This is a genomic window from uncultured Fibrobacter sp. (assembly GCF_937877005.1).
In the GTDB taxonomy this organism is placed as follows: Bacteria; Fibrobacterota; Fibrobacteria; order Fibrobacterales; family Fibrobacteraceae; genus Fibrobacter.
In genome coordinates, this window is record NZ_CALEFV010000247.1 from 1 (window position 1) to 57,671 (window position 57,671).

Genomic DNA, 57,671 nt, shown 5'->3' on the forward strand with positions numbered 1-57,671 from the left:
AGCGTCGCGCCGGCGTTCAGGCGGATGTTCCCGAGCTCGGAGCCCATCAGGTCGAATACCCTGTAGCTGCCCGCGGCCCTCGCGAAAGCATTTGCCATGCCCGCTGCTCCGGCGGCGATTTTCGGCACAATGCCCGTGGTTCCGTTCCTGATGTCCTCGGCGCTGCCTTCGCTTTCTCCAAAGGCAATCCAGTCGAGGTTCACGTAGTCGCTTGTCACCATCACCTTGAGCACGTGCTCGCCCGTGATGAGTTCCTTGGTGGTCGTGCCCTTGAAGGTGCCGTAGGTGTCGAAATCCCCGGTGCCCGCGAGCGCGAGCGTGTCGGTAATCGGCTCGTCGTCCATGAACAGGCGCACGCCCGTGTTGTCCATGCCGCTTGCGTAGCTGAGTTCGAAGGGGAGCTTGCCACCCGCCTGCACATTCACGGTGTATTCAAGCCATTCGCCCTTCTGCGTGTAGCCCACGGCAAATCCGTCGCCGTTCTTCACGATGTCCACGCGGTCTTCGCGGTATTCGCCGCCCTGGTTCTTGGTATCCATGTCGTAGTAGGCCTTGCCGGCACCGCCCACGTCGTAGTTCTCGAAGTCGATGAAGTTGGCCGTGCCCTCGACCTTTGCGCCCACGACCGGCGCGTCGCATTTTGCCTCGGGGTCGCCGAGTTTCGCCTTGCAGAACGGTCCCTGCGGAATGGTAGTCTTGCTGTCCTCGAATTCCCAGTAGTCTGCCTCGAAATCGCCCGCGAACACGAAGAACACGTCGTGCTTGCCGAACGCACCAGTCAGCGGCACTGTCACCAGGCCATCTGCGCTAAATTCCGCCTTGCCGACGATTTCGCCATCCACCTTGTCCAGGCGCACGGTGATGCTCGACGCCTTCTTGACGCTCAGCACCGACGCCGAGAAGCTTTCCGCGCCCGCGTCGCCGAATTCCACGCCGCTAATCTTGGTGTATTTCCCTTCGGAAAGATTGGTGATAACCGTATTGCCGGCAGCACCGCTCTTGCGGACTCTCACATCTTCGCCCCAGGACATGGTTTCCGCTTCCACGCGCTTGTACGGGTCGAAATCTTCCAGTTGGGCCACGCCATTGTCCGGCCAATAGTCAATTTTTTGAATAGTGCCGTCGGCGTTATACTTCATTTCGGAAAGGCCGACAGAACGACGCTCCTTGTGCTGGTATTTCTGGCCCATCTTCTCGGACTTGTAACGCCAAAGTTCGTAATTCAGGCCGAAAACGTAGGATTTCCCCTTGAAATCGATGATACCCGGGTGGTTTCCGTTACTGCGCGAAGAATGCGGCATGATGTCGCCCTTGTAGGTCCAGGGGCCCGTAATCTTGTCGCTCATGGCATACCCGATACCTTCCGCACAGCAGGTCGATGCGAAAGTCATGTAGTAATGGTCGCCGTGCTTATAGACCCAGGGCCCTTCCTGGTAATCCTTGATCTTGGGGTAGGTGACGATGGAGCCCTGAGTACTAATCATGTCCTTGTTCAACTTGATCATGTACAAGTCGGGGTTGCCCCAGTACATGTAGGCCTGCCCGTCGTCGTCAATCCAGACGGTAGGGTCGATATCGTTCCAGTGCTCGCGCTGCCAGACCAGGGCCTTGTTCAAAGGTTCCTTGAAGGGGCCGTAAGGGTTGTCCGCCACCAAGACGGAAATGCCGTTGCCGTGAATGGGGACGTACATGAACCACTTGCCGTCGCGCTCGATGACCTGTTCCGCCCAGGCCCCGTTGGTTTTAGAGGACCACTTGATGTCGCCCAGGCTCGCTACGGCTCCGTGGCTGGTCCAGTTGACCATGTCCGTGGAAGTGTGCAACAGCCAGTCGTACATCATGAACCCGTCGGCATTGTCCTCGTCGTGGGTCGTGTACAGGTAAACCGTATCCCCATGGACATAGGGCGCCGGGTCCGCCGTATAGTTCGTCGTGATTACAATTTTCTGAGCGAAACCCGTACAAGCCAAGGCCAATACGGAAGAAACGAATAAGATATATTTCATCTTAATCTCCAAACATCGTTAAAACACCGAGAATAAAGATATATCGCGAAAAGCCCCGCGGAATACCACGGGGTTAACTTATCATTGACATTTTTACAAAGGTGGGGGAGGAATCTAGTCGATAAGGAAATCCCCGACATCGGGGATATCCAGGAAGATATTGTCTAGGCAGATGTTGAATTTGGTGGATTCATTCTTTTCGTATTGGACGACGCCCGTGTACTGCTCGCCATTGGCATCATATTTATAGCGTGTCGTAAAGTTCCCTGCGTTTTCATCTTTGCAGAACTCGCTGTTCAGCACGGAGGCGCTTTCGTATGTGCCTACGCAGGTATCGCCCTTGGCAATAATCTCGATAGTAGCCAGACGGCGGCTTTCGGAGAAATTCTCGTATTTCTTGACATTCACGACGACCGTTATGGAGTCATCGAGGGTGAAGGTTTCGCCTGTTGCGCTCTGTTCCTTCAGCTTGATCCTTTTCAGATCCTTCCTCTTTTCGCTTTGCGAGTAGAAAATGCTGCCAATCTGGGGACTGTAAATGGAACCTTCTTCCAGGTATTCAAGGAGCTTGTTCCTGAACAATGTCTCGGTGTAGTTCAGCTCCAGAACGCGGCTTTTGCGCGTGTAGGCTAGAGAGTTTCCCGAAAACTTCAATTCGTACTTGTAGCCATTTACATAAAAGCCATCTTCGGTTTCCTGGTCACAATAGATGCTTTGAACGATGCTGCTGTACTGGCAAGCCATACTTTTCCATGTGCCGTCGAGCTTGCCGGATTTTCCGCCGACGTACATGCGTCCGGTCGTCGCAAATTCCGGCTCGAGGGAAGAGTCTTCATCGGAATCTCTCTCCATTCTAAAGATGACCAGCGTGTCGCCCAGGAATTCGTATTTGACGGAGTCGATGGAGGGAGCCTTTTCGACCGATTTCCATTCGTATTTTCCGTTTTCCTGAACGCAGTCCTTGTCGTTCTCGTCGATTACTTCGAGCTTGATAACTTGTGATTTTTTATTGACCGTGATGTCGTAGGTAATTTCGATGTTGTCCAGATCAATTTCGGTGTCTTCGCCATTGCGACCGTTATTGGCGCTAGAACTGGAACCGTCATCACCGCAGGCTACAAAAAACATGCCTGCGAACAGCAGGCTGGCGCAAATGTATTTTTTTAAAGCGCACATGGGGGAGGGGCTCATTTCCCGGAAGAGACGATGACCTTTGCGGTCTTCAAGATTTTGTTCTTGAGCTTGTAGCCCTTCTGGAACACGGTGACCACGTGGCCTTCGGGCACGGTCTCGCTGGGCTGCTGCATCAGGGCTTCGTGCATGTTCGGGTCGAATTCCGCACCGGTCGGGTCGATTTGCTCGAGGCCCGCGTCGGTAAGAATCTTCGCGAACTGGTTGTAGATCATCTGCATTCCCTTCTCGAAGGCTTCCAAATCCTGGGCCTTGTTTTCGCTGGCGAAGGCGCGCTCGAAGTTGTCCTGGACTTCGGAGAGTTTTTCCAGGAGCTTGCCGTTCGCCGTCTCGATGAGTTCGAGCTGTTCCTTGGCGGTACGACGGCGGTAGTTGTCGAATTCGGCCATCAGGCGCAAGTTGCGGTCGTTTGCATCGGCCAGGGCGGCCTTGAGGGCTGCGGTCGGGTCTTCGGCAGCGGGTTCCGCGGGCTTTTCAGCAGATTCGGTTGATGCTTCTTTTTGGATTGCTTCGTCGCCTTGCTTCTCGCAATGACGTTCTGCGGCATCAGCCTTGTTGGCCTCGGCCTCCATCTTCATTGCGTCTTCGGCGGCCTTGAGCACATCTGCTTCGAATTTTGCCTTTTCTTCTGCGGTCGGTTCCTGCTGATTCAAATCTTCTGCCATTTCAATACATTCCTGTTTAATCGTCCACCGGGATTATTGCCCACGGGACATCTGTTTTACATTTTTCGTGCCAAAGATAGCAAAAATTATGCCAATTTAAAGCGGGGAAAAACCGTTTCATAATAAAACAAAAAACATAGCACGCGAATAATGATTTTTCGCGCAATTGGATTATTTGTCAATGCGAATTGCTCACAAACACGGCTCAGGTCGCGTTTTTCTTTTTATTTTCGGATTGTTGTTTATTATGGGGTGATCTATGAATTCACGCAAGCTTTGGTTTGCGGCATTTGCCGCATCCTTTTCCGTAGTTTCGGCTTCGGCAGCCACGCTCCCGACCGCGACAGAAATCTTCAACAAGATGGGCTTCGGCATCAACATCGGCAACACTATGGAGGTTCCGGGCAACCCGACAGCCTGGGGCAACAAATTCCCGTCGGAGGCCTACATCGATTCGGTGAAGGCGGCGGGCTTCAGCACCATCCGCATCCCGTGCGCATGGGATAGCCACGCGAAGGACGGCGTCATCAGTCAGAGCTGGATGGATTCCGTGCAGGTCGTGGTGGACCGCTGCATGCGCGCTGGCCTCATCACCATCCTCAACATCCACTGGGACGGCGGCTGGCTCGAAGAAAATCTCAAGGACGACAAGAAGTCCGAGGTGAACGCGAAGCAGAAGGCCTACTGGACGCAGATTGCCACGCATTTCAAGAACTACAACGAGCGGTTGCTCTTCGCGAGTGCGAACGAACCTGCGACAACCGACGATAATTACCGACACGAAACCGAGATCCTCGCGACGTACCACCAGACATTCGTGGACGCGGTGCGCGCGACGGGCGGCAACAACGCGAGCCGTACTCTAATTATCCAGGGGCCATCCACGAGCATCGACCGCTCGGTGGAAGTTTACCAGGTGAGCAAGCTCCCGAAGGACAACATCGAGGGCCGCCTGATGTTCGAAGTGCATTACTACGATCCGTACACGTACACGCTCCTGAACGACGTCGTGGACTGGGGCGCACAAGTTTACCCGCAGTACTATTGGGGTACGGGCGACAACCTTGCGAGCGGCAGCGGGGTAGTGCACAACTGCGGTTACAACGCCTGGGCGGGCGCGATGGGGGACCCCTGCACCAAGAGCCAGATGGACGCCTCGCTCGGCAAGATGAAGGCGAACTACGTGGAGAAGGGCGTGCCCGTGATTATCGGCGAGTTCGGCGCGAACGACCGCGTGGGCGTACTCTCCGGCAGCGACTATGACAGGCACCGCAAGGGCCGCCTTGCCTACTACGAATCGTTCATGAATTCTTGCAAGGCGAACAAGGTCGTGCCCATCGCCTGGGACACCGGCCACGAGGGCGAAAACAACATGACGATTATCCGCCGCCAGAGCGAGCCCGACGGTTCCGTGTTCGACAAGGACGTGCTCAACATCATGCGCAAGGCCTACGGGCTTGGCGATTACGTGAACAACGGCATCTCGCACGTGGACGACTTCGTGGAAGGCGGCACTCCATCATCGAGCTCCAGCGTCGCTTCGCCAGGTTCATCCAGCTCGGTACCTCTGTGCGACACGATGATTCCCGAATGTGGCTGGACGGGCATGCGCTCGGTGCCTTCTGCCACGGTAAAATTCTCCACAGGACTTGCCCGCGATGGAAGCATGCTCCGGGCATCTGCCAACATCCGCCTGTTCGACATGAACGGCAACCTGGTACGCAGCGCTGGCAAGAACATGAACCTGCAGGGACTGAACCGCGGGCTCTACGTGGCGAAAAGCGGCAAGGAATTCCTGAAAGTCGACATCAGGTAGGCGACACGAAAAAAAGCCCAAAAGGAGAACGGAGGTATAGAACCTCCGTTTTTTGACTAAATTTCGAATGTATAGTTTACATAATCCGCATTATCGGCAACACTAAGTAAAAGATACATATTTCAGATTTAAATTTTTTATATTGTTCTATAAAATTCAAAAGGCTTTTATGTTACCCAAGAACCCGTTAAACAGGCTTTTACTCACCATCAGTCTCGGAATTTTCCTTATAATTTCCGGTTGCGCCATGAGCAAAAAGCTGACAGCAGCCGATATTCTATCCAAGACAAAACTCGATTTTGAAAGCCTTGCTCTTGATTCCGCAACCATCAATAAGGACCTGTTCCCGCAATCGAGCGACCTTGTCAAGGGACTCCTACCAAACCCACACGTAGTGGCCCTGGTTCAGGACTTCGCCCGAGGCATTCTCGAAAAAGAAATCGGAAAGGCTCACCTGACCGTAGGACTTGTCGCCACGAATCAGGGCGAAGACACTCTATGGATCCGGAATGTGGTCGCCAACCTGGTCCTGGATTCGCTCATGGAACTCCCTGTGGGACTCCGTGACACTGTAACACTCGCCCCCGGTAAAAACAATCTCTACCTTGTCACCGATATGCCCATTGACCGTCGCATTTTCGGACTCAAGGATATACAGATTGTCCATATCGTCGGACACATTGATGTAGCGCTCAAGGCTCAGGACGAGGCGTTCACGCTCAATTTCAACATGGATCGTAAAATCAGTCCTGAAGAAAAACAGGCTCTCGCAGACAAGGCGCGGACCTCAGTACTGGACAATATCGTAAGCGACTGGGTCGATGCAATTAAATTTTAAAGGAAATCGATAATGAATCGTGAATTTGTACCCAATGATTTTGATGTAGACAATGTTAAAGAAGTCACTCGACTATTCTCGACGCTCCTCAACGAGGAAATCCTAAACAGTCCTGCAGCCCTTCGCCAGTGGATTCTAAAATGGAGCGAACTCGGATCCGTGCTAGCCGAAGTCTCCAGTCGCCGTTACGTGGCAATGACCGTGAACACCAAAGACGAGGCTGCAGCACAGGCTTACGAAAACTTCGTAAGCAATATCGACCCCATCATTAGCGAATTCGACGACAAGCTAAACAGGAAACTGATGGCACACCCAGCCAAGGATCAGCTTAAGGATGAATTCGGCGTATGGTTCCGAAGCGTTCAGGTTTCGCTAGACCTCTTCTCCCCCGACAACATTCCGCTCGAGACAGAAGAGACGATTGCCATACAGGCGTATCAGAAGATAACAGGCGGCATGAGCGTCGATTTTGACGGCGGCATCAAAACCATGCAGCAGATGAGCGCCTATCTCGAAAAGACAGACCGCGAACTTCGCGAAAAAGCTTTCCGTACCATGTGGGATCGCCGACTCCAGGACAAGGACGCTCTCGACATCTCTTTCGACAAGCTCTTCGGCATCCGCAACAAAATTGCAAAAAATGCGGGCTGCAAGAACTTCATTGACTACATATTCCTTGCAAAGCGACGCTTCGACTACTCCCCCGCCGACTGCAGGAACTTCCACGAAAGTGTGGAAAAAATTGTATTGCCACTACTCAAGGACATATACAAGAAGCGGGCCAAGAAGATGGGACTTGCGAAACTGCAACCATGGGATCTCGCAGTAGACCCATTGAACCGCGCCCCGCTAAAGCCCTACAAAAGCGGCGACGAGCTCATTGAGAAGGTGGACCAGATATTCGAGTCCATCCATCCGCAAGCGGGCAAATGGGCTCGCGAAATGCAAGCGAAAAAACTCATCGATCCGGACAGCCGCCTCGGCAAAGCTCCTGGTGGTTACCAAATCGGTTTCGACGAGAGCCGCCTTCCCTTCATCTTCATGAATTCCGCCGAGACAGACCGCGACATCTACACACTACTGCACGAATCGGGACATTCCTTCCACCAGTATGCCCTCGCTAAACAGCCTATTCTCGCCTATCGAGACGTTCCTTCGGAATTTGCCGAAGTCGCGAGCATGAGCATGGAACTCATCGGCATGTCGAACCTGAAACCTTTCTATGGCAACGACGGGGATTCTATCCGCCGCAGTGTCGAAGGGGAACTCGAGGACGTCATCTGGCTATTCCCTTGGGTCGCAAGCATCGACAGTTTCCAGCACGAACTCTACAGCCACCCGAACCATACCGCCAAGGACCGCGAAGAAATCTGGTCAAAAATCATGGACCGCTACGATGCGGGAGTTGATTACTCCGGTTTCGAAGCTGTACGCCGAAACCTATGGCAGAAACAGCTGCATCTGTTCGAATGCCCTTTCTATTACATCGAGTACGGGATTGCACAACTCGGAGCACTCCAGGTATGGGCAAATTTCAAGAAGGCCCCGAAAAAGGCCATCGACGACCTATTTTACGCCGAAAGCCTGGGCGACAGTCGACCGCTACCCGAACTTTTTGCGGCTGCGAATATCAAGTTCGACTTCACAGCGAAGACAATCGAACCACTCATGCAGGTCGTCTGGGATGAACTGAACTAGACGAAAGACGAAAGAAATATCTTTTTTTCGCAAATTTTTGCAAAAAATGGACAAAATCAGTTGACAGCGCCCAAATAATAACCTATATTTGGCGCACATCCTGGAGGGATGGCCGAGTGGTTGAAGGCGCACGCTTGGAAAGCGTGTTTACCTCACGGTAACGAGGGTTCGAATCCCTCTCCCTCTTCTAAAACATTTTCAGAGGTACCTAGATGGCTGAAGATCAGAGAGTCTATCTTGACGACATTTATGCTAGCGAACAATGTCAAGGCTCCGTTTTCCGCGCAGTGGTCATGATGGCCCACGAAGCTCGCTTCATCAACAAGCAGGCCACTCAAGGCTACATCCAGCTGACCAAGAAGCCCACTACTATCGCCATGTACAAGTTCAAGGAAGGCAAGCTCACCCTTATCGAAAAGAAGGATGAAAGCGAAACCTCAGAAGAAGTTGTCGACACACCGGAAATGACGAATGCCAATGCAGCTGCAGTTTCTGCCGCCGCAGATGACGCATTTGGTGCATAATTTTTTTGAAAATGAATAAAAAAGCGACCTTTCGGCCGCTTTTTTCGTTTTATATCAATTTACGTGGAAAGGTCCTTGACGACCATGATTCCGCTACGTTCCGTCTTCGGATACTGACGCATTCCTTCGCCACCCTTACCCTTGTCAAGCACTTCCAGAAGTTCTCCCTTGACGGAATAAAGATGAAGTTCCCAAGGATCGTTGGGGGCATTGAAATAACCGGAATTTTTCTGCACGTTACGCTGGAACGTACGATTGAGTCGATCCGCCACACTGCGGGCCTGCACCAGCGAAACATCGGCAAGCGACCAAGATATAGGAAGGCCACCCATGTCGTAAATCAGTAGGGCGTCCATGTCGGTATCCTCCTTCATGGTAAACTTCCAGCTGAAATTCTGCCAACTCGTGCTAAGATCCAGGATACGACCGTTCGCATAGGGAGTATACTTTTCGGCATCCTTCTTGATGTTCACATTCAAGGTACGCGGCTTATCGGCCTTGGCGCGCATACTGAAGATATAGGTGACCCCGTTCCTCAGTCCAAGACGCTGCTTGAACTGCAAATTCCAGGATTCCCTGCCCGCATTCTTGATATCAAAACGGACTATTCCGTCCTTGACATTCACTTCGGCCTTACCGCCCCAGAAATCCACGGACCAGTTTTCCAGCGGGTCCACGGCAGAGAAATCTCCGTTCTGGATAAGGTTGGTTCCCATGACCTGGGAGCCCGTATCAAAATTCTTTTCCTGGATGAATGTCGGAATGACGCTCGTGTTCTGGATACCATTCGGATTATCAATGCAGACTTCCTTACCCCAGCCGACAAGCGTATTATACGAGCTGTGGAGGGTCATGTCCATTTCGGGACTGTCAAAGTTGCCTGGGCCGAAACTCCAGGCAAGCCAACCGATATTCAAGCGCTCCGCTTCAGACATAATCAGCTTGTACGGAATCGCCTTCACCCCACCGACAGCTACGGGAGCGAACTCACCGACGACTAACGGAAGTTTTCTCTTCACAGATTCCTCGAGAACTCCCTTGACGCGAGCTTCCACCGTCGGGTAGCCCGTCTTTTTCGCATCATGCAAATCGGAAGGCCACCACATGTGGATAGAGAAGAGAAGGTTATGCTCGGGATCAGACTGCAAAAGACGTGGACCGACATCAAGTAGGTTCCTTTCGCTCTGTCCCCAGTTATCGGCATCAATCATCAGAGGCACGCGAATTCCTGCGGCACGCATCCTGGTGACAATGGCATTGTATGCGGAAAAGAAATCGTCAGGCGGCATTTCCGTATCGCCAGGCTCGTTGCCCACATTCAAAATCAGGTACTGCTGATGATTTGAAATCATCTGCAAAGTTTCTTCGCGAAGCCAAAATTCAAGGGCATCGGGAAGCCTTTCCCATTTGCCGGTCGTATCGTGAATTTCCGGAATAGGAATCATTCCGTTCATGATGCACTGGCTAATTATGTTGTCAAGATCGCTGACCCGACCACGCGTATTCCAGACTATGCGCACGCAGTTCGCGCCAGTCTTTGCTATTTCGGGAATGGTCTTGCCTTCACGGTCCGTCCAGATAAACATGTGGTTGATACCGCGTAAGACAACTTTCTCATTATCCTTGCTATACAGAAAACGGTCTTGTACAAAGAATCCAGGTTTGACCGTACTCATATTCATATCACCAAATCTCCATATTTTACATAGAAAAAATACAATTATTTGTCCCGTTAGGAACAATATTTTTTGAAAACATGGAAAAATTGGTTGGATATTTTACAACACCTTGAGTAACTTTAACATTCCGTTCGGGCAAGTGTTTCCAATAGCGCACCGGTAAATTCTGCCGAAGCAGTTTCGGATTCTCGCGTTCCTTGATAGAAATTGATTCGTAATATTCTTGCCAAAGACGAACAAACGCATCAGGCTTAGTATTCGCCCGAACTCGCTCCATATCCGGAATGTGAATTTCCATAGAGGCATGGCCGTCGTAATAGACTCCGTAATGACGCCTCGAATCGTAGATGGCCCATCGCTCATTTGCAAAACGCCCCCTAAAATGGCCAATCTGGAGCGGCAAAATGTCATATTTCGGCTCTATTTCAGCAAAATAAACACCATCGGAAGTCTTGTCGAAACGGATAAGGCCGAGCATGCCTCCGGCCTCGCGACGCACCGAACGCGCAATCGTGTACAACGGAAGCATCTCGTTCGATGCGGGATTGCGGCCATAATTAGGGTCCTGCGCATCAAACAACTTGCGAAGGTAAGCGAGCATGAGCATCTCGACACCCTCCTCCTCGCTGCGGAACACGATATCGAGCAAGTCGAGAATTTCGCTGCTTGCATATTTAACAATGGCCCGCTTGAGCCGCAGAGCCGATTCCTCAGTCGTCTCGATGCGGAACGGCTGCAAAAAAAAGTCACAAGGAGCATCAATACGGTCAGGACGAATTTCACCGACATCGAGATGCTGACGGTATATTTCAAAAACGACACTCAGGAAACCATCAAAAGTCGAATCATATGATATACAAAGAGACATGATACATAACCTTGTTCATAATTTAAAGAGACATTATGCAGATACGGGAAGCGCAATTGATTGTGGAGACGAGAATAGATCCAGCTGAAGCGATTTAGGCTTCGGCAAAAGCAAAGGTCGCACCATTTCGGGATAGAGCTTGCGCAAACATGCAGGAGTATCGGGATGGTATATAAAGTACTGAGCTCGCTTCAGGACTACCCCCATCTTTTTCAGGTGTTCAAGCCGAATCTTGCTGAAGCGCCTCCCCGAAGCAATCAGCTGGGCCGAGCGAACGCCAATTCCCGGAACACGAAGCAACATCTCGTAGTCGGCCGTCTGGATGTCAATCGGGAAAAAATCCGGATGCCGCAAGGCCCAGGATACCTTCGGATCCAGGTCGAGATCGAGATTCGGATGATTCTTGTCAACTATCTCGTCATAGCCGAACTTGTAAAAGCGCATAAGCCAATCCGCCTGGTAAAGCCTATGTTCACGCACAAGCGGCGGTTCTGTCGTCAGGGCCGGCAAGCGTTTGTCGGCATTCAGGGGAATGTACCCTGAGAAATAGACGCGCTTCATTTGTTGCTGCTTGTAGAACCCATTCGAAAGTGTGAGAATCTGCAAATCGGACTCCCCCGACGCCCCCACGATCATCTGGGTACTTTGACCGGCAGGCAAGAAACGAGGTGAGTAGCGGGAGCGATCCGTACGATATTCAATCTTGCGTTCGGCCAAGAAATTCATGGGCCTGAAAATGGATGCGTGATTCTTTTCGGGAGCAAGATACTGCAGAGCCCGGTCACTAGGAATTTCGATATTCACGCTACTACGGTCTGCATAAAGCCCCGCCTGGTACAGCAAATCGCTAGACGCCCCGGGAATGGCCTTCAAGTGAATGTAGCCACCAAATCGATGAACCGTGCGAAGAGTCCTTGCAACCTGAACAAGCATTTCCATAGTCTTATCCGGAGAACCGACGACTGCGGAACTCAGGAATAGGCCCTCGATGTAGTTTCGACGGTAGAATTCTAGCGTAAGGTCTATAAGTTCCTTGGGTGTGAATGTCGCACGCGGAATATCGTTGCTGCGCCGATTGACGCAATAGGCGCAATCATACTTGCATGCATTGCTGAACAGGACCTTGAGCAGTGAAATGCAACGACCATCGGCAGACCAAGTGTGACAAATGCCTGCACTACAGGCGCTACCAAGCCCCCCCTTGGGGGATTTTCGATTCGATCCGCTCGATGAACAGGAAACGTCGTATTTGGCTGCATCAGCCAAGATATTCAGTTTTTCACGCATGTCCATAATTGCCCTTTTGGTTAGTTGCACTTTTGTACACTATAAATATAATACTAACTGCACAAAAAGGCAATACTCATGCACAAAAAAACTCCGGGTTTTACCCGGAGTTCCCTAGTCAATCTATATAAGGACTAAAGTTCGAACTTGACAGACTTAGCGTCAGAAATGTCAGCTTCGATGCCATTTTCATTGACAGGAAGAACAATGAAGGTTATCGTCTTGACCGTAGACTCAAAGTCAGTCACGTCGATCATGTACTGCGTATAGGATCCGCCGACATAAGTCAAGCGAGTGTAATCGGCATCCACGTTCGTCATGTAATAGATATTGTAACGGTAAACATCACCCTTCGGAGCTTTCCAGCTAAGGACTGCGTAGTCAGGATCATCTTCGTCCAATTCAATGGCAAGATTGGTTACATTCTTGGGAGCAGCAGAAGAACCGGAGCCACCAATCACGAATGTTCCGTTAACAACACGAGTTGCACCATCCTTGGCATAGACGGTACCCGACACAGTGTAGGCAGAACCGCTATTCCACTTCTTAGAATACGGAGCAATCGAAACCGTCTTTTTGTCCTTGCTGAGGGACGGAGTCGTGAGCACGAGTTCACCCGAGCTATTGGTGACGCGCCAGACTGTATTAGACACGGAATCAGCGAGGAGTTCGGCAGAGAACTTAAATTCGAGACTTGTCGTTGAATCAATATTCTTCAGGTTATCGGAAATCTTGACCAATTCAGAAGCATTCTTGGTCAGATTGATATGCGTCACATTGACGACATCACCAGCCCTGTAGCCAACGCCACCAATTTCCTTGACATCGTCAGCACCGGTATAAATCTTGGAATCAATTTCCATTTGACCGACATAAAGGGTTATGGAAACGCCTTCCGGAAGGTCTTCAAAAACGTATTCACCGTTCTTGTCGGTCTTCGTAGAAATTTCAGATGGATAGAAACGAGCCGGAAGCACGGCATAAACGACAGCTTCCTTGACTGCATTCAAGTTACCCTTGTCGTCGGTATAGAGCACGACGCCCTTTGCCGAGACACCAGTCTTATACATGGCCACAGAGACAATTTCGTCACCTACGCGAGCGACATTGCCCTGGCCCTGTTCTTCAAGGGCAACATTCGTAAGGATAGTGGCATAACCATCCTTGGAAATTTTGAAGGCGTGATCGCCAAGAACGCAATCATCCCACACGGAAAGCCCCAGGTCATCCGATGTTTCGGTGTCATCATCTACGACAGAGTAGACCTTGGCACCCGAAAGGGCTTCGCCAGAATGGTTGTCGACAATACGCAGGGTAATCGTCGCATCAGCCTTGGCTTCATCATTGATGTTGGTTACTGTGTTATCGCAGGCGACCAGAAAAGTACCTGCAGCAACTAGAGATAGAAAACGCGAAGAACGCATGAATCCTCCTAAAAGGTTTTTCCCAAATATAGTTTATATTCACATTTCCGTAAAGTAATTATATCTTTTTTTTCAAAAATAAAATCCTCAGTTATTATCCGAAGACAACAGCGCAGGTACGAACTCAACCAAGGTTAGCTTCTTCGGTCTCCCGTGAGCAACAAAGCCCTCGGGTGTTAACCGAGGGCGGTTGACGCCTACGGCGTCCGCGGCTTCACTCGGTCATGAAATTATGCAGGCATAATTTCGCGACTCTCGTTTTGCACGCTTTTGCGAGAGTGAGCACTCTGGGTACGTACTTAGCCGAGCTTAGCCGGTTCGGTCTTATTAGGTGTGAGCAAAAAACGACCGGTATTAACCGGTCGTGTTTGCGAGAGAATTGGCTCCAGAGTAAGGATTCTGGAGAATTTAGCCAATTCGGTCTACGTATGTGCGTCGACCCATTCGGCGTTCTTCTTGCAAGCCTCGACGGACTTTTCGAAGGCGGCCTTTTCTTCGTCGCTCATCTTGACTTCGAGAATCTTCTCGACACCGTTTGCACCGACCACGACCGGCACGCCGCAGTAGAGGCCCTTCACGCCGTATTCGCCGTTCAGCTTGGCAGCGCAAGAGAACACGCTCTTCTTGTCGAGGAGGTAGGCTTCGGCCATGTGGATGGCAGAAGTAGCCGGGCTGTAGAAGGCAGAGCCGCGGCCGAGGAGGTTCACGATTTCGCCACCGGCACCGGCGGTACGCTTGGCGAGTTCGGCAAACTTTTCCTTGCTCATGAGCTGAGAAACCGGGATACCGCCAACAGACACGCATTCCATGATGGAAACCATCGTGTCGCCGTGGCCGCCCATCACGAGGGCCTTCACGTCTTCGACAGACACGCCCAGTTCGTCGGCCACAAAGCAAGCGAGACGGGCAGAGTCAAGCACGCCAGCCATACCGATGACCTTGTTGGCCGGGAGACCGGACTGCTTCTGCATGTTGTAGACCATGGCGTCCAGCGGGTTGGTGATCACGATGACGAATGCATCCGGAGCGTTTTCCTTGATGGCTTCGGCAACGGTCTTGATCACGCCGCAGTTCTTGTCCAGGAGGTCGTCACGGCTCATGCCCGGCATACGCGGGAAACCAGCAGTCACGATCACAACGTCTGCGCCCTTGATGGCGGAGTAGTCGGTAGAACCCTGAAGATCCACGGAGGAGTTGATGACGGAACGGCCTTCCATAATGTCGAGAGCCTTGCCCTTGGGCATGCCCTGAGTCTGCGGAATATCGATAAGAACCACGTCGCCAAGATTCTTCTGGGCGAGCACGAGAGCCATTGTACCACCGATCTGACCAGCACCAACAAGTGCAATCTTCTTTCTAGCCATGATTTAACCTTCCTTTTAAGGTAATTAGATTTTTACGCATCAAATATAGCACTTTTTCGTGTTTCAGACAATGAAAAAACGCCCCAAAAAGCCGAAAAACGGAAAAAATAAGCTACACTACTTCCCTTTTAACAACCAACCGCGGTAGTAAGTCAACGAAGAAAACCTGTATTTGGGTGGCAAAGGCTCCTTTTTCAAACCCTCTATAAAATCATCAATATACTTTTGAAATTTTTCCACAATAAATATATAGCGCTTCAAGAGTCCTATTGACATATCATAATTATGATATTATATTATCATAATAAAGGAGGCTATCATGCCGAATATCCGTCCAATTTCAGACTTGCGCAACAACTTCACGAGCGTCGCGGAAACCGTACACAAGTACGACGAGCCCATGTATTTGACCAAGAATGGCGTGGGCGACATGGTCGTGATGTCCATCGAATGCTACGAAAAGCAGATGGCCCAGCTGGAACTTTATTCAAAACTTGCCGAAGCCATTTCCGAAGTGGAACGCGGTGCGGAATGCGCCGATGCCGAAAAATTCTTGAAGGATTTAATGAATGGCTAAAAAGTACGAAGTCGTTATCACGCCTTCGGCACAAAGGGACTTGACCGAAATCAAATCTTATTTTACGAACGTTCTCAAGACTTCATCAAATTCAATCTTCGAGAAGTATCTTGAACAGGTCAGGCTGTTGAAAGCGCATCCGTTCACTTATCCCGTCCACCAGGATCCGCTGCTGAAACTCGTCGGCTACAGGGTCATTCCCATTGACAACTACCTGATGTTTTACATGGTCAGGGGCAATGTCGTTCAAATCCATCGATTCCTTTACGCCAAACGGAACTACCTACAGTTACTAGGCATGGACACGTGATATCTTTGTCCGCCTGCTCAAAACAAGTCGAGCGAGCTGTCGAGGTAGATTTCTTCGCGGACCTTGAGCTGGAATTCGGGTTTGGTCATGTAATAGAGCAGAAATTCCAGGATGACGGCGCTGCCGAGGCTGCGGCCTTCGATTTTAAAGTGGCGGAATCCTTGCTGGGCGTACACGTTTTGAATGTCATTGATTCCGATAAAGCCGGGGTTTTTCATGGCGTCAGAGAAGCGGTAGCCGCGATCCGCATTCGGCGAGGCGCATACATGATCTTCTTGAGTTTCGCCGAGGTTTTTCTGGCTCACATTCTCGTAGCAATTTTTCCGGTCGGGGCACCCGAACCAGCAGCATTCATTGCATAGGAATTCGACTTTTTGCTTTTGCGCAGCCGATAGTGCGTTGAGTTTGGCGAATTGCTTGTTGAACCTGAAATCCGGCACCACGTAACTAAATTCGTCGCGCTTCAGTTCACCCTCGAATTGGGCGAAATCTGTCAGCACCTTCGTCGTGGACGACACGAAATAGAATCCCGGATACTTCACCTTGATGTAATCAAGCAACAAATCTGAATGGACGATAACGCCGCTCGGGGCCGACCCATTTTTCTCGAACAGGGCGCACAAGGCGTTGCATTTCTTGTCGGCAAGATGTTCTTCCTTGAGCAAGGAATTGCTGAAGGTCAGGCGCGCCGAAATGCCGTATTCCTTGGTGAGTGCGGCAACGGCCTCGGGTTCTGCATCGCCAAATCCGACGCGGCCACCACCCCAAAGGCAATCGCTGGGCGCACCATAAATGGAACCGATTTCACACCACTCGTAAAAGTATTCCCGATGCTCGTGGAACAGCGGCAAGAACGCCTTATACAAGTCGTAAAATTCGAACAGGCCGGGAAGGTGGTAGAAAACGCTCATCACATCAAATATACCTATTTCTATTTCGCCCGCCTACTCTATTTTAACTATATTACAATCATCTCCGAAATCTGAAATTCGAATTCTGAATTATCCTATGCGCACTTTAGTTCTTTCTGATATTCACGGTTCTGCTTACGCCTGCGAAAAGGCACTTTCTTACCTTGGCAAGTTCGGTTGCGAACGGATCTTTTTGCTCGGAGACCTTCTTTATCACGGGCCACGCAACCCGCTCCCCGGCGGACATGACCCGCAAGGCGTCATCAGACTGCTGAACGCGCAAAAAGGAATCATCACGGCCATCCGCGGCAACTGCGACGCCGAAGTGGACCAGATGATGCTTGAATTTCCCTGCATGGGCGATTTCGCCGAAATCGAAGAAAATGGACTGCGCCTGTTTTTAAGCCACGGTCACCTTTACGACCCGTACCTGTTCAGCCACTACAAGGCCGACGTCTATTTTTCGGGCCACACGCACATCTTTACTGCCGAAAAAAACGCCGACGGAGTCTACTGCCTGAACCCGGGCTCCACGAGCCTACCCAAGGGCGGAAACCCGCCGACCTTCGGAATTTACGAAACCTTCGGCGAAGGCTCCACCACTCCCCCGCGATTCAGCGTACACCACCTGGAAACCGGTAAGGAACTGGCTGCCGTAGAGATTAAGCCACCACAAAAGTTCGTGTAAATCCGGCTACAGCGCTTCGACTTCTGCCGCAGTAAGCCCAGAAACAGCCACGATTTTCTCCGTAGGATCGCCCATGGCCTTAAGTGCACGAGCAATTTCAATACTACGTTCATCACGACCTTCGGCAAGACCTGCAGCACGACCTTCGGCAAGACCTGCAGCACGGCCTTCTTCCTGAGCGCGAATCTTGGCTCCAGCTAGCACTATCCGGTAATCTTCCTTAAGCGACATGTCTTTCTCCTGATCCGATAGAAGTTCGTCGTCCGCCTTATCCACTCGGATTCGCTCCAAGGCTTCTTCAACAGCTTCGCTTCCGAAATTAGGAAGTTGATAGAACTTTCCCCTGAACGATTCAGGAATAGGCTTATTGCGAATTACTTTGCGATTCTTATCCATATAGTGTTCCTTTTGAAAAAAAAACATCCAAATTCTTTTGGATGTCTCGGAACACTATTGGAAACCGCAGCGAGAATATAGAATAAGCCTAATTTCCGGCAAGGGAGAGTTTGTAAAAGAAATGTAAAAACTAAGCGAAATCCCAAAAAACTGTCACGCTTAGCAATAGACTGGTTAAAGCCGAGGGTGCAAGTAGGAGGTTTCCTCCCCCATCCTAACTATTTCTTCAATGCCGAGAGGAATTCCTTGAGGCGGGCATCTTTCGGATTATCGAAGATTTCTTCGGGGGAGCCGTCTTCCTTGACGTAGCCGTCGGCAAAGAACAACACGCGGTTGGCGACTTCGCGTGCAAAGCTCATTTCGTGCGTCACCACGACCATCGTCATGCCTGATTTAGCCAAGTCCTTCATTATCTTGAGGACTTCGCCGACCATTTCGGGGTCCAGGGCACTGGTGGGTTCGTCGAACAGGATTACCTCGGGCTGCATGGCCATGGCGCGGGCAATCGCCACACGCTGCTGTTGGCCGCCGGAGAGCTGCGCCGGATAATGATCTGCCCTATCCAAGAGACCGATACGGTCCAAGAGTTCCTTCGCACGTTTTTCCGCCTCGGCCTTAGTCATGAGCCCCAATTTCATCGGAGCGAACATGATGTTCTTGAGGGCAGTCATGTTCTTGAACAAGTTAAACTGCTGGAACACCATGCCCACGCGCTTGCGAACATCAGGCTTCGAAAAGCCCTTCACCAAGATGCTCTTGCCGTCCAACAAAATGTCGCCGCTCGTCGGAGTTTCAAGCAGGTTCAACTGGCGGAGGAAAGTGGACTTGCCGCAGCCCGAAGGCCCGATAACCGCAATCACGTCGCCGCGATGAATGTCAAGCGAAATTCCCTTGAGAATCTGCTTGTCGCCGTAAGATTTGCAAAGGTCCTTGACCTGGATTAAAGTTTCTGCATTAGCGTTCATTTTTCTTCAACCTCTTTTCAAGCTTTGCAACACAGGCCGAAAGCCCGGCAACAATGACAAAGTAAATGGCTGCCACGGCAAGGAGCGGGAGCATCGCCTCGTAGGTCATGCTGCGGATAATGTCTCCACCGCGGGTCAAATCCATCAGGCCGATGTAGCCGCAAATGGACGTTTCCTTGATGAGCGTGATAAATTCGTTCGTGAGCGCAGGAAGCGAGTTCTTGAACGCCTGCGGGTAAACGATGCTGTAAAGAATCGTGCGGAACTTGAGTCCGAGACTGCGCCCCGCCTCGACCTGTCCCGGGTCTACGCCCTTGATGCCGCTACGGATAATTTCAGAAACGTACGCCCCCGAATTCACACCGAATGCGACAATCGCTACCAAAATCTTATTCACATTCACCGAAGCGAAAACGATGTAGTAAATGATGAGCAACTGGATCATCATCGGCGTTCCGCGAATCACGGCGAGGTAGACTTTAGCAAGTACATTCAGCACCTTGTAGCGACCGTTGAATTCGTTGCCGGTGCGAATCTGCGCCACGACAAAACCAATCAGAATGCCGAGCAGCGCCGCAAAGAGCGAAATAACGAGCGTGTTACGGAGGCCCAGAGCAATAAACTTCCAGCGTGAATCCTTCACGAAATTCTTGCGGAAATGGTCAGCAAAGCTTTCGTCGTTTTCCACCGCCTCGTCGCCGCGGACAATCACGACAATCTTCGAGAGCGTATACGGGGTCGTGAAGTTGATGGACTTCTTGCGTTCTTCGGTCACGGTAAAGCCTGCAAAGCCGACATCCGCCTTGCCCGAAGAAACCGCATTGATTATCGCGTCAAATTCGATGTCCTGGATTTCGACGGTACGGTTCAGGTAGTCGGCAATGTAGTTCACGATTTCGATATCGAGGCCGACAATTTTTGCATTTTCGTAGTATTCATACGGCGGGAACTGGGCATTGGTCGAAAGCACGAGTTTCGGGCCTTCGGTCACCTTCTTTTGATAATGGTAGTTGCCGGTGCGGTAGATGTAGGTGTTAAAGAGAGAATCGTAGACGCCGTCCTGTTTCATGGCGGCAAGCGCCTGGTTCACGGAATCGAGCAAAGCCTCTTTGCCCTTCGCGACAACCCCCGCGTACATTTCTTCGACAAAGACTTCGTCCAGAATGCGAAGCGACGGATTTTCTCGCACGAACGCCTTGGCGGGCTGATCGTCACTCAAGACCGCGTCGATTTTCCCCTGCTTGAGCGCCTGGATGGCATCGGCAAGTTTCGTGTAACGGTCCACATCGATTTTTGCCGTATCGCCGCCGAAATCGGACGCGTAAATATCGGCGGTGTTGCCGATTTGCACGCCCACCTTCTTGTGGCCGAGATCGTTAATGCTGTGGACTTTGTTGGGGATTATCGCCTGTTTACTTTCGCAAGAAACCAGGGCGAGCGCATAAAACGCGATAAGGATTGGGAGGAGGATTTTTCGCATCATTTTCACCTTGGATTCTAATTTAGAAAAACATCGCCACCCCGCAACGCCCCGGCCTGCCGTTTACTATCTTTTGCTTATGCATTACACTCCTTATCGCGATTTGCTACTGAAAATTTTCCCGAATTACCTGAAGGTGCGCAAGCTCCCGCTGAACGGCGGCATGAGTTGTCCGAACCTGGACGGCACCAAGAGTTTTTCGGGTTGCAGCTATTGCAACAACAGGAGTTTCAGTCCAGTATTTGACCAGGCGAAGGTTTCGATTCAGGAGCAGCTCGACAAGTTCGTGCCGAGACTCCGCGAAAAATACCCGAACGCAGGTATTTTGGCCTACTTGCAGCCGTACACGAACACGCACGCCCCGCTCGAACACCTGAAGGGAATCATCGACCCGATTATCAAGCATAAAGAAATTGCAGGCCTCGCTATAGGTACGCGCCCGGACTGTCTCGAAGACGAAAAGGTCGCTTACCTAGCTGAACTCAACCGCAAAAAGCCGATTATCGTAGAAATCGGCCTGCAGACCGCAAACGATTTGACACTCGCCGCCATCAACCGCAGGCATACCCTCGCCGAATTCGAAGACGCCGTCAAGCGCTGTCAGGCGGCGGGTCTCACCATCACGACGCACGTGATCGTGGGACTGCCCGGCGAAACCATGGAAGATTTCAAGCATACCGCCCAGGTTGTTCGCGACTTGAAACTCGCCGCGGTCAAGATCCACCCACTGCACATTGTGGCGGGCACCGTCATGGCGCAGGATTACGCCAACGGCGAAATCAAGCTCCTGACTTTTGAGGAATACTGCGAAGCGGTCGCCGAGATGATCAAGATTATCGGCTTTGAAACCGCTATCGAACGCTTTAGCGGCGAAAGCCCGAGCGACATGCTCATCGCCCCCGACTGGTGCGGCGAAAGGGACAAAATTATCGCGACTGTGGAAGGAATTTTAAGTAGGCTGTAGACAGTTGGAAGTAGGACGCCATTATGAAACGAATTGAAGACTATATTATTTCTGTTCCAGATTTTCCGAAGCCAGGAATTCTTTTCCGCGACATCACGGGAATTTTGGGCGATGCCGATGGACTCAAACTGACACTCGACACACTCTACAAGTCCCTAGAGAAATATGAATTCGATGTAGTGGCGGGTTTAGAAGCCCGCGGATTTTTATTCGGAGTCTCTGTCGCAGAACATTTCCACAAGCCTTTCGTGCCTGTACGCAAGAAAGGCAAGCTCCCCCGCAAAACCGTCGAAATTTCTTACGATCTGGAATACGGGCAGGCCACCATGGAAATCCACAAGGACGCCATTCAACCCGGACAGCGTGTAGCCATCATCGACGACTTGCTCGCAACAGGAGGGACCGCGAAGGCTGCCGCTCAGCTTATAGAAAATGTCGGCGGGCAAGTGGCCTGCTGCACCTTCGTCATTGAACTCTTTGACCTAAATGGGCGCGAAACGCTCAAAAAATACCAGGTAGAATCCCTAACATCATTTCAGGGACACTAAAAAATGAAAAAAAATCTCTATCTATGCTTCTTTTCAGCCTTGATACTACTAGCCTGCGCCGACGACAGCAGTAGCGCAAAAACCGATTCTGCGGAAAAAAATGATTCCGCAACCGACACTCCCCATATCATTCTGGATACCGACATTGGGTCTTCTACCGACGACCTGTTCGCCATGCAAAACCTATACGACTGTCATAAAGAAAAAAATTGTAAGCTTTTGGGAATTGTCGTGGACCGCATGGGAGAAAACAACGCCATCATCGCCGATGTCATGAACACCTATTTCGGACTTGGCGAAATTCCAATCGGACTAGAACGCAATGGAGTCAAGGATCCGAAAGTCTGGATTGACTATGCAGAACTCCCGGCCGACACCAATGCAGATGGGACTCTCATGTTCGAACGCAGCGTCGACGACTACTCAAAGATTCTTGACAGCTATAAGCTATACCGCAAGTTGCTTGCTGATGAACCGGACCATTCCGTGACTATCGTTTCAATCGGATTTGTAACTTCGCTGGCCAACCTGCTCAATTCAAAGGCCGACGAGTATTCAGACTTGCCGGGTGTAGATCTAGTGAAGGCAAAAGTTAAAAATCTTTACATTATGGGAGGTGTTTTTGGCGATGCTGAAGAATCCGACTACAATTTCAGGCAAGCGATAGATTTCAGCCTTGATTTTTTCAACCTTTGGCCTAATGATGTTCCCCGCATTTTCTCTCCGGGCGAAGTTGGCGACGGCATTGAGTACACTCCAGAACAAATTTTCAATGACATCTCATGGACAGACGCCCATCCGATTAAGCAAGTCTACTTGAACAATGATTGCCGTACGGGCCAAAAAATGTGGGATGTCATGCCCGTATTGAACGCCATTTATGGGGATTCTCTGTTCAATATTTCCGATAGGGGCCGCGTTACTTTTAACAAAGATGGCATAACCACGTTCACCAAGGATCCCAAAGGTAACGATCGTTATCAAATCAAGGGCGACAAACAGTGGAACGCCGACATGTTGCAGCGCATTAGAGACATCAACCTGAAACATTAGGCTAAATCAACACCCAAACTCCCCGGTGAAAATACTAAACAGGCTTTCAGGATTCTAAAAAGAAGGTATACATGAAGGAGAAAAACAAGACTATTGCTCGCTGGAAGAATCGGGAACTACGAAAGGAAGGAATGATTCTTGAAAAATTTTTCAAGCTATCCGAAAACAACACGAACATCCATACCGAATTTCTAGCGGGACTCATTACATTCATGACCATGGCCTACATCCTGGCCGTGAACCCGGAAATTCTGTCCGCATCAGGAATGCCCAAAGGCGGTGTTTTCATCGCAACCGTGATCGCAGCCGCCATCGGCTCGGCCATGATGGGATTCTTTTCAAACTATCCCTTCGCGCTTGCCCCGGGTCTTGGTATCAATGCCTTCTTTAGTTACACCGTTGTCAACAGCATGGGCTACAGCTGGCAATTCGCCCTTTGGGCTGTCTTTATCGAAGGCATCATTTTCTTGTTGCTCAATGCAGCTTCAATACGAGAAAAAATATTCAACAGCATTCCCCTTTCGCTTAAGGCAGCCGTTGCGGTGGGCATAGGCCTACTCATCGCCTTCATTGCATTGCAGGGCGGAAAGATTATCGTCGCAAACAATAACACTATCGTGGGTCTCATCAACTTTCACGATGTCGACATGCACACCAGCGGAATTTGGGCCCTTCTCACCCTGCTCGGCATCATCATCACATCGGCCTTTGTCATCAAGGACATTCGAGGAGCCATTCTTCTTGGAATTTTTGCGACCTGGCTGCTCGGCATTGTCACCGAATTTGTTGGAATCTACGTTCCGAATCCCGAAGCCGGATTCCATTCCGCGATTCCGCAGTTCGGTGATTACCTGGACAGTCTTGGACACGCCTTCCGCGAATTCGGAATCACCTGCGGTGCACTTTTCAATCCGGAATCCTGGACTCATACCCGCGACGGCGCCATCATTGGACAGGGCGTCTCGCTCATCAAGTCACTCGACTTCATCGTCGTAATATTCGCATTCCTGTTTGTAGACATTTTTGATACCCTAGGTACATTGATAGGAGTTTCTGTCAAGGGAGGCTTCCTGACCGAAGACGGCAAGCTTCCCAACCTTTCCAAGGCGCTCTATGCAGACGCTATCGCCACCACCACAGGAGCCATTTGCGGAACCTCGACCACGACCACCTACGTAGAAAGCGCAGCCGGTGTCGCCTACGGCGGAAAGACTGGCCTCACCGCCGTCTCGGTCGCTCTATTCTTCTTGCTTTCGCTCCTTTTTGCCCCCGTATTTATGGCGATTCCGGGCTTTGCAACAGCCCCCGCGCTCATCATGGTCGCCTACTTCATGATGACCTCCATCGCTAAAATTGACTGGACAAACCCGAGAGAATCGATTCCCGCCTTTATCTGCATGATTGCCATGCCGCTCTCCTATTCCATTTCGGACGGCATCATGTTCGGCGTTATTTCTTACACCTTGATAAACGCTCTCACCGGCAAGATCAAGGATGTCCATTGGGTCATGATTGTGCTCACCGCGATATTCTTGCTCAAGTACGCTTTGATGTAGGACTAATTCGGAGTTCGGAATTTTGTTTTCCGAATTACTAGCAAAATTTTAAATATCTATATTTGGGCAGAAAAATTTTTGAGGACTTGAATTATGGCAAAGACAACCGCAAAGAAAACTGAAAACAAAGCTAAGAAGGGCACCCAAACCAACATGTGGACCGGCCGTTTTGCTAGCGGCATGGCACAGAGCATGGTGGACCTGAGCTTTAGCTTGCAGTTTGACGCTGAACTCATCGAAGAAGACATCGAAGGCAGCATTGGCCACGGCAAGGGCCTGGTGGAATCCGGCGTGTTAAGCAAGGTCGACTACAAGAAAATTTGCGATGGTCTGGCCAGCATCCTCAAGGATTACAAGGCCGGCAAGAACCTTTGGCAGGAATCTGACGAAGACATCCACATGGCCGTAGAACGCGTACTCACCGAACGCATCGGCGCCCTCGGCAAGAAGATCCACACGGGCCGCAGCCGTAACGACCAGGTTTGCACCGACTTCAAGCTTTACATGCGTCACCGCGCTGCCGAAATCCGCGCCCTCGAAGTTTCTTTAATGGAAACGGTCCTCGACCTCGCCAAGAAATATTTCGGCAAGATGATGCCGGGCTACACGCACCTGCAGCAGGCACAGCCCATCTACTTCAGCCATTACCTGATGAGCATGTTCTTTGCCGTAAGCCGCGACGTGAAGCGCCTTGACAACTTTTTGGAACTGCACAGCGAACTTCCGCTGGGTAGCGGCGCCATGGCCGGTTCCGCATTCCCCTATCACCGTGCCCTCGTCGCAAAGGAACTCGGATTCAACGGCGTGAGCCCGAACAGCATCGACGCGGTAAGCCACCGCGACATGATGCTGGAATTCGAAGCCGACCTCGCCATTATCGCGAACACCATGAGCCGCTACGCCGAAGACTTTGTGAACTGGAGCACCAGCGAATTCGGCTACCTCACCTTGCACGACGCCTTCTCCAGCGGGTCCTCGATGATGCCGCAGAAGAAGAACCCGGATTCCATGGAACTCATCCGCGGAAAGTCCGGCCGCATGCTCGGTAACTTCAGCGCCCTCTACACTCTGGTGAAGGGAGCTCCGCTCAGCTACAGCCGCGACCTGCAAGAAGACAAGGAACCGGTTTTCGACTCCGTCCATAACGTGAAGGTGATTCTCCGCGTGATGAAAGAGGCTTTGGAAAGCGCACGTTTCAACTTCGACAAGATGCACGCGAAGATGCTGCCGGCGCTGCTGGCTACCGACCTCGCCGATCTTCTCGTCGAATCCGGCGTGCCGTTCCGCGATGCCCACCACGTGGTCGGTAGCCTGGTCGGCGAAGCCGCCCGCCAAGGCCTCGAATTCACGGACCTCTCTGATGAGGCCTGGGCAAGCGCCGGCGTCCCGAACGTGAGTCAGATGAAGAAGACGCTCACCTTCGAATACAGCGTAAGCCGCCGTAACATCGAAGGCGGCACGGGTCCCAAGTCCGTGAAGCAGCAGTTCGTAAAGGCCGAAGCGATTCTGAAGAGGTTCAAGAAGTAATTTCTAGACAAGTGAAATTCAAAAACCGGATTCCTATGGGACCCGGTTTTTCATTTGAATGTAATTTTTTTCTTTATAGCAAATCCTGACCGATGGGATTTCCTTTGGGAGCATGAGCGTTCACATTCAACCAGTTTCCCCAACCAGATTCCTTGTGGAAAGTCGTCAGTTCGTAAGAGTCACGCTTTTTTGCTTTAGTAAAACTCATTCCGCTGTTGTAGGTTGCGCTATCTACCAGAACTACGGATAGCGAGAAATGGTCCAGTGGAGCATCCTTCGCAAAATGTGCTTCCATACGTGCAAGCGTCATGGAATCAAACGCGTTATCCAAATCTGCCGAAATTTTTACCAGGGAGTCATCCTTGGTTTCTTCTGCAAGTTTTCGCGCATAGTCCCTTATGTCGTACAGGTAATATATGTTCGCCACCCTGTAGCACTTGTCTGCGGCTACGTCTATGGAGGGCCTCACTTTTTCATCTGCGTAAAGAGTAACAAGGCGGCTAGACAACCTTTTCACGATTGGCGTCAAGTTCGCCAGCTTTTCTGCTTTCAGGAACTGGAAATCCCCATTCTGTTCCCCGGGGAGATATTCCGTTTTCCAGGCCACCTGCACATCCCTATTTTCAAAGGCTCCCTTGACAATTTCTTCAAATTTACCATCTTCGTCATGGGTCAATATATCCACAATTTCGGTCATTAGCTCCCCCCGCGAAGTCATAAGGGAATGTTCCGACACCATCACGTAATCTGCATAGGGGTATATTTCCTGCATGGATTCGAGGTTTCCCATAAGGCAGTTATGGAAAAGTATTGCCTTAAAATGAGGAATCTTTGATTTCTTGATTCCTGTGGCGAATTCTTCCATGGTCATGGACTCATTATACCCATACTCACCATAAGTAACCCATTCATCCTCCATCACGGACATCACCGCCTGTTTCGCCAGGCTTCCGCGCTTGGATTTTGGGTAGTCGCTCTCAAAACTGAATCCCTCCCCATGGGCTTCCAGGAAAAAGAGGTATTCCTGAGCCGGCAAGCTGTCGTGTGCGTAGTTAATCACTGAAGCCAAGTAATCCGGATCATAGAACTTGATGGAGTCCTTTACAATGGCTACAGAATCTTTCATGGAAGACAAGTCGGTATTCCTCGTGAGTTCAAAGAACAGCAACTGTCCGGGGTATGCCATGGTTCCATCAAAGTCTTTGCCATCCAAGCCATATTTATAGACAACCAGGACACGGACATCTTTTTCGTCTCCGATGACATCCCTGACATCTTTCATCGTCGCCTCGATACTCCTTTCCATGTCCCCGCCATTCTGGCCATAGATAATGACCGTATAACGGGCGACGCCTTCGGAACTAGCTGAACTGGAAGAATCATCGGAACAGGCCACAAGGGCAAACAGCACAAGGAACAAGGCCATGCGCAAGAACGGCGAAATAAACCTTACCATATCTCAGAGAATTCCTATTTAGTTTCGACTTTTTGAAAGGGGGCTAGTTCTTCGCAGGTCTTGCCCTTGTCTTCATCCGAGTAATAATTTACGACAATCGTATCAAAGCCGTTATCGTCATCGCAGGTTTGCACAGGTTCTTTTTCCACGGAGGCGCACCCGTCGATAAATTCTATGTCCTTGTCATCACTTGCAAACTGCATCACGCTTGATTTCAATGTAGCGGCGAGTTTATACTCTACGCACACCTCCATTTTTTTGTTATAGAAAGACATTACCTTGGTACTATCCACGACAATATCTTCCTCAATGTCAAAATCATCATCCTCTTCTTCATCGTCTGCAAGCAATTCTTCGCAGCTTTGCTTGGCCACAGTCTTATCATAAACGAAAATGGACGAACCATCATCGGATTCGCAGGTATTCTTAGCGTTTTGTGCATCGCAACCCGTTTCTTGCCAGGAGGCTTTCAAGGTGAGCCCCCCCTCAGTCAAGTCAGCGCACTCTTCTGCAACGGAATCCTTTGCCGATTCCGGGGCCTGCATGCATAGATAAGGAATCAATTCGTCTTCCATGACAACCGACATAAGGCAAGATACCTGGGGTTCATCAGAGGACGAGGAATCGTCGGAACAAGCAACCATAACAGAAGTGGCTACGGCAAGACACCCAAAGACTAGCTTTTTCATTGGACTTCCTTTTTTAAAGGTGGAACGCTTTTTCAATAAATAACAATAATGCGGGAACGTGTCAAGACATATGGACTCAATACGCCACCCCAGATAATCAAGAATAAAAAAAAGCCCGTTTCCGGGCCCTTTGGGGGAATGAGGTTGTGGGGCATGAGGTCGGTCGCTTGCAGCTCCCTCTGAAACTCAAAGCGACCCTGTAAGGGGAGCGAGCCCACGCCTCAAAGGGCGTAAGCCCGCGCTCATACCTATTTAACAGCCGAGTTTTGCGGACAGGTAAGCTTCGAGTTCGTCGATCTTCACCAGTTCCTGCTTCATGGAGTCGCGTTCACGGACGGTCACGAAGCCGAGCTTTGCCGGATCGGATTCACCCTCGCCCACCGTGTCGAAGTCGACGGTCACGCAGAACGGCGTGCCGAGTTCGTCCTGACGGCGGTAGCGCTTACCGATGGACTGGGTTTCATCGTATTCCACGTTCCAGCGGTTCAGGAGCTTCTGGTAGAGTTCTTCGGCCTTGGCCTTCACCTGGCCCTTCTTCACCAGCGGGAGCACGGCGACCTTCACCGGAGCAATCTTCGGGTCGAAATGGAGCACGGTACGTTCGTCATTTTCGAGCTTTTCAACTTCGTAAGCGTCGCAGAGAAGCACGAGGAGCAAACGTTCCACACCGAGAGACGGTTCCACGACGTACGGAATGTAGCGCTTGTTCTGGACCGGGTCGATGTATTCCTGCTTGACCTTGGATTCGTTCTGGTGCTGCGTCAAGTCGTAGTTCGTACGGCTGGCGATACCCCAGAGTTCGCCCCAACCGAACGGGAATTCGTATTCGACGTCGGTGGTACCGTTGGAGTAGTGAGAAAGTTCTTCCTTGGCATGTTCGCGGAGGCGGAGCTTTTCCTTGTTCACGCCCAGGTCGTTCACGAGCCAGTCGAAGCAGTACTTGCGCCAGAAGTTGTACCATTCCAGTTCGGTGCCCGGTTCGCAGAAGAATTCCAGTTCCATCTGTTCGAATTCGCGGGTACGGAAGATGAAGTTACCCGGAGTGATTTCGTTACGGAAGCTCTTACCGATCTGGCCCACACCGAACGGGATACGCGGGCGGACGTTATCGACAATGTTCTTGAAGTCAACGAAGATACCCTGGGCCGTTTCCGGACGCAGGTAAACCTTGTTGCCTTCGCCTTCGATCACGCCGATTTCGGTCTGGAACATCAGGTTGAATGCGCGGGGCTTGGTCCAGTCGGTCTTGCCGCAGGTCGGGCATTCAATCTTGTTGTCCATCATCATCTGGTGGACTTCGTCAAAGTTCTTGCCGGCGCAGCAGCCTTCGCCGAGTTTGTCTTCCAAAAGCTGGTCGGCACGGAAACGTTCGTGGCAAGCGAGGCAGTCGACCAGCGGGTCAGAGAAGTTACCCACGTGGCCGGAGGCCTTCCAGACGCGGGGGTTCAAGAGAATAGAGCTGTCGAGACCGAGCACGTCCTGGCGGCTCGTCACAAACTTCTTCCACCAGAGGTTCTTGATGTTGCGCTTCAGTTCCACGCCATACGGACCGTAGTCCCAAGTGTTGGCGAGGCCGTCGTAAATTTCGGAGCCGGGGAAAATGAAACCGCGGCGCTTGCAGAGGGAGATGATGTCCTTGAGGGCATCCTGAACTTTCTTTGCCATTTTAGAGTCCTTTTGTTTTTTATGCGAGCAAATTTAGAAAATAGTGGCTAGTGATTAGTGGTTAGTAAACAGGAAAAAAGCAAAAAAAACAACCATATCGAGGGCAAACAGGCGGGAATTCTTTCGTCTAACTGAGGATGATAGACTCTGACGGGGCAAAAACAGCAAAAAAATTCTATATTAAACAATTATCTATGAAATTGCTTGTCCCCTTATTGCTGTTAACGCTTCCTTTTTCCATTTGGGCCAAAGAGGATCACATGGCAAAAAACGCCATTCCCCTAGTAGATGTCCCCAAGGAAACGAATATCGAAGCACCATCGACAAGCATTAATACCCCTAAAGCAGAGACACCCGAAACAGAAAGCGAATTCACGGGAAATGTCGTCATCGACGAAGCCGATGCAGGCAATGTCGTAGATAGCGTCGCGAAGGATACCGTCAAGGCTGCACTACCCGCTAGTGACTCTCTAGACAAATCAGACCCCTCGGAAGACTTAGCTGCAGCCGACACCCTTAACGAAGATAGCGAAGTATCTGCAGCCGAGAACGAGGCCGCCGAAGCAGAACTGGCCGCCGACATGGCTAGCACAGACTCCGCTACGACCGACTCCGTTCACAAACTTGTCCTCGACATGACGACCGCCTTCGTGCCCTCGGCCAGCAAGCGCATATCAGCACCCTATGGCATTCGCACCTACCGCATGCACCGCGGCGTGGATCTCGGGCTCTGCCACGACGAAGACCGCACCATCGTAGCCGCCTTTACAGGCGTCGTCGCTAAAGTCCGCAACCAGGGACGCCGCAGAGGATACGGAAAATACGTTATCCTGGACCACGGAAACGGACTCACCACCCTGTATGCACACCTCGCCAGCTGGAAGGTCAATGTCGGCGACACACTGCAGGCCGGTGACACCATCGGCGTCGGCGGCAATACGGGCCGCTCATTCGGCGCTCATCTGCATTTCGAGATGCGCTTCAACGGCACCTACATCGACCCCGCCACCGTCTTCAACTTCGAAGAAGGCACATTCATCAATGCAATGACGGAAATTGACGAAAATCAGCTCCAGGTTGTCGAGGCCGGATACCAGAAAGAACTTTCCAAGCATCGCTACTACAAGGTGCGCCGCGGCGACTGCCTCGGAAAGATTGCCCGAAAATACGGGATTTCTATACGCAGGCTCAAACAGCTGAACGGTATCAAGGGCAACATGATCCGACCGGGCCAGGTGCTGCGCTGCTCGTAAAAACATGCTCCCGGTTCATTTCGCCCCGCTACAGGGTTTTACCGAATCCGCCTACAGACAGGCTCATTACCTATCAGCACCCGGAATCGACACATACTACACCCCCTTTTTGAGGATTGAAAAAGGTGAAATCCGAACAAAGGACCTTCGTGATCTGGATGCGGACACATGCTTTTCTACCACAATCGACGGAAGAAAGCCCTACCACCTTGTTCCGCAGATTATCGTGCGCAATGAATCAGAATTCGATACACTAACAGAAACTATAACTGCACGAGGTTTCTGCGAAATCGACATCAACATGGGCTGTCCATTCCCAATGCAGACCAAGTCAGGACGGGGCGCAGGAATTCTTCCCAATATCGAACAGGTTCGCAGGATTCTTGTGAAAATCACTCAGTTCCAATCTAGTGCAAGCCCCATTCAATTCAGCATCAAAATGCGTTCAGGGCTCGAACACCCCGACGAATGCCTAAAACTGCTCCCGTACCTGAACGAAACTCCCCTAACCCATATCACGCTCCACCCACGTCTCGGAACGCAGCAATATAAGGGAGCTCTCGATTTCAGCACATTCGATTATTTTTACGATGAATGCAGGCACCCACTTCTCTTTAACGGAGACTTGACCACTCTTTCACAAATCGAGTATATCGAGAAACGCTATCCAAATCTCGCAGGAATCATGATCGGCAGGGGTCTCCTCGCAAACCCAGTTCTAGCAGCCCAATATGCAGGAATCCCCTGCGAAACAACGATGAAAACCCTCATCAAGATCCATACAGACATCCTTGCCGACTATTCGCAGAGACTGCAGGGAAATGCCCAGATTCTAGACAAAATTCGCGCCTTCTGGACCTATGCGGAGCTCCCCAAAAAAATCAAGAAGAAAATTGAGAAATCCAGGAATCTTGATGAATACCTCGAGGCCGTTGCCGAACTGGCCTAATTCCTAGTGAGTATCGCGCCTGACAATGCGGTCATATGCCCTGAAAATGGCCGCTTGGCTTAATGCCCCGACGACTTCACCCGCGTCGTTCTTCACACAGACCTGGTCCACCGGGAATCGTGCGAAAATCTTGGATGCTGTATGCAGATCCGTCGACACAAAAAGCATCGGGACCTTTACGGTGCAATCCGAAACCAGAAGGTGCCGGATTAGCTCCGGCGACGAAATAAAGGCAGACTTGACCACGGCCATATCCAGCAGACCGATATAGGATTCACCCTCGTACACCGGGTAAACATAATTCAGGTCAACATACTTCAAAACCTTCGCAAGCGGTTCATCACCCCTAAGCGACTTAATTTCACAGGGTTCGATTACCTCGCCTACGCTTGTAACGCTGAGCACATCCACATCCATATCGCTCTTGTGGGCTGGACTTGCGAACTTGTTCAGGACCTGACTCTTGTAGATACTCCATGGGCGTGAAAACGCGATATGCATGACAGCCGCAATTAATAGTCCCGGCAAAAGGGTGTAGCTACCCGTCATTTCGCAAACCATAACGACACCGGCAATCGGAGCCTTGGCCGCCCCCGCAAAGAAGGCTGCCATTCCAACCAGAATAAACATCTCGGGCGCCCGCATCGCACCGGGGAAAAATAACTCGCAGATTCCAGCAAACATGGCACCGAGCACGCCTCCAATAAATAGCGATGGCCCAAACACGCCGCCCGAACCGCCCGAACCCACCGTGAAAGCCGTCGCAACGATTTTTGCAATCGCAATCGCAAGCAGCAGTGCCACCCCCCAAAATGAATGCGGAACAAGCCCCCGCATAATTTCGCCTATGAATTCGAATCCACCACCCATGACTTCCGGGTAAGCGACGATAACCACAGAGACAAAGACCCCACCTACGGCCGGTTTCAGCCAGTCAGGAATCGCCCAACGGGCAAAACGCGTTTCGGACTCGCTATAAAAACGTACATACAGGTACGAAAATGGAAAACAAAGAAATCCTAGCAAGGCACAAGCCAGTAACTCGGCAGGATTCGTGAGTGGAAACGCAGGCACTCCCGCTATCACGGGCTCAGTTCCGAGCATCGCGATGCATACAGCAAAGGCAACCACTGACGAGACTATGGATGTCGCAAAGGCGTTAGACTCGAAATCTTCTCGGTACAGGACCTCGACCGATGTAAGAGCCCCCGCCAAAGGGGCCTTGAAAATGGCTCCGAGCCCCGCAGCCGTTCCAGCAAGCGTAAACTGCCGTCGCAACGACTGCGGCATCTTGAACAGACTGCAAATCGTCGAGGCGACTCCAGAACCGATTTGCGAAACAGGCCCCTCGTAACCGGCGCTACCGCCCGTCGAGAGCGTAATGATACTCGTAACGAACTTAATCGGGGCGACACGCGCACGAACCATTCCACCCTGATGGTGAAATGAACGGATCATGTTATCGGTCCCCTGCCCCGCCGCTTCAGGTGCCTTCGCAAACTTGAAGATAATCAGCCCCACGACGAGGCCGCCCAGTGTCGGCATCGCAGCAAAACACCACCTCGGGAGAGCATTTCCGCCAGACCATGGCAAACGGACTAATTGGCAGGCCTGCTCAAGACAACAACGAAAAGCAACCGCAACCAGTCCCGTAACCAAACCGATTACCGCCGCCAAAATAATTTTCGGCAGATAACCATTGATAGCGAGCAGCTTCGCAAATTGCTTTTGGAAATCTTTCACGGGCGCAAATGTAGAAATTTGAGGCAAGTTTGCCTAGAAGTAAGCGAGCTTTTAACAACAATCGATACACTTCGGTCATTTTGTCTATTACTAAAATTGTATTTGAAGAAGAATCATTTTAAATTCCTTTGTGAGGAGAACGAAATCTCATGAACATTAAATCAACCTTTACTGCAATCACGCTTTCCGCAGCGGCAACCCTTATGGCAAAAGACTATTCAGGCGCAGAACTCTATACCAACGAAACTTGGATGTACGGTAAGTTTGAAGCCCGTATGCAAATGGCCGCCGGCTCTGGTACGGTAAGCTCCATGTTCCTCTACCACAACGATTCCTACCTGGGAGCCCCGGAACCATGGGTTGAAATTGACATTGAAATTCTAGGGAAAAATCCAAATAGTTTCCAGTCTAATATCATTACCGGTTATGGCCCCGGCGAAGATACCAAAGTCACAAGTGAAAAACACCACGGCATAAACCCGGCATCAAACGAGTCTTTCCATACATACGGAATAGAATGGACTCCCGATTATGTTGCATGGACTCTTGACGGTCAAGTTGTCCGCAAGACTGTCAAGGGACAGGGCGACAATAACCAGGTGCAAGATCTCGGCAAGAAACCGCAGGGGCTCCGTTTCAACCTCTGGTCTCATGAAGATGCCGGCTGGGTAGGCGCATGGAACGACAACATCCTCCCCGTTTACCAGTTCATCAACTGGGTCAAGGTTTACGAATACACGCCGGGACAGGGCGACAACGGAAGCGACTTCAAACTTCAGTGGACGGACGATTTCAAGACATTCGATGCAAACCGCTGGGGCAAGGGTGATTGGACCTTTGAAGGCAACCGTGTCGACATTAGCCCGAGCAACATCTATGCAAAAGACGGCATGGTCATTATTGCACTGACCAAGAAGGGGCAGGAAAGCTTCAATGGACAGGTTCCTCAAGATCCCGAAGGGGACGCCATGCTCAACGGATCTTCGCAGCAGTCTTCTAGCAGTGAACAATTTACCCCGCCTAGCTCCAGTAGCGAATACAATCCGCTCAGTTCCAACAGCGAACAGAACATGGGCATTCTCCAGAACCGCGCCAAGTTCCAGAACAAGGAAATTCGCGGTACGGTCAATGCCAAGGGTGCCCGAGTGAACCCGAGCAACAAGGCCAACTACCAAGTGGACTTTAACTTCTAGAAATTCATCCAACCCCAAACAACCCCGACCTGCGCAGGAACCTCCCCTGCGCAGGTCATTTGTTTACAGCCCACATTGCAAACATTTTTATTAATATTTAAGCATGAAACAGCGGATTATCAAGGCTTTGCTCAACATGAACCTCGCCGAAGGCGACCGACTCCCTTCGGTGCGTTCCATGATCAAGGGGTTCGGTGCTTCGTCGGGCACGGTGCAGGCGGCGCTTGCCGAGCTAGAATCCGCCGGAAAGATTTGCAAGATTCAAGGAAAGGGCTGTTTCTGGGGCACGTCTCCCCTACGGACCAAGGTTCCCTACATTCACGAGACGGTTTCTGAAAAACTCGCCAAGGCGTTCGAGCGCGACTTCGCGCAGGGTTACCTAAAGCCGTCGATGCCGCTCCCCCTTTCCAAGGAACTCTCTGCCCGCTATAACATTTCGCAGGGCACGCTCCGCAAGTTCCTAGAAGAAAAGGTGGCCTTGGGCATCTTGAAAAAAGAAGGCCGCCAGTACGTTTTTTACCGCAAGCAGCAAAAAAAGGACGAAGCTCCGCTCAGCGAACTCATCTTCGTGACGCGATGCAACAGCTGGGGCGGATTCAGCGCCGAAAGCGAACGCGAACTGGACTTTTTGCGCCTCATTTACAAGACCGCCGGTAAGAATCATTACAAGCTCACCCTGTTCGGCATCAATGACGCCACGGGCAAGCTCATTGACCGCAGCGGCAAACCCTGCAAACTTTCGGAACACCCGAACGCCGTCGGGGCCGTGCTTTCGACGCTCTTGGTGCAGAACGTCAGGCCGCTCCTGACATTTTTTGCCGACGCCAAGTTCCCCGTGGCCGTATGGTGGGAACATCCCATTGACGCTGTGCCGCGCAGTTTTTTGCGCAAGGACAACTGGATATTCTTCAACTCCACCTTCGGCAAAACTCCCGGCAAAGAAATTGGCCGCTACCTGCTGGGCCTCGGCGTGACCGAAGTGGGCTATTTTTCGCCGTACCACAATAGTTCCTGGTCCAAGGACCGCTTGACCGGCCTCGAAGAATCGGGGCTCGTGGTGCACCCCTACGTGGACGCCGAATTTGCTAGCCCCTGGGATTACAAACAAATTGCCCGCAAGAAAGTCGAAAAACTCTCCGTAGAAATCATGGCGCGCAGCTTGGAAAAGGACAAGCTCAAGACGCTCGCCGAGCGCGCCCTTGAATTCCAGAGGGCAAACGGCAACAACATGCCCTGGATTTGCGTAAACGACGAAGTCGCGGGAATCTTCATGGAAATGGCCGAAGAAAACAACATGGAAATCCCGCAGCCAAACATCGGGCCGACCTACATCGCCTTCGACAACTCCATGGAAAGCTACCTGCTGCGCATTCCCTCTTACGACTTCAACACCGACGCACTCGTAGAACAAATCTTCTACTACATCAGCAACCCCTCGGCTTTTGACGGAATCAAAAAAATCCACCACATCCTCGGGAACGTGGTGGAGAAATGACACGAAGTGTCATTCTGAGCGGAGAACTGAAGGTTCGTAGTCTCTTTGATCACTTAGCGCTTTAGCGCTTATGTGAGCATGATCCCCCTTGCGGGGAGAAGAATCCAGTCCTTAATATTCTAGTCTAGATCCTTCGAACGCTTCGCGTTCTCAGGATGACACAGGATTTTACTTATTCTTATTGACGATCAACATCTTGGCCTTAAAGGTCTTCTTGTCGATCCACTTGACCATCAGAGAGACCTTGTTGTCCTTGTTCAAGGCCGCCCAGTACTTTTTGAGCGTGTCTTCGGCGTTGTCGAAAATCGGCATCAGCTTCGGGAAGCCATTGAAACTCGGAATCGGGCTTCCGTCGGTTTCGTAGGTGCTGATGAAGTGGCCAAGCCCCGGCAAAGCCTTCTCGTATTCAAACGTCATGCGTTCGCAACCAGCGTCTTCGCAGTTGCCCCTGCTCTTGAGGATAGAGAGCTTGTACACGGCGGGGCTTGCGTTCTTGTAGTGGATGCCGGAAATACGCGGCGTGAAGTTCGGGGCGTCGTCTTCGTACTGGCGCGTGCGGAGGGCGCTTTCAAAGGTGCCACCCAGCTTGATGGCGTTGTAAATCGTATCGGTCTGGTCGCCGTTGGTGATAATCTGGACATCGGCAGTGTGACGTGCCGGGTAGTAGATAATCAGGTGCGGGTCCGTGAGCTTCGATTCGTCGAAGGCCTTCGTCTTCATGAAACCTGTCTTGGGTTCGATTTCGAAAACGCGGTTGCGGCTGTTGACGCTACGGCCCATAATCCAGTAGACCTGAACGTAGGACTTGCCGTCGGCGCTTTCGCCGAGGATAATGCCACGGCCAGGATAGGGGTTATTGGAGAGGGCCTTGAAATTCTGTTTTGCTTCGTCTGTGTAGGACATAGTGATTAGTAAATAGTGGTTGGTGGTTGGGAAATTTTATCGTTTCGGGTTGTAATTGTTCATGAGCACCATGGCAACGGCAACGCAGAGCATCACCACGCTGCCGACAATGACTTGCTGGCGGTGGTTGTATTCTCGCTTGACGTAGGTCGGATTCTCTTCGTTGAGCTCCTGGAGCGTCGGACCCTGGTTCAGCTTAGTCGAGTCGATGCCGTAGAGTTCCGCCGCTTCTTCGTCAGTCATGTTCAGCGTACTGACGTAAGCGCTGTCGTACTTGTCGAGCTTGTCTGCGGCAGCCGCGGGAATCGCAAGGAAAAGGGCTAGCAGCACCGCAAGCAATAAACTGCCGTGGATTGCCGCGCCCCTACGGGGCTCGCAATGACGTAACGAAGACGTCCTCCCCATTTCGCAACTATTCCTTCGCGAGCTTGTCGAGGATCTGGTTCACGAGGCCCGGGTTAGCCTTGCCGCCGGACTTGCGCATGGTCATACCGACCAAGAAGCCCTTCAGCGCAACCTTGCCAGCCTTGAATTCGGCGAACTGGGCTGCGTTTTCGGCACACACGGCACGGACCACTTCTTCGATGGCACCGGTGTCGGTCACCTGCACGAGGCCCTTTTCCTTCACGATAGCTTCAGGATCCTTGCCGGTCTCGAACATCTCGGCAAAGACCGTCTTTGCAATCTTTCCGTTGATGGTGTTGTCGGCAATGAGGTTCACGAGCTTGCAGAGGTCTTCAGGCTTGATCTTGAGGGCGCTGAGGCCGCCTTCGAGTTCCTTCACCTTGGCGAGGAGTTCGGTAATCACCCAGTTGGCCAAGACCTTGCCGTTCTTGCAGTTCTTGGCGGCAGTGTCGTACCATTCGCTCACGTCGCGGTCTTCGGTAAGCACCATGGCATCGTATTCGGAAACACCGAAGTCGTCCATGAAGCGCTTGCGGCGGGCATCCGGCAGTTCCGGAAGCGTGCGGCGGATTTCTTCCACGAAGGCAGGGTCGGTCACGAGGCGGACCATGTCCGGTTCCGGGAAGTACTTGTAGTCGTGGGCGTCTTCCTTGGAGCGGATGACGATGGTCTTGTCCGCGTTGGGGTCGTAACGCTTGGTGCACTGTTCCACTTCCTTACCGGCATCGAGGGTCGAGGCCTGCAGGTTCATTTCGCAGTACAGGGCCTTCTCGAGGTTCGTAAAGCTGTTCAGGTTCTTGATTTCGGCGCGGATACCGAATGGAGCATCTTCGCTCTTGCGGAGAGAAATGTTGCCGTCGCAGCGCATGTTGCCGTTTTCCATGTTGGCGTTGGACACGCGGGTGTATTCCAGCGTCTGCTTGATCTTCTTGAGCACGAGCACGGCTTCTTCGGGGCTACGGATATCCGGTTCGGTCACGATTTCGCAGAGCGGAGTGCCGCAGCGGTTCGCGTCAAAGTGGGAATCGGTGGGGCTCATGTCGTGGATGAGCTTGCCGGCGTCTTCTTCCATGTGGATACGGGTAATGCCCACGCGCTTCTTGGTGCCGTCATCCTTGACGATTTCGAGCCAGCCGTTCTTGCAAATCGGGTGGTCGTACACCGGAAGTCCGCCCGTCTGGGTAATCTGGTAGCCCTTCGGCAGGTCCGGGTAGAAGTAGTTCTTGCGGGTCCACATGGCGTTCAGGTCGATTTCGCAGTTCAGGGCAAGGCCCAGGCGAATGGCGTATTCCACCGCCTTCTTGTTCGGCACGGGCATGGCACCCGGCATACCGAGGCAAACAGGGCACACGTGCTTGTTCGGGGTCGTATTCACTTCGATTTCGCAGCCGCAGAACATCTTGGTTTTAGTCGCGAGCTGGCAATGGATTTCAAGACCGATAACAGGACAATAATTGGACATAAAAACTCCGTAATTTTACGGGGATAAAGATAGAAAAATAGTGGTTAGTGGTTAGTGGTTAGTGATTAGGAATATGCTAGAGTTCGTCCAGGGTCACGACGAGGACATCGGTAAGGGTGCGGAAATTGGCGCATTCGGTAAGGATGCAGTCGGCGCCGTTCACAAACGCCGTCGCAAGGCGCAGGGACTCCGCTTCGGTAATCTTGTGGTTCGTCTTCTGCGAAGCAGCAAAAAGTTCAGCCGCCTTAACAGAAACTTCGGCATCTACCGGGCACACCTTCACGTTCTTGGAATGTTCGAAGAACTCGCGGTACTGGCGCGCCAACACGCCCTCGCTATTTTCAAAGGCCCGGCGGCTTATTTCAAATAAAGTAACGGACGAAACAAGAATCTGTATATTCTTCTCGTACACCATGTCAAGGACACTGGAAACCACCGGGTAATAGTCGGGATGCATCTGTAACAGCCGGACCAGTGAGCCCGAATCAAGAAACATCAGACGACTTTTTTCTATCGAATCAATCACTCGTAGATTTCCATGTATGCAATATCTTCACGCATGCCGGCACGGACCATCTTGAATCGTTCCGCTTTCGGATAGAAATACCAGATCATCCACTCGCCCGCCATATCGGTGCGTTTCGTTTTAATCGCGAGAGGCTTTTCGCCTTGGAAAAAGTCGCGTTTGTGCGGAATCACATGCTCAAACGGACGATAAACATGCACAGCATCACCGGCCTGGCGTTCAATAAAGCCATTACCATCCTTACTCCAGGTAATGGTCACGGTTCCGTTGTCGTCCTTGACCTTTTCGCAGCTGTCAAAACCGCTACCACACCACAGGTACTTCTTGTACTTAAAGGACTGTTCAGGCATATTGAATGTTTCGACAATACGACGGTTGCCCTTGTAATTATTGTACTCGCCCTCGAGCTTATAGTTACCCACATTGTATTCGGCACAACCGCGCTGGGCAACCCGGACCTTTCGATCGGCTACGGCGATATCTACGGTACAGCCATCTTCGGTGTATGTCAAACGGGCATGACCATTGGATTCACGAAGTTCCACATTACTCGCCTCGAGTTCGGCACGACCGGACAACGGACCATTCTGAATCGTGAAGGAGAAATAACGCGGATTAGTCGGGGACTTTTTCAAGATGACACTTCCAGTCGCAGATGCGTATTCACCGCTCAAATCCATGGATGCCTGCTTGAAACGGGCCAAGTCGGCACGCTTAACCCATACGGCGCCGAGCTTGCATTGGATGGGAACATATTTAGGCGGCTCAGACGGTTCGCGAAGTTCCCAGGTAACCACTTTCCTTCGCCGGGTCTTCATCTTTACGCGCCCCTTCTTGTCCTTTACTTCGCGTCCCTTCTTGTCGAGCATAGGGACCTTTTCCTTGACGACCCGAACCTTCTTGACCGAATCCTGAGGAATCGGCATTTCCTTAATCCAGTCCGTAAACACAATCGAACCGAAAGGAGTCTCTTCGTTTATCTGACCTTGTTTCTTTTCGTAGACATTCAATGTCTCTTGAGCTATAGAAAAGCCGCTAGCCAGGAACAAGAAAATGCACAGGAACAATATTTTTTTCAAAATCCACCTCGTTGTGCGTGTAAAGTTAACATTTTAAACGAAAAAAAAAACAAAAATCGTTATACGAAAGATTTTTTTACTAAAATTACGATTGTGGAATAATTAAAGGAGTTCCCTCACTATGAAGAAAATGTTTATAGCCTCTTGCATTTTGGCTGCGGCCGCATTTGCCGCACCGGAAGCCGCCGCTCCTGCCGCTGCTCCGGCAGCCGCACCCGCCGCCGAACCGGCCCCCGCTGCTGCCCCCGCTGCCGCTGAACAGGCCGCACCTGCTGCAGAACAAGCCGCACCCGCAACTGAAGCTGCTCCTGTCGAACAGGCCGCTGCACCCGCAACGGAACAGGCTGCCCCTGCCGAAGCTGCCCCCGCAACGGAACAAGCCGCCCCTGCTGAAGCTGCCCCCGCAACCGAAGCAGCCGCCACAGAAGCTCCGGCCGAAGAAGCCGCTCCCGTAGCCGAAGAAGTCGCACCGGCCAAAGACACTCAAGTTGCCGCAGCAACCGAACCGCAAGAACAAGCTAAGCCGAAGAAGAAAAAGCGCAAAAAGAAAAAAATGATTGAAAACGCCGTGATGTCGGTTAACCAGATCAATTTCGACATCAACGCCGACTTCGAATTGGAAGCAGGCAAGGTCCTCTGGACCAGCGAAGACGACGAAATGGGCGACAACCTCGAGACTTGGTCCGGTGAAGCTAATTTCGCAGTGCTCGCCGAATCCGATGACTTCAAGGGCAAGATTGGTATTGCCTTCTATCCGGGCGACCTCAAGGCCTCTGACGACAATATTGACAAGAAGGTCAAGAAGGAACAGCTCCGCGAAGGAACTCGTCAGTATTCTGACGACTACTTCAGCCTTGACGAAGCATGGGCCATGCAGGGAACAGATTTGTTCTCTTTCAAGGTTGGTCGTTGGGACAACACGGACAAGAGCGGAGACTATTTCGGCGGCTATATCGACGGCTACCTGAATGGATTCCTCTCTACTCAGGATCCTGAGAACCAGTTGCAGTTCGGCTTCACCCCGACTGAAAACATGGACTTCTACCTGTCCTTGATTAGCAAATCCGAGAATCTGAACAAGGGTGACATCCGTGCAGCCTTCAATTTCCACGGTCTCGAAGGAATTTCCAAGCTGAAGGTTCAACTCGCCTATCGTAGCAACATCTTCGATGCAGTCTACGACAGCGATGCCGAAATCAAGCACAATGCCTCGATGAAGGCCAACCTGCCGCTCGGCAACTTCGACATTTTCGCCGAAGCCGCCCTAATGGACATGTCCGATGACTTGGTGATTCCCCTTACCGGTGGCTTCGCCATCTATACGCCAGTCGTCGACCGTATCCTCGTCGAAGCAGAATATGTCGGAGATCGTCACGAACACAAGGACTTCCAGAACTTCAGCTCCAAGCACGTGAAGGATGTCCTCGGCGCCATCTATCTCGAAAAGGCTTTCACCAGCCGTTTCAGCCTCTCTGCCGGCTTCCACAGCTACGGAAGCTCCAGGGACTACATGATTTCGGGAAACCTGGTCGGCCGAATCAACTAATAAGACCGGGCTAGCAAACTAACACAGGGAACTTTCTCTGATGCTAGCCCTCTCGCAAATGCCCTCGGTTAACACACGAGGGCTTTATTGCTCACGGAAGACCGGGCTAGCTAAAAGCCACCGAATTAAAGAAAATCCCGCGAGAAAACTCGCGGGATTTTCTTTGCAAAAAAAGATTAAATGTTAGACACCCTTGCGCTCCAAATCAAGCAAAAGCGACTGCAAGGAATCTTCGACACTGGCACGGAAATCGCCCGAACCAAGGCTACAGCTGGCTACGGCCTCGTCGCCCTTGGTGACACGAATAACTGCAAAACCACCTTCGGTCGTAAAAGAAACACCAAGACCCTTATTCAAGGCTTTTTCCAAAAGATCACGCATAAAGACTCCTTTTTTTATGCAAAATATTTTCAATACCCATAAATTAAGCTTTTTCAATCTAAAAAACAAGAAAAATTTTGCATATATTCCAATAAAAGCACATTTTTCTTGTATATATTGGGTGTATGTACGATTTTCACCTTCATTTGGTACGCCTCCCCCATTCGACAAGCGTCGCGCAAACCTTATTGGAGCATGGTTACCGCTTTAACGCCGTAGCTTGTGAACCTTGGGAATGGGAAGCTCTCCAAAAGGTCGATGAAATCTTTCTAACTGGTTCGGGATGCTGCTACGGGATTCACCCGATAGTTTGCGACCATCTCAAAGAAAGCGATTGGAAAAAACTAGAATCCATTCTTGAAAAATGCACCAATGCCGGAGTTGGAGAAACAGGACTTGATAAACGCTATGAAGGCTATGAAGAAGGTGGTTCTCAGGAAATGGCGTTCCGCAGACAGGTGAAACTAGCTCTACATTTCAACCGAGACCTGCAAATTCACTGCGTCGGAGATTACGGACGAATTATCAAAATCCTAAAAGAATGCGGTTACCCAGCCTCAACTAACGCGCATCCCATTTTTCACCGGTTTGGCGGGGACATTTCTACAGTGAAAACGGCACAGATGCTGAATCCAATTTTCTCATTGCATCAGGATTCTTTCCGCAAGAAATCGACCCTCGCGGCCATCCAGCAAATTCCAGCAGTACAAATCCGATTCGAAACCGATGCCGACGAAACCTTCAGCAAGAACAATGACATGACCGCCGAAGAAATCGTCACGGCACTAGAAATAAAGTTGAAAGAAACCGAAAAGCGATTTAGCCAATTATCGATCTAAAACGGAGCCATTACTTTTAACGACAACCGATTCGGCGCGGATGGCGCTAAATGCGCGGAATTCCTTGAGACACTTTTCGGCAAGCTCCGTAGCACTCCCTTTTCCAAGTTCAATGACAACCTGCAACGGCGATCCCCCCATGATTCGCATGGGAAACTGCGTATTTGCATACATTTCGCTAATGATGCGCGGATCGGGAGGCGGAAATTCCACGAAGGTTGCAGCAAGCATACCCTTGCGCTGCACTAATCCCTGTATGCGGAGGCGCCCAGCCAAGAGCCCTATTTCGGTCACAAGCAGAAGCATCTTGGCGGCCACGGGAACGGCTCCGAAACGATCCTGAAGTTCCTGGGCAATTCCCTGAATTTCGTCTGTGCAAGAGACTCGCGCAATACGCTGGTACATCGAAATACGCGTCAGGCCATCCTGGATGAAATCTTCGGGAAGGAATGCGTCTACACCAAGTTCGACGCGCGTCTGTATCGGCTTTTCGGCAGGACCGCCACGAAGCATTTCAACAGCCTCGCGCACAAGGCGCACGTAGGTTTCAAAGCCTACCTCTGCAATAAAACCATGCTGTTCCTGACCAAGCAAGTTACCAGCCCCACGAATTTCGAGATCGCGCATGGCAAGCTGGTACCCGCTACCAAGATCCGTAAACTGCTCAAGCGCCTTGAGACGCCGCATTGATTCTGTCGAGATTTCATTCTTGGAAGGAATCACAAGCAAGGCTTTCGCCAGAACACTGCTGCGCCCCACACGTCCACGCATCTGATACAATTGGCTAATGCCAAAGTGATGCGCATTCATAATGATAATCGTATTCGCATTCGGAACATCGAGTCCCGACTCAATGATACTCGTACTAATCAGAATATCGAATTTTCGCGAAAGAAAGGCTTCCATCGCATTTTCAAGATCGCGATCGTTCATTTGCCCATGCGCCACGCCAATCTTTGCATCAGGAACGAGAGCCTCGATATCGTCGGCGAGCGCATAGATACTATGGACGCGATCGTTCACAATAAACACCTGACCGCCACGGGCCAGTTCATCTTCGATAGCCCGCTTGATGACCATGTCATCGCGCTTCATGAGCGTTGTCTCGACAGGCAAGCGGTTCACCGGGGGCGTATTGATAAGCGAAATGTCGCGCACTCCCGTCATGCTCAAATGCAACGAACGCGGAATCGGAGTTGCGCTCATGCTCAGGGTGTCTACGGCAAGACGCATTTCCCTAAGCTTTTCCTTCTGCTTCACTCCAAATTTCTGTTCTTCATCGACAATCAAAAGTCCCAAGTCCTTGAACTGGTTCTTCTCGGAAAGAAGGCTATGCGTTCCGATGAGAATGTCGATCTTTCCTTCGGAAACCTGCTTGAAAATTTCCCTCTTTTCCTTCGCCGTCTTATAGCGATTCACAAGAGCGATATTTACCGCAAAGCCCGCAAAACGGTCCATGAAGTTTTCATAGTGCTGGGCCGCGAGAATTGTCGTAGGCACAAGCAATACAACCTGTTTCTTGCTCACCACACACTTGAAGGCGGCTCGCATGGCCACTTCGGTCTTTCCGAACCCCACATCGCCACAGACAAGACGATCCATAGGGCGCTTACTTTCCATGTCTCGCTTGATATCTTCGATTGCTTTCAGCTGATCGGGAGTCGGATCATACTCAAAAGCATCTTCGAATTCCTTTTGAAGCTTGCCGTCGGGAGGAAAATCGAAACCCTCGATTAATTCACGCTTGGCATAAAGTTCCACCAGATCGCGCGCAATCTGAATAACCTTTTTCTTGACTCGTTCCTTGAGATTTTCCCAAGTCTTGCCACCCAGCTTATCGAGTTTCGGAGCGTTTTCTTGTGTTTCAAGGCGTTCAATTTTCTGCAGGTCCGCCACAGGGAACTTGAGCCTGTCGCCACCCGCATATTCGAGCATGGCGCAATCGACCATGCCGCCATTGACATTCACGCGAACAAGCCCCAAATACTTACCGACACCATGATCCTCGTGCGAAACGAAATCACCACGATTCAGCGACTCGATCATCAGGGCTCCCGAAACGGATCCCGCAATCTTGCGCTTGCGCGTCTTGTTTGAATGCCTGTTGAAGATCCGTGTCTCCGTGAGGAAGGCTACGCGGTCCTCTTCAAGCCAGAAACCTTCGGAAAGGTTCCCCTGAATATAGTCCTCTATCTCGAGACCATCCAGAAGCTGCTTGATACGATTAAGCGCGCCCGCGGTCGGGGCAACCACATAGACTTTTCCCCCGCGGGCCGTAAATTCCTCGATTTCCTTCGCTACGGCATCGGTTCCATTCGAAGAGAAATCCTGCGGTTTACAGTGCAGATCGAACCAGGAACCATCATCGACCTTGACTCGCGTCATGTCCATGGAGGTGCGACCAACAAAAAGTCGCGAAAGTTCCCCCATCTTGAACCAGGTTCGCGAAGGTTCTACGACGTCGGCATCAATTGTTCGCACTTCACGAAAAGCAGCCTCGTAGTTGACATAAAGTTTCGAGGCTGTCTCGGCCAGTAGCGAAAGCTCCTCGAAGACGAGGCTCGCCTTGGGCAAATAGTCGAGCAGACTGTAGTCCAGCTTCTCGTAACGGCCACGATGCCACCATAGCCCCGAAAGGTCTCCGTTGAACTTTGCCGCCTCGCGCTCCTTGATGGTGAACTCCCCCATCGGGAAAAGCTGCACCTGATTCATCGGTTCCACAGAACGCTGTGTAAAGATATCAAAGCTACGGATCGATTCAATTTCATCACCGAAGAACTCGATACGAATCGGATGCGGATACAGAAGACAATTCACGTCAACAATACAGCCGCGCACCGAGAACTCCCCCACACCAGAAACTACGGGCTGTTCTATAAAGCCATGATCCATGAACCAGGGGCGAAGCGACGACGGTTCCATAACATCGCCCACCTTGAGCGTAAGGCCTTTCTTCATGACCGTATGCGGTTCTGGAAGTCGCATCAGGAATGAATCTAGCGGACATACCGTTATGAACGGGTTTTCCGATTCAACATCACGGAAAAACTTGAGACGTTCTTCAAGCACGCCTTCAAAAGGAACCTTCTTTTCGTAAGGTTTAAGCCCAACCGACGGGAAAAAACGGACAAAATCCTCACCGACGAGCCCTTCCAGGTTCTCGACCCAGTTCTCTGCACTTTTGTAATCGCGAGCAACCACCAGAATCGGGGCCGGCTTACGCAGGAAACGCGATGCAACCATCATCGAGGCGAACGGAACAGTCGCTCCATTGACATGAATCGCCGAACCCTCTGCTTTGTAGAAAAGGTTCAGCGAATCAGTCGGTGCAAAAGTGAGTAATTCGGAAAGCGATTCAACCATCGCGCCAAAAATAGTTTTTTTTACTCATCTCCAACAGCGCGAATCGTCCACAGTTTCCTAGATATCCCAGAGACTTCGCAAACGACCTCCGTCGTGTCCGACAGGGCATGCACTTCGCCGAGCAAGGCCGTCCTGCAGTACCCATAGGCGGAATCCAGCGGCGTTGGCGTAAACCACCCCTGGTTATAGGAAGTGGTATCGCAAATATATTCAACACCGTCATAGGTCGTGTCGATTACCTCTCCCGTTTTCGAGGTACAGGTTCCTATATAGTCTTCGAGCGTCGGAGCCCTGCTTGACCAACCCGATGATGTACACCTGTAAACAAGAGAATCTGTAACGATAGTCCTATAGTCCGAAGAGGATTCACATAGACCGAACATGCTTTCATAAACGGAGCAAAGTTCCCATTCCCAAGTTCTGCTATAACGCTTGCAGATATAGTCCTTACCAAAGTAGGGCTTTATTTCTCCAATGTTATTGTCAGTACAGGGGCCAACCGTATTCGAATATGTCTGTTCCTGCCAGGTCAGCAATCCATTGCATACATAGACAACAAGTCCCACCATTACAGTATCCCACATCGTCGTCGAATCACATTTTCCCAAATAATTCTTGCTATCGACATGGTACCATTCATAGTTTGAACACAAGTAATGACGACTGCTGAATATTCTGACAGAATCCTGCATGGCCGCGGTACAGAATCCCAATGCAGAGTCTACAGTAGTTTCCTTTCGCCAATCCAGCCCGTTACACATGTATTTTGTCGAATTAAATTCAACGATATCATCCTTCACGTTTGTAGAACATTTTCCCAAAACATCCTCAACATATGCTTCAGCCCAAGCATTGTCCCTACAGATATAGGTATGGAGAGAATCTGTATGTCCGATAGATCCATCCACTTCCTTATGGCAGTAGCCAAGGATAGAGCCAGGATACGAGAGTTTGATCCACCCATCTTCCGTGCAGGCAAATCGATTTCCGTTCAGGGTATATTCCTTGTAAAGAGTCTTTTCCGTACAGGGTTCATCCACATCAAAAATATCCGCCAGGCGCCACCTTTCGCCATTGCATTTCAGCAAGGTGCTGTCGTACGGGAAAAAATCACCCTTTTCAGAGAATCTGCAGGGCATATTTGTCGTACTTTCGGCATACCATTCCTGGTTACGATACGAGCAATAGTAAGAGGAATCCCTTTCAACGACATAGATTGAAGGCATGTTTCCGTATGTCGAATCACAATAGGGCAAATCCTTGAATTTCTTGACAATAGAACGGTACTTGACGCAACGGAGCGAATAGAAATAGCTATCGTACTGCGACTGAATCGAGTGCGCCACCTTGCCAGTGGAATCCTTCGTAAAAACAATGGCGAGATCATCGTCAGCCAAGTAACGGACCTGCTTTTTGAGGCCATCGCACTCAAGAGTATCACGCTTGAAGCAGACACCGGCAAAGACCGGTTCAAAATCCACGCCACTCTTCAAAAGGTTGGTCCAGGCACCAATAGAGGGTATCGTATAACCGTCGGGGCACACGGAAGCCGCAGAACTATAGTCGTTTTCCATATACAAACGCCCATAGGTGCCACAATTGGAATCATCGTAATTAAAGCAGGTGCTCTTGACTTCCAACGGATTCTGGGAGTTCATGTTTTCCATGATCCAGGTAACGATTCCTACGGCAACCGTATTGTAGATCTTGCCATCAGCGGTACTGACCTTGCCGTCCGCTTCCAGATTAAACTTGCTTACGTCAAACTGTTCAGCATCGGTCACCGCCCCAGACGAAGATGATTTCTTGGTCACGCCACTGCTACTACTAAAAAGGACTTCATCCCCTTCCTCATCGGAAGTGCTTCCCGAATCGGAACTACAGGCATAGAACAAGGGAACCGAAACCATCAAGGCACAGACGGATTTTCCCCAAAAATTGCTAAAACGGTTCATAAACATTCTTATCTTCCTCCCTTTACCTGACACAACGAATCGCCATACCGATTACACGAATACTCTGATACTGTTGAGTATCGTAAAATCCAAAGGGTCGGCCACGTCCCCAATAATCTCCAGAAGATGTCCAATAGAAGACGGACATCGACCTAGCCATCCTTGTAGTCATCGGATCCATTCCGTTTTGAAGATAAGCAATCTCATAGCCGGTCGGTGTAATATTCAGGCCATAGAGATTCTCGTCATGCCATCCCGTCGTATCGGTGAAAGCCTTGGTGTCATAAGGCATAAGATCCCATCCGTCCCCATAGAAGGCATAGTATTTATTGAGTTTGTACAGGGTATCAAGCATGTCATGTAATTCCGTCGAATCAGGCAAGCGCCAACCCGACGGGCAGGCTTTTGCTGCTGACGTCTTGCTATAAAGACGTCCTTCCGCATCACAATTCGTTGTAGAGCCCGCCACACAAACAGTCGAATCTACGCCCGCATAGTTAAGGTTCTGAGACATGAAATCGAGCCCATCTATTGTTACATAATTATACTTCTTGCTATCTCTCGAATCAGTAAATGTCTTTGTAACGCCGACCCACTTTCCGCCGGTACACTTACTAGTATTCGCACCATTGAACATCGTATGCCCTTCGCGAGACGCCGTGCAGTATCCCATATATTCGCGATCCGTCGATTTTGTCCATTTGTAAGAATATGACAGATGCTTGCATACGTAATGAACATCATGATAAGTAACGGTATCTCCGACAGACGAATATCCACAATAGGTTCCATGAGCCTTATCAAGAGAATCCAACTTATTCCAACCAGTAGACGTCTTGAGATCACAGACATATTCTTCATTATTGAATACGACCGTCTTTCCGTCGTTACTCGTTCCGCACTCTCCGTAGAATATATACATGTTATCGACACGCGTCCATCCTAGGTTGGTACTTGCACATGTATACATGATTCCGTCCGAAGCTTTCTTGTACTTACCATAACTATTCTCGTCACATGTTCCCAAAGCGCCAATAACCGCACTGATGGCAGTCCATTTATAAAATCCACAGCGATAATACTGCCCATTTTTCAGTACAACTTCTCTCAGAATTTTTTCTGAACAGAAGCCCAATTTCTTGTCCAGCGAATCTGGGGCCACCCATGCGCTATCACGGCAACCATACATGGTTCCCAAGTATGTTTTCGTCTGACCAGCAGCCTCTCTGTCACATGTACCGAGCACCATGTCGCGACTCGCCCTTTCCCAGCTACCGTTCGAACAGACAAACACGGTGTCCACATTCTTCTTTGTAGTGCCTTCCAGAGCACTCGTGCACATTCCCAGCACGACTTCATAGGGATCCATTTTTGTCCAGCCGTTCTCACCACAATAGTAGGTCGACCCATTCTTAACGGAAGCAGTCTTTCCACGTTTGCTTTCGGTGCAAAATCCGATTTCTTCTTCCAAAGAACCCAGTGTATACCACGAGGACGAGAGGCAATAATACTTACGGGAATTAACATCGATAATCTTGTAATACTTAGTACTATCGCATACACCACCGATATCTGCGGCCTTAACTTCACGCCATCCACCATCGCAAATGTAGGCGTATCCCGATTCAGTCGAATCAATTTCGCCTTCGCGTTTTTCCGTGCACAAGCCCATATCGGCTTCAAGATTATCCATCTCATACCAGCCATCCTCAAGGCAGATATACTTGACCCACCCGTAGAATGCAGTCTGGTTTATACGTTTCGGCGTGCACTCGCCCAAATAGTCCATCCGGGTCGCATAGCGCCATTCGGAGCTATCGCAAACGTAATAGTTCGTCTCAACGGTATCGATATGTCCCTGCTTCTTAGGTGAGCATATGCCAATTTCAAGTTCAATACTCGTGAAGGGTTCCCACTTCACACCGCGACATACGTAGCGGATATTTTCGTACTTCGCCTGCTGGAACATGTGCGTGCTGTCGCACACCCCGATATAGTCCGTCAAAATCGTCTTGCGCCAACCATTAGCTGAGCATGTATAGGCCTGTTCATAATAGAGGGTATCGGTATCAATAAGCATCGTATCAATTTTTCCGATACTTATACTCTTACAGTAGCCAAGAGCATCCTCGACGGCAGTGAATCGACGCCAGCTTGAATCTTCGCAGGCGTAATATTTTCCATTGAACAGGTATGTCGTGCTATCGTTTGCAGCTGTACAGGAATCGCGCGATTCCGAAATATTCGCCAATCTCCATTCATCGTTCTTGCAGATATACATGGAATCGTTATAGACCGAGAACATTCCCTCGCTAACATGCGAACAATCATTGTTAAAATCATCGACCCAGTGGTTGTTGACGCAACGATAATTAGACTTATCCTTCATCACGTAGAACAGTTTCAAACTTTGCTGAGAGACCGAATCGCACAGAGGAAGATCATCCTGAGTCGCAACGATATAGGTATAGCTGAGACAACGCAACAAGTAGTAGGACTCTTCAACTTCCTTCTGGAAGGTGAAGTCATCCTCCGTCCCTTCTATTGCCACCACGCTGCTATCGCTAGCAAGATAATAACCGACATTCCCTTGCGAAACACACTTCAACCCATCCATAGAAGACTTACAATAGCCTCCATGCGGAAAATTCATCAAGGAATCCAGTTCCGCATATTTCGAGCGGTAACGGTCTAGTTCACGCCAGTCATCCTTTGTCGGAACAGAAAAATCAGTCGGACATGCCCTATAGGCATTATAGGACTGGAAAAGGCGGCCATATTCGCTGCAGTTGCTCGATTCATCGTCATAGCACATGCTACGGGCTCCATAGGCATTGTACTTGACATTTTCAAGCATCCACTGGTACATGCCAAACTGCACCGTCATGACATCTTCGTCCGAATTGAAATCGTACACAGTAGTAACAAACACATCTCCCTTGGAGACCTTACTGTCGACCTCAATTTCGCGCCGAGCATTGTTTTCAGAATTTTCCGAATCAGAGCTGGAAGACGAATCGGCGCCGCAAGCCGTAAACAGGGATGTACAGAGAAAAGAGCAAATCAATCCTACAAGGAATGACCCTTTAGAAAAAACTCTCATATTTTCCTTTCCTTTTTTTCGTAATTGCAGAGCAACCCGAAAACACCATCTTACAATATAGAAACCTCTTTCAAAGCGAGAAAGAGGCAGATTCTGCAAAAACTACGGTTTCAGCAGCAGCTTGTTGTTTTTCTGGAGGCCTTCGTTATCGAAACGGACGGTCGGGTCCATTCCGCCCCTGAAGGTATCCTCGCTCTCGTAGAGCGAAAGGGCCACAGAAACGCCCGACAGGGTCGCAACGTTTTTCTCCTCCGCAGTAACTTTGTATGTAAACGCAAAGTCCTGCGAACTCTCGTCCTTGAACGTACCCTTGGGGATGCGAACCGTCTCGCCGATTTGCGCAAGAGCCTTCCCCGTACTGTCAACGAATTCCGCCACCATGTAGATATCGAAGAAACAGGGCGCCACGCCGGTATTCTTGACGGTGATGTTCAGCGTGCTCGCGGTATCGGCGCCAGTGACGGTCAAAAGTTCCGCGTGCATCACCGTGAAGTTATAGCCGATGACCTTGGTCATGGAATCCGCAAGCGCCTTGTTGTCGTTGTAGAAGCGGTAGCCGCAATCGTCGAAGTCCTGGTCCAGCACGTAGTAGGTCAGGTGCGCAGTCCTGATGGCATCCACCCAGCGCTCCGGAGTCCACTTGAGGTAGCCGCCGGGAATCACATCGGTGTAGTTCAGCATGATGGCATAGCCGCCGCAGTTCTCCGCGACGGTGGGCATGTTCGCCTCGTAGGCGCGCACCAGCGAATCCGCAGTTCCGGGAATGCCGATGAGGCAGTCATCGCGCTTGGTAATGCCGAGGCTTAGCGCGTAGGTATAGACATCCCCGTAGCCGTCGGAAGGGAGCACCAGCAGGGATTTCTTGAACACGGAGGCGTAATGCTTCAGCATGTCCTTCTGGATTTCAACCGAAGGCATGTGGCTGCCGTCCAGGTTCGAGACGTGCCATTCGCCCCATTCGCCAAACGAGCGCACGTCGATGTATTCGATGCGCGGGTCGCCGTCGTACTTTGCCGCAAGCGCCGTCGCGAACTCCTTCGCATAATGCAGGTAGACGGAATCATCCCACACGGGAACGGCCGCATTGGCGTTGTTTTCCTTGTACCTGGCCGTAATCTTTTTCGCACCTTCCTCGTAAACGTATTTCGGAGTCCAGTCGTAGTTCTCCTCGGGGGTGCTATCGTCCCGGATGAACGAAGGCGAATACGGGAACACGCGCAGGGCGTATCCCATGTTGTGCGCAGTGAGCGCATCCAGCAGTTCTTCCAGTTCGCTCCAGTCGTAGACATCCTTTGCCGGGTTCAGCTTGTTCCACTGCTGGTAGCCGGAACCGTAGGTAACCAGGTTCCATGCGCCGTTGTTCAGGGAGCCGTGGGGGCCGTACTCGAATCCAGGATCAAAGGTCCATGCGGCTTCCGTCGGGACGGTAAACCCCTTGTGCGGGTTGGTGAGCGGGCCATCGAAACGCCTGAGGGTGTAGGTGATTCTGGAGGTGTCACCATCAACGGTCGTGTCGGCATTGTTCGAGCTAGATTCAACAACAGCACTACTGGAACTTGTAGACGGCGTATTCGCAAAAGATGACGGCGCAGAAGCAGGAGAACTGCCAGTAAGGATTGCAGTCGACGAGCACGGAAAATCAGAGGAACTCGACACCTCTACAGCCGCACTATTTTCGTCTCCGACAGGGTCGACCGGGGCTGCACTACCTCCATCTTCCCCACAAGCGATAAGGGCAACGGAAACAATGGCCATCAAACCTAACTGGACAAGGCAATTCATTCTATCCCCTTAGTTTGCGTATAAATATGAATCGAAGGACTCTTTTTGCCTCTTAATATATGTTTTTCCATGGTAAAATCATCATCTATATCAAATATGATGAACAATTACACCCATTCTTATAAAAAAAAAGCTCTTTTGTGCAGTGAACCTATTGACAAATGCTCTTTTGTGCATTATATTTGTACATATAGTATTGCGACGAATTTTTCGTCTATATGAGGTAGAATATGACAAACGACAAGAACATCATGGAGAATCTGGATCAGCGCAAGGAACTGACCCCCCGTCAGGAAGAAATTCTGGAATACATCAAGAAATATTCCAAGGAAAACCGCATGCCGCCTACCGTCCGCGAAATCGGCAACCATTTTGAAATATCCTCTACCAACGGAGTCCGCTCCATCCTTGCTGCCCTCATCAAGAAGGGCTACATCAACCGCTCTCCAAGACTTAGCCGCGGTATCGAAGTCATCGATGACGGCAGTAGTGAAAATTCCGCAGCACAGCCGACAAACACCATTGAAATTCCCATCGTAGGTCGTGTCGCCGCCGGCACTCCCATTCTCGCCGTTCAGAACCTCGAGGGCACAGTCACCATCGACCGAGACTTCCTCGCCTGCCGTTCTGACGTCTTTGCACTCCGTGTCAAGGGCGACTCCATGATCAACGCAGGTATTCTTGACGGCGACCTTATCTTCGCCCGTCAACAAAAAACCGCAGACCGTGGCGAAATCATCGTGGCTCAAGTCGATAACGAAGCAACGGTCAAGTACTACCACCCTGCCGCAGACCACATCGAACTGCGTCCGGCAAACCCGCGCTACCGTCCCATCATCGTAAAGAAAGACAAAAATTTCTCCATCGCAGGTAAGCTCATCGGCGTCATGCGCAAGGTCAATTAAATATTTCTCCTCATTATAAAAAGAACCCCTTTGAAGGGGTTCTTTTTATATTCTCTCGATCCATTCAGGAAAATTAGTCGTCGAGTTCAGCCAGATCCTCTTCGGCTTCCTTCAGATCGTCTGCATCCGGTCCGATAATATCGTCATCATCTTCATCCAGAGAATCACCGCCCATGGCTCCCAGCTGGTATTCCACCTTACGGGCTTCCTTGGACTGGCCTAACTTAAGAATTGCAGCGCATTCTTCGCAATAACCAAGATGCTTGTCGACCCAGAATTCAGGAGACACCAAGTTGCGGTTGCAACGGGTACACATCTGCGTCGCCGCTTCACGCTCGAAAATCATATTCTGCTCTTCGAGTTCCTTGAGGATTCGTTCCGTCAGTTCTTCCTGGGTCTCTTCGGCCAGGGAGGCCTTGTGGCGAATTGCGGATGTCGGCTTCATATCCAGATTCTTCAATTCAGAAGACATTTTCTTCTTGTTCGAGCGGTCTTCCTGTTCGTCAATTTTAATGAAAATAGATGTCTTGGAAAGCTTCTTCACGCCCTGCAGAAGGACCGCATAATCATATTCAATCTTCGGCTTCTTCTCTACATGCTTGACGTCATCAACTTGAGCCACTTCCGCTACAGCTTGCGGAGCAGGCTGCGCCTGATTTTTAACTTTGCCACCCTTCTTGATCGAGGAATTCTCTTCGTTCTTGACAGATTTGTCCTTAACGGCTGCGGCATTCTTCGACTTGTCAGACTTCTTGACCTGCGCCGGCTTCACCTCCGGCTTTACCGGCTTGGCAGGCTTCACCGGTTTTGCCGGCTTCGCGGGTTTAGCAGGCTTCGCGGGTTTCGTCGGCTTAGTGGACTTCACCGGCTTGGCCGCAGGCTTAACTGTTTTTACCGGCTTAGCAGCCTTCACTGACTTTGCGGCAGACTTAGCTGGTTTCGCCTGCTTTACAGGTTTTGCAGCAACCTTGGCTGGCTTGGCTGCAGCAGGCTTTGTCGCCTTCACCGACTTAGCCGAAGCCTTGACGGGCTTCGCAGCGGCTTTCGCAGGCTTCTTCGACGCACTGGCTGCGGCAGTCTTTTTAGCCGGAACCTTTGCGGCGGACTTTTTCGGAGCAGGTTTTGCAGCGGCGGCAGCCTTCTTGGCAGCAGGCTTCTTAGCGACGCTAGCGGGAGCCTTCTTTTCCTTGGATGCTACTTTCTTAGAACTCATAGATTACTTCTTTTCAACGATGGTTATGTTAATTATAGGATCATTCGGTTCAATGCGGCAAACGACATCTTGACCTTCCAGGACCTTTCCGAAAACGGTATGCTTGCCGTCTAGATGGTGTTGAGGCGTCTGCGTTATAAAGAACTGGGAACCGTTCGTATTGGGACCGCGGTTCGCCATCGAAATAACGCCCGCTTCGTGTTTAAGCTTAGAAATTTCATCGTCAATGGTGTATCCAGGACCTCCCGTTCCATTTCCTTGCGGATCCCCCCCCTGGATCATGAATCCGGGAATCACGCGATGGAACGTGAGACCGTTGTAAAAGCCCTTGTTTGCAAGATCGACAAAATTAGCAACTGTGTTGGGAACCGACTTGAAATCAAGATCAAGAACAATCTTGCCTTCATGCGTCTCGATAACAGCCTGTATTCCCTTGATTCCTGAATAATCCTTTTCGAAGACCTTGCCTTCGGCACAGCCAAAGCTGACAAGGGCAGCAATCAATACAACAACCATTGCCAGCGGATGAAAACCGCTGGAGCGAACAAAATTCGAAAACATTTTCATAACAACCATGGAATAATGGTGCTTAACCTTAATTTATATTGCGAATATAGCTTTTTTGTAAAGGTGTTTTTTTGCATTTTCTATATTTAGGCCCAAAAAACGCCGTATTCACACAGGAATTGACCCCGCGTATGCCGCAAAACGACAATATCCGAAATTTCAGCATTATCGCCCACATTGACCACGGCAAATCTACGCTCGCCGACCGCATGATCGAACTGACGAAGACCGTCGCAAAAAACGAGATGACGAACCAGCTGCTGGACGACATGGACCTAGAACGCGAAAGAGGCATCACCATCAAGGCGCACGCCATCCGCATGGTCTACGAGAAGGACGGCAAGGAATACATTTTGAACATGATCGATACGCCGGGGCACGTGGACTTCACATACGAAGTGAGCCGCTCCTTGGCCGCCTGCGAAGGCGCAATTCTCGTAGTGGACGCAAGCCAGGGCATCGAAGCGCAGACACTTTCGAACCTTTATCTCGCTCTTGAAAACGACCTGGAAATTATTCCGGTGCTCAACAAGGTGGATCTGCCGGGCGCACAGCCCGACCACATCGCTCAGCTCGTAGGCGACTTGCTCGGTTACGATCCCGACAAGATTCCCCGCATTTCGGCAAAGACAGGCCTGAACGTAGAGCAGGTGCTGGACAAAATTGTCGACGAAATTCCAGCCCCCAAGGGCGATAGCGGAAAGCCGCTCAAGGCGCTCATCTTTGACTCCGTATACGATTCCTACCGCGGTGTGATCAATTACATCCGCATCGTAGAAGGTACGCTCAAGGCAGGAATGAAAATTCGCATGATGAAGACCGGCGGCGAATACATGGTGACCGAAGTCGGAACCTTCAGCATGC

48 protein-coding genes and 1 tRNA gene (1 of these 49 running past the window's edge) are annotated in these 57,671 nt (G+C 50.8%); 21 read left to right on the forward strand and 28 right to left on the reverse strand.

What is annotated here, in order from left to right; all coding sequences use genetic code 11:
- From Q0628_RS10670 to grpE, 3 genes are all read right to left on the reverse strand, one after another.
- Positions 1-2,006: family 43 glycosylhydrolase (locus Q0628_RS10670; RefSeq protein ID WP_298770875.1), on the reverse strand; the 2,006-nt coding region annotated here is incomplete at its 3' end.
- Between the two features lie 114 nt (positions 2,007-2,120).
- Complete coding sequence (locus tag Q0628_RS10675; protein ID WP_298770876.1) at positions 2,121-3,182, reverse strand: hypothetical protein; 1,062 nt, start codon at positions 3,180-3,182, stop codon at positions 2,121-2,123.
- An 11-nt stretch (positions 3,183-3,193) separates the two neighbouring features.
- Positions 3,194-3,862: a nucleotide exchange factor GrpE gene (gene grpE / locus Q0628_RS10680; protein WP_298770877.1), complete on the reverse strand. Its 669-nt coding sequence runs from the start codon at positions 3,860-3,862 to the stop codon at positions 3,194-3,196.
- 259 nt (positions 3,863-4,121) lie between these two features.
- Between grpE and Q0628_RS10685 the strand changes: the two genes are divergently transcribed.
- From Q0628_RS10685 to Q0628_RS10705, 5 genes are all read left to right on the forward strand, one after another.
- Positions 4,122-5,678, forward strand: coding sequence for a glycoside hydrolase family 5 protein (locus Q0628_RS10685; protein ID WP_298770878.1), 1,557 nt, complete (start codon positions 4,122-4,124; stop codon positions 5,676-5,678).
- Positions 5,679-5,847: 169 nt separating this feature from the next.
- Complete coding sequence (locus Q0628_RS10690) at positions 5,848-6,516, forward strand: hypothetical protein (RefSeq protein WP_298770879.1); 669 nt, start codon at positions 5,848-5,850, stop codon at positions 6,514-6,516.
- A gap of 12 nt (positions 6,517-6,528) precedes the next feature.
- Positions 6,529-8,214, forward strand: a complete 1,686-nt coding sequence (locus Q0628_RS10695; protein WP_298770880.1) for a M3 family oligoendopeptidase — start codon at positions 6,529-6,531, stop codon at positions 8,212-8,214.
- Positions 8,215-8,316: 102 nt separating this feature from the next.
- Positions 8,317-8,401: transfer RNA gene (locus Q0628_RS10700), tRNA-Ser, on the forward strand.
- Positions 8,402-8,426: 25 nt separating this feature from the next.
- Positions 8,427-8,738, forward strand: coding sequence for a hypothetical protein (locus Q0628_RS10705; protein ID WP_298770881.1), 312 nt, complete (start codon positions 8,427-8,429; stop codon positions 8,736-8,738).
- Positions 8,739-8,797: 59 nt separating this feature from the next.
- Here the strand turns inward: Q0628_RS10705 and Q0628_RS10710 are convergent, their stop codons facing one another.
- From Q0628_RS10710 to mdh, 5 genes are all read right to left on the reverse strand, one after another.
- Positions 8,798-10,420 (reverse strand): cellulase family glycosylhydrolase, encoded by a 1,623-nt coding sequence (locus Q0628_RS10710; RefSeq protein WP_298770882.1) that lies wholly within the window; start codon positions 10,418-10,420, stop codon positions 8,798-8,800.
- A gap of 19 nt (positions 10,421-10,439) precedes the next feature.
- Positions 10,440-11,285, reverse strand: a complete 846-nt coding sequence (locus tag Q0628_RS10715) for a TIGR03915 family putative DNA repair protein (RefSeq protein ID WP_298770884.1) — start codon at positions 11,283-11,285, stop codon at positions 10,440-10,442.
- Between the two features lie 33 nt (positions 11,286-11,318).
- Positions 11,319-12,578 (reverse strand): putative DNA modification/repair radical SAM protein, encoded by a 1,260-nt coding sequence (locus tag Q0628_RS10720; protein ID WP_298770885.1) that lies wholly within the window; start codon positions 12,576-12,578, stop codon positions 11,319-11,321.
- A gap of 128 nt (positions 12,579-12,706) precedes the next feature.
- On the reverse strand, positions 12,707-13,996 hold the full coding sequence (locus Q0628_RS10725) for a hypothetical protein (protein WP_298770886.1): 1,290 nt from the start codon (positions 13,994-13,996) through the stop codon (positions 12,707-12,709).
- Between the two features lie 422 nt (positions 13,997-14,418).
- Positions 14,419-15,360, reverse strand: coding sequence for a malate dehydrogenase (gene mdh, locus Q0628_RS10730; protein WP_072978496.1), 942 nt, complete (start codon positions 15,358-15,360; stop codon positions 14,419-14,421).
- A gap of 319 nt (positions 15,361-15,679) precedes the next feature.
- Between mdh and Q0628_RS10735 the strand changes: the two genes are divergently transcribed.
- Together Q0628_RS10735 and Q0628_RS10740 are read left to right on the forward strand one after the other, a co-directional pair.
- Entirely contained in the window at positions 15,680-15,937 is a 258-nt protein-coding gene (locus Q0628_RS10735; protein ID WP_014545032.1) for a type II toxin-antitoxin system Phd/YefM family antitoxin, read from the forward strand.
- Entirely contained in the window at positions 15,930-16,247 is a 318-nt protein-coding gene (locus tag Q0628_RS10740; protein WP_298770887.1) for a type II toxin-antitoxin system RelE/ParE family toxin, read from the forward strand. The genes Q0628_RS10735 and Q0628_RS10740 overlap by 8 nt, the downstream gene beginning before the upstream one ends.
- Positions 16,248-16,264: 17 nt before the next feature.
- On the opposite strand, the gene Q0628_RS10745 is transcribed toward Q0628_RS10740, so the two are convergent.
- A complete protein-coding gene (locus Q0628_RS10745; protein ID WP_298770888.1) occupies positions 16,265-17,158 on the reverse strand; it encodes a hypothetical protein in 894 nt (297 codons plus the stop codon).
- Between the two features lie 97 nt (positions 17,159-17,255).
- On the opposite strand from Q0628_RS10745, the gene yfcE reads away from it, so the two are divergent.
- Complete coding sequence (gene yfcE / locus Q0628_RS10750; RefSeq protein ID WP_298770889.1) at positions 17,256-17,846, forward strand: phosphodiesterase; 591 nt, start codon at positions 17,256-17,258, stop codon at positions 17,844-17,846.
- Between the two features lie 6 nt (positions 17,847-17,852).
- Here the strand turns inward: yfcE and Q0628_RS10755 are convergent, their stop codons facing one another.
- The 3 genes from Q0628_RS10755 to Q0628_RS10765 all read right to left on the reverse strand — a co-directional run bounded on the left by Q0628_RS10755 (position 17,853) and on the right by Q0628_RS10765 (position 20,690).
- On the reverse strand, positions 17,853-18,242 hold the full coding sequence (locus Q0628_RS10755) for a hypothetical protein (protein WP_298770890.1): 390 nt from the start codon (positions 18,240-18,242) through the stop codon (positions 17,853-17,855).
- A 218-nt stretch (positions 18,243-18,460) separates the two neighbouring features.
- Positions 18,461-19,207 (reverse strand): amino acid ABC transporter ATP-binding protein, encoded by a 747-nt coding sequence (locus Q0628_RS10760; protein ID WP_298770891.1) that lies wholly within the window; start codon positions 19,205-19,207, stop codon positions 18,461-18,463.
- The gene (locus Q0628_RS10765) at positions 19,197-20,690 is read right to left on the reverse strand and encodes an ABC transporter substrate-binding protein/permease (RefSeq protein ID WP_366979155.1); all 1,494 of its coding nucleotides are present in this window, start codon (positions 20,688-20,690) and stop codon (positions 19,197-19,199) included. Before Q0628_RS10765 ends, Q0628_RS10760 begins: the two co-directional genes overlap by 11 nt.
- Before the next feature lie 76 nt (positions 20,691-20,766).
- Here Q0628_RS10765 and Q0628_RS10770 point away from each other — a divergent pair, with 76 nt between their 5' ends.
- The 5 genes from Q0628_RS10770 to argH all read left to right on the forward strand — a co-directional run bounded on the left by Q0628_RS10770 (position 20,767) and on the right by argH (position 26,335).
- Entirely contained in the window at positions 20,767-21,651 is an 885-nt protein-coding gene (locus Q0628_RS10770; protein WP_298770893.1) for a TIGR01212 family radical SAM protein, read from the forward strand.
- Positions 21,652-21,674: 23 nt separating this feature from the next.
- On the forward strand, positions 21,675-22,199 hold the full coding sequence (locus Q0628_RS10775; protein WP_298770894.1) for an adenine phosphoribosyltransferase: 525 nt from the start codon (positions 21,675-21,677) through the stop codon (positions 22,197-22,199).
- 3 nt (positions 22,200-22,202) lie between these two features.
- On the forward strand, positions 22,203-23,252 hold the full coding sequence (locus Q0628_RS10780) for a nucleoside hydrolase (RefSeq protein WP_298770895.1): 1,050 nt from the start codon (positions 22,203-22,205) through the stop codon (positions 23,250-23,252).
- 71 nt (positions 23,253-23,323) lie between these two features.
- Positions 23,324-24,808, forward strand: coding sequence for an NCS2 family permease (locus tag Q0628_RS10785; RefSeq protein ID WP_298770896.1), 1,485 nt, complete (start codon positions 23,324-23,326; stop codon positions 24,806-24,808).
- A gap of 93 nt (positions 24,809-24,901) precedes the next feature.
- Positions 24,902-26,335, forward strand: a complete 1,434-nt coding sequence (argH, locus tag Q0628_RS10790) for an argininosuccinate lyase (protein WP_298770897.1) — start codon at positions 24,902-24,904, stop codon at positions 26,333-26,335.
- Positions 26,336-26,408: 73 nt separating this feature from the next.
- On the opposite strand, the gene Q0628_RS10795 is transcribed toward argH, so the two are convergent.
- The 3 genes from Q0628_RS10795 to Q0628_RS10805 all read right to left on the reverse strand — a co-directional run bounded on the left by Q0628_RS10795 (position 26,409) and on the right by Q0628_RS10805 (position 30,145).
- Positions 26,409-27,791 carry a clostripain-related cysteine peptidase gene (locus Q0628_RS10795; protein WP_298770898.1) on the reverse strand — a complete coding sequence of 461 codons (1,383 nt, stop codon included), beginning with the start codon at positions 27,789-27,791 and terminating at the stop codon, positions 26,409-26,411.
- Between the two features lie 14 nt (positions 27,792-27,805).
- A complete protein-coding gene (locus tag Q0628_RS10800; RefSeq protein ID WP_298770899.1) occupies positions 27,806-28,480 on the reverse strand; it encodes a hypothetical protein in 675 nt (224 codons plus the stop codon).
- 252 nt (positions 28,481-28,732) lie between these two features.
- Entirely contained in the window at positions 28,733-30,145 is a 1,413-nt protein-coding gene (locus Q0628_RS10805) for a glycine--tRNA ligase (protein WP_290737899.1), read from the reverse strand.
- A gap of 260 nt (positions 30,146-30,405) precedes the next feature.
- Between Q0628_RS10805 and Q0628_RS10810 the strand changes: the two genes are divergently transcribed.
- Together Q0628_RS10810 and Q0628_RS10815 are read left to right on the forward strand one after the other, a co-directional pair.
- Positions 30,406-31,398 (forward strand): peptidoglycan DD-metalloendopeptidase family protein, encoded by a 993-nt coding sequence (locus tag Q0628_RS10810; RefSeq protein WP_298770900.1) that lies wholly within the window; start codon positions 30,406-30,408, stop codon positions 31,396-31,398.
- A 4-nt stretch (positions 31,399-31,402) separates the two neighbouring features.
- A complete protein-coding gene (locus tag Q0628_RS10815) occupies positions 31,403-32,347 on the forward strand; it encodes a tRNA-dihydrouridine synthase family protein (RefSeq protein WP_298770901.1) in 945 nt (314 codons plus the stop codon).
- Positions 32,348-32,350: 3 nt separating this feature from the next.
- Here Q0628_RS10815 and Q0628_RS10820 read toward each other — a convergent pair whose 3' ends face one another.
- Positions 32,351-34,090, reverse strand: a complete 1,740-nt coding sequence (locus Q0628_RS10820) for a chloride channel protein (RefSeq protein WP_298770902.1) — start codon at positions 34,088-34,090, stop codon at positions 32,351-32,353.
- Between the two features lie 149 nt (positions 34,091-34,239).
- Here Q0628_RS10820 and Q0628_RS10825 point away from each other — a divergent pair, with 149 nt between their 5' ends.
- Complete coding sequence (locus Q0628_RS10825) at positions 34,240-35,283, forward strand: glycoside hydrolase family 16 protein (RefSeq protein WP_298770904.1); 1,044 nt, start codon at positions 34,240-34,242, stop codon at positions 35,281-35,283.
- A 103-nt stretch (positions 35,284-35,386) separates the two neighbouring features.
- Entirely contained in the window at positions 35,387-36,778 is a 1,392-nt protein-coding gene (locus Q0628_RS10830; RefSeq protein ID WP_298770906.1) for a GntR family transcriptional regulator, read from the forward strand.
- Positions 36,779-36,946: 168 nt separating this feature from the next.
- Here Q0628_RS10830 and Q0628_RS10835 read toward each other — a convergent pair whose 3' ends face one another.
- From Q0628_RS10835 to Q0628_RS10855, 5 genes are all read right to left on the reverse strand, one after another.
- A complete protein-coding gene (locus Q0628_RS10835) occupies positions 36,947-37,681 on the reverse strand; it encodes an IMP cyclohydrolase (protein WP_298770908.1) in 735 nt (244 codons plus the stop codon).
- A gap of 36 nt (positions 37,682-37,717) precedes the next feature.
- Entirely contained in the window at positions 37,718-38,086 is a 369-nt protein-coding gene (locus tag Q0628_RS10840; RefSeq protein ID WP_298770910.1) for a hypothetical protein, read from the reverse strand.
- 7 nt (positions 38,087-38,093) lie between these two features.
- Positions 38,094-39,548: an Asp-tRNA(Asn)/Glu-tRNA(Gln) amidotransferase subunit GatB gene (gatB, locus tag Q0628_RS10845; RefSeq protein WP_298770912.1), complete on the reverse strand. Its 1,455-nt coding sequence runs from the start codon at positions 39,546-39,548 to the stop codon at positions 38,094-38,096.
- Positions 39,549-39,624: 76 nt separating this feature from the next.
- Positions 39,625-40,044: a PIN domain-containing protein gene (locus tag Q0628_RS10850; protein ID WP_298770915.1), complete on the reverse strand. Its 420-nt coding sequence runs from the start codon at positions 40,042-40,044 to the stop codon at positions 39,625-39,627.
- Between the two features lie 26 nt (positions 40,045-40,070).
- Positions 40,071-41,153, reverse strand: a complete 1,083-nt coding sequence (locus tag Q0628_RS10855; protein ID WP_298770917.1) for a hypothetical protein — start codon at positions 41,151-41,153, stop codon at positions 40,071-40,073.
- A 121-nt stretch (positions 41,154-41,274) separates the two neighbouring features.
- On the opposite strand from Q0628_RS10855, the gene Q0628_RS10860 reads away from it, so the two are divergent.
- On the forward strand, positions 41,275-42,699 hold the full coding sequence (locus Q0628_RS10860; protein WP_298770919.1) for a hypothetical protein: 1,425 nt from the start codon (positions 41,275-41,277) through the stop codon (positions 42,697-42,699).
- A gap of 183 nt (positions 42,700-42,882) precedes the next feature.
- On the opposite strand, the gene Q0628_RS10865 is transcribed toward Q0628_RS10860, so the two are convergent.
- Positions 42,883-43,080, reverse strand: a complete 198-nt coding sequence (locus Q0628_RS10865; RefSeq protein WP_298770922.1) for a hypothetical protein — start codon at positions 43,078-43,080, stop codon at positions 42,883-42,885.
- 125 nt (positions 43,081-43,205) lie between these two features.
- On the opposite strand from Q0628_RS10865, the gene Q0628_RS10870 reads away from it, so the two are divergent.
- Positions 43,206-43,919: a TatD family hydrolase gene (locus Q0628_RS10870; protein ID WP_298770924.1), complete on the forward strand. Its 714-nt coding sequence runs from the start codon at positions 43,206-43,208 to the stop codon at positions 43,917-43,919.
- Here the strand turns inward: Q0628_RS10870 and mfd are convergent.
- From mfd to Q0628_RS10890, 4 genes are all read right to left on the reverse strand, one after another.
- On the reverse strand, positions 43,908-47,282 hold the full coding sequence (mfd, locus tag Q0628_RS10875; protein ID WP_298770926.1) for a transcription-repair coupling factor: 3,375 nt from the start codon (positions 47,280-47,282) through the stop codon (positions 43,908-43,910). The genes Q0628_RS10870 and mfd overlap by 12 nt on opposite strands.
- A gap of 20 nt (positions 47,283-47,302) precedes the next feature.
- Positions 47,303-49,243, reverse strand: a complete 1,941-nt coding sequence (locus Q0628_RS10880; RefSeq protein ID WP_298770928.1) for an FISUMP domain-containing protein — start codon at positions 49,241-49,243, stop codon at positions 47,303-47,305.
- A 16-nt stretch (positions 49,244-49,259) separates the two neighbouring features.
- Positions 49,260-52,304, reverse strand: a complete 3,045-nt coding sequence (locus Q0628_RS10885) for an FISUMP domain-containing protein (protein WP_298770930.1) — start codon at positions 52,302-52,304, stop codon at positions 49,260-49,262.
- A 138-nt stretch (positions 52,305-52,442) separates the two neighbouring features.
- Positions 52,443-54,122, reverse strand: a complete 1,680-nt coding sequence (locus Q0628_RS10890; protein ID WP_298770932.1) for a beta-galactosidase — start codon at positions 54,120-54,122, stop codon at positions 52,443-52,445.
- A 230-nt stretch (positions 54,123-54,352) separates the two neighbouring features.
- Here Q0628_RS10890 and lexA point away from each other — a divergent pair, with 230 nt between their 5' ends.
- A complete protein-coding gene (gene lexA / locus Q0628_RS10895; RefSeq protein ID WP_298770934.1) occupies positions 54,353-55,027 on the forward strand; it encodes a transcriptional repressor LexA in 675 nt (224 codons plus the stop codon).
- Between the two features lie 73 nt (positions 55,028-55,100).
- Here the strand turns inward: lexA and Q0628_RS10900 are convergent, their stop codons facing one another.
- Entirely contained in the window at positions 55,101-56,240 is a 1,140-nt protein-coding gene (locus Q0628_RS10900) for a hypothetical protein (protein ID WP_298770936.1), read from the reverse strand.
- 3 nt (positions 56,241-56,243) lie between these two features.
- Entirely contained in the window at positions 56,244-56,756 is a 513-nt protein-coding gene (locus Q0628_RS10905) for a peptidylprolyl isomerase (RefSeq protein WP_366979156.1), read from the reverse strand.
- A 182-nt stretch (positions 56,757-56,938) separates the two neighbouring features.
- On the opposite strand from Q0628_RS10905, the gene lepA reads away from it, so the two are divergent.
- Positions 56,939-57,671: part of a translation elongation factor 4 coding region (lepA, locus tag Q0628_RS10910; RefSeq protein ID WP_298770940.1), annotated on the forward strand (this coding region is incomplete at its 3' end). Its footprint extends 1,057 nt past the window's final position; the window shows 733 of its 1,790 annotated nt.

Coding starts and splice junctions, on each gene's coding strand:
- yfcE (WP_298770889.1), top strand. CDS start 17,256: ATGCGCACTTTAGTTCTTTCTGATATTCACGGTTCTGCTTACGCCTGC.
- Q0628_RS10720 (WP_298770885.1), bottom strand. CDS start 12,578: ATGGACATGCGTGAAAAACTGAATATCTTGGCTGATGCAGCCAAATAC.
- Q0628_RS10850 (WP_298770915.1), bottom strand. CDS start 40,044: ATGTTTCTTGATTCGGGCTCACTGGTCCGGCTGTTACAGATGCATCCC.
- Q0628_RS10830 (WP_298770906.1), top strand. CDS start 35,387: ATGAAACAGCGGATTATCAAGGCTTTGCTCAACATGAACCTCGCCGAA.
- Q0628_RS10755 (WP_298770890.1), bottom strand. CDS start 18,242: ATGGATAAGAATCGCAAAGTAATTCGCAATAAGCCTATTCCTGAATCG.
- Q0628_RS10900 (WP_298770936.1), bottom strand. CDS start 56,240: ATGAGTTCTAAGAAAGTAGCATCCAAGGAAAAGAAGGCTCCCGCTAGC.
- Q0628_RS10890 (WP_298770932.1), bottom strand. CDS start 54,122: ATGAATTGCCTTGTCCAGTTAGGTTTGATGGCCATTGTTTCCGTTGCC.
- lexA (WP_298770934.1), top strand. CDS start 54,353: ATGACAAACGACAAGAACATCATGGAGAATCTGGATCAGCGCAAGGAA.
- grpE (WP_298770877.1), bottom strand. CDS start 3,862: ATGGCAGAAGATTTGAATCAGCAGGAACCGACCGCAGAAGAAAAGGCA.
- Q0628_RS10835 (WP_298770908.1), bottom strand. CDS start 37,681: ATGTCCTACACAGACGAAGCAAAACAGAATTTCAAGGCCCTCTCCAAT.
- Q0628_RS10825 (WP_298770904.1), top strand. CDS start 34,240: ATGAACATTAAATCAACCTTTACTGCAATCACGCTTTCCGCAGCGGCA.
- Q0628_RS10800 (WP_298770899.1), bottom strand. CDS start 28,480: ATGAAAAAGCTAGTCTTTGGGTGTCTTGCCGTAGCCACTTCTGTTATG.
- Q0628_RS10705 (WP_298770881.1), top strand. CDS start 8,427: ATGGCTGAAGATCAGAGAGTCTATCTTGACGACATTTATGCTAGCGAA.
- Q0628_RS10805 (WP_290737899.1), bottom strand. CDS start 30,145: ATGGCAAAGAAAGTTCAGGATGCCCTCAAGGACATCATCTCCCTCTGC.
- Q0628_RS10870 (WP_298770924.1), top strand. CDS start 43,206: ATGTACGATTTTCACCTTCATTTGGTACGCCTCCCCCATTCGACAAGC.
- Q0628_RS10740 (WP_298770887.1), top strand. CDS start 15,930: ATGGCTAAAAAGTACGAAGTCGTTATCACGCCTTCGGCACAAAGGGAC.
- Q0628_RS10785 (WP_298770896.1), top strand. CDS start 23,324: ATGAAGGAGAAAAACAAGACTATTGCTCGCTGGAAGAATCGGGAACTA.
- Q0628_RS10710 (WP_298770882.1), bottom strand. CDS start 10,420: ATGAATATGAGTACGGTCAAACCTGGATTCTTTGTACAAGACCGTTTT.
- gatB (WP_298770912.1), bottom strand. CDS start 39,548: ATGTCCAATTATTGTCCTGTTATCGGTCTTGAAATCCATTGCCAGCTC.
- Q0628_RS10860 (WP_298770919.1), top strand. CDS start 41,275: ATGAAGAAAATGTTTATAGCCTCTTGCATTTTGGCTGCGGCCGCATTT.
- Q0628_RS10685 (WP_298770878.1), top strand. CDS start 4,122: ATGAATTCACGCAAGCTTTGGTTTGCGGCATTTGCCGCATCCTTTTCC.
- Q0628_RS10695 (WP_298770880.1), top strand. CDS start 6,529: ATGAATCGTGAATTTGTACCCAATGATTTTGATGTAGACAATGTTAAA.
- Q0628_RS10725 (WP_298770886.1), bottom strand. CDS start 13,996: ATGCGTTCTTCGCGTTTTCTATCTCTAGTTGCTGCAGGTACTTTTCTG.
- Q0628_RS10770 (WP_298770893.1), top strand. CDS start 20,767: ATGCATTACACTCCTTATCGCGATTTGCTACTGAAAATTTTCCCGAAT.
- Q0628_RS10715 (WP_298770884.1), bottom strand. CDS start 11,285: ATGTCTCTTTGTATATCATATGATTCGACTTTTGATGGTTTCCTGAGT.
- Q0628_RS10880 (WP_298770928.1), bottom strand. CDS start 49,243: ATGTTTATGAACCGTTTTAGCAATTTTTGGGGAAAATCCGTCTGTGCC.
- Q0628_RS10815 (WP_298770901.1), top strand. CDS start 31,403: ATGCTCCCGGTTCATTTCGCCCCGCTACAGGGTTTTACCGAATCCGCC.
- Q0628_RS10745 (WP_298770888.1), bottom strand. CDS start 17,158: ATGAGCGTTTTCTACCACCTTCCCGGCCTGTTCGAATTTTACGACTTG.
- Q0628_RS10810 (WP_298770900.1), top strand. CDS start 30,406: ATGGCAAAAAACGCCATTCCCCTAGTAGATGTCCCCAAGGAAACGAAT.
- Q0628_RS10675 (WP_298770876.1), bottom strand. CDS start 3,182: ATGTGCGCTTTAAAAAAATACATTTGCGCCAGCCTGCTGTTCGCAGGC.
- Q0628_RS10690 (WP_298770879.1), top strand. CDS start 5,848: ATGTTACCCAAGAACCCGTTAAACAGGCTTTTACTCACCATCAGTCTC.
- Q0628_RS10735 (WP_014545032.1), top strand. CDS start 15,680: ATGCCGAATATCCGTCCAATTTCAGACTTGCGCAACAACTTCACGAGC.
- Q0628_RS10795 (WP_298770898.1), bottom strand. CDS start 27,791: ATGGTAAGGTTTATTTCGCCGTTCTTGCGCATGGCCTTGTTCCTTGTG.
- Q0628_RS10840 (WP_298770910.1), bottom strand. CDS start 38,086: ATGGGGAGGACGTCTTCGTTACGTCATTGCGAGCCCCGTAGGGGCGCG.
- Q0628_RS10760 (WP_298770891.1), bottom strand. CDS start 19,207: ATGAACGCTAATGCAGAAACTTTAATCCAGGTCAAGGACCTTTGCAAA.
- Q0628_RS10905 (WP_366979156.1), bottom strand. CDS start 56,756: ATGGTTGTTGTATTGATTGCTGCCCTTGTCAGCTTTGGCTGTGCCGAA.
- Q0628_RS10765 (WP_366979155.1), bottom strand. CDS start 20,690: ATGATGCGAAAAATCCTCCTCCCAATCCTTATCGCGTTTTATGCGCTC.
- Q0628_RS10865 (WP_298770922.1), bottom strand. CDS start 43,080: ATGCGTGATCTTTTGGAAAAAGCCTTGAATAAGGGTCTTGGTGTTTCT.
- mfd (WP_298770926.1), bottom strand. CDS start 47,282: ATGGTTGAATCGCTTTCCGAATTACTCACTTTTGCACCGACTGATTCG.
- mdh (WP_072978496.1), bottom strand. CDS start 15,360: ATGGCTAGAAAGAAGATTGCACTTGTTGGTGCTGGTCAGATCGGTGGT.
- Q0628_RS10780 (WP_298770895.1), top strand. CDS start 22,203: ATGAAAAAAAATCTCTATCTATGCTTCTTTTCAGCCTTGATACTACTA.
- Q0628_RS10775 (WP_298770894.1), top strand. CDS start 21,675: ATGAAACGAATTGAAGACTATATTATTTCTGTTCCAGATTTTCCGAAG.
- argH (WP_298770897.1), top strand. CDS start 24,902: ATGGCAAAGACAACCGCAAAGAAAACTGAAAACAAAGCTAAGAAGGGC.